General features: G+C 45.9%; 55 protein-coding genes. 20 read left to right on the top strand and 35 right to left on the bottom strand.

What is annotated here, in order from left to right:
- Window positions 1-46: 46 nt before the first annotated feature.
- From MJO46_RS12795 to mioC, 14 genes are all read right to left on the bottom strand, one after another.
- Window positions 47-475, bottom strand: coding sequence for a F0F1 ATP synthase subunit epsilon (locus MJO46_RS12795; protein WP_198781688.1), 429 nt, complete (start codon window positions 473-475; stop codon window positions 47-49).
- A 36-nt stretch (window positions 476-511) separates the two neighbouring features.
- On the bottom strand, window positions 512-1,903 hold the full coding sequence (atpD, locus tag MJO46_RS12790; protein ID WP_198781690.1) for a F0F1 ATP synthase subunit beta: 1,392 nt from the start codon (window positions 1,901-1,903) through the stop codon (window positions 512-514).
- Between the two features lie 35 nt (window positions 1,904-1,938).
- Complete coding sequence (gene atpG / locus MJO46_RS12785; RefSeq protein ID WP_253989617.1) at window positions 1,939-2,799, bottom strand: F0F1 ATP synthase subunit gamma; 861 nt, start codon at window positions 2,797-2,799, stop codon at window positions 1,939-1,941.
- A gap of 50 nt (window positions 2,800-2,849) precedes the next feature.
- Window positions 2,850-4,391 carry a F0F1 ATP synthase subunit alpha gene (atpA, locus tag MJO46_RS12780; RefSeq protein ID WP_253989616.1) on the bottom strand — a complete coding sequence of 514 codons (1,542 nt, stop codon included), beginning with the start codon at window positions 4,389-4,391 and terminating at the stop codon, window positions 2,850-2,852.
- Window positions 4,392-4,405: 14 nt separating this feature from the next.
- Window positions 4,406-4,939 (bottom strand): F0F1 ATP synthase subunit delta, encoded by a 534-nt coding sequence (gene atpH / locus MJO46_RS12775; protein WP_253989615.1) that lies wholly within the window; start codon window positions 4,937-4,939, stop codon window positions 4,406-4,408.
- 15 nt (window positions 4,940-4,954) lie between these two features.
- Window positions 4,955-5,425, bottom strand: coding sequence for a F0F1 ATP synthase subunit B (gene atpF, locus MJO46_RS12770; protein WP_037459755.1), 471 nt, complete (start codon window positions 5,423-5,425; stop codon window positions 4,955-4,957).
- A gap of 37 nt (window positions 5,426-5,462) precedes the next feature.
- Window positions 5,463-5,714: a F0F1 ATP synthase subunit C gene (atpE, locus tag MJO46_RS12765; RefSeq protein ID WP_006083840.1), complete on the bottom strand. Its 252-nt coding sequence runs from the start codon at window positions 5,712-5,714 to the stop codon at window positions 5,463-5,465.
- Between the two features lie 63 nt (window positions 5,715-5,777).
- On the bottom strand, window positions 5,778-6,572 hold the full coding sequence (gene atpB, locus MJO46_RS12760; protein WP_198781698.1) for a F0F1 ATP synthase subunit A: 795 nt from the start codon (window positions 6,570-6,572) through the stop codon (window positions 5,778-5,780).
- 12 nt (window positions 6,573-6,584) lie between these two features.
- A complete protein-coding gene (locus MJO46_RS12755; protein ID WP_037459758.1) occupies window positions 6,585-6,968 on the bottom strand; it encodes an ATP synthase subunit I in 384 nt (127 codons plus the stop codon).
- Window positions 6,969-7,193: 225 nt separating this feature from the next.
- Window positions 7,194-8,072 (bottom strand): ParB/RepB/Spo0J family partition protein, encoded by an 879-nt coding sequence (locus tag MJO46_RS12750; protein ID WP_253989614.1) that lies wholly within the window; start codon window positions 8,070-8,072, stop codon window positions 7,194-7,196.
- A gap of 9 nt (window positions 8,073-8,081) precedes the next feature.
- Window positions 8,082-8,870 (bottom strand): ParA family protein, encoded by a 789-nt coding sequence (locus MJO46_RS12745; RefSeq protein WP_198781703.1) that lies wholly within the window; start codon window positions 8,868-8,870, stop codon window positions 8,082-8,084.
- 74 nt (window positions 8,871-8,944) lie between these two features.
- Window positions 8,945-9,565, bottom strand: coding sequence for a 16S rRNA (guanine(527)-N(7))-methyltransferase RsmG (gene rsmG, locus MJO46_RS12740; protein ID WP_253989613.1), 621 nt, complete (start codon window positions 9,563-9,565; stop codon window positions 8,945-8,947).
- Between the two features lie 117 nt (window positions 9,566-9,682).
- The gene (gene mnmG / locus MJO46_RS12735; protein WP_253989612.1) at window positions 9,683-11,572 is read right to left on the bottom strand and encodes a tRNA uridine-5-carboxymethylaminomethyl(34) synthesis enzyme MnmG; all 1,890 of its coding nucleotides are present in this window, start codon (window positions 11,570-11,572) and stop codon (window positions 9,683-9,685) included.
- A gap of 440 nt (window positions 11,573-12,012) precedes the next feature.
- Complete coding sequence (mioC, locus tag MJO46_RS12730; protein ID WP_253989611.1) at window positions 12,013-12,453, bottom strand: FMN-binding protein MioC; 441 nt, start codon at window positions 12,451-12,453, stop codon at window positions 12,013-12,015.
- A gap of 181 nt (window positions 12,454-12,634) precedes the next feature.
- Here mioC and MJO46_RS12725 point away from each other — a divergent pair, with 181 nt between their 5' ends.
- Window positions 12,635-14,182 carry an oligopeptide:H+ symporter gene (locus MJO46_RS12725; RefSeq protein ID WP_253989610.1) on the top strand — a complete coding sequence of 516 codons (1,548 nt, stop codon included), beginning with the start codon at window positions 12,635-12,637 and terminating at the stop codon, window positions 14,180-14,182.
- 87 nt (window positions 14,183-14,269) lie between these two features.
- Here the strand turns inward: MJO46_RS12725 and mnmE are convergent, their stop codons facing one another.
- The 5 genes from mnmE to rpmH form a co-directional block, all read right to left on the bottom strand.
- On the bottom strand, window positions 14,270-15,631 hold the full coding sequence (gene mnmE, locus MJO46_RS12720; RefSeq protein ID WP_253989609.1) for a tRNA uridine-5-carboxymethylaminomethyl(34) synthesis GTPase MnmE: 1,362 nt from the start codon (window positions 15,629-15,631) through the stop codon (window positions 14,270-14,272).
- A 106-nt stretch (window positions 15,632-15,737) separates the two neighbouring features.
- Window positions 15,738-17,363: a membrane protein insertase YidC gene (gene yidC, locus MJO46_RS12715; RefSeq protein WP_253989608.1), complete on the bottom strand. Its 1,626-nt coding sequence runs from the start codon at window positions 17,361-17,363 to the stop codon at window positions 15,738-15,740.
- A 3-nt stretch (window positions 17,364-17,366) separates the two neighbouring features.
- Window positions 17,367-17,621, bottom strand: coding sequence for a membrane protein insertion efficiency factor YidD (gene yidD / locus MJO46_RS12710; RefSeq protein WP_011070421.1), 255 nt, complete (start codon window positions 17,619-17,621; stop codon window positions 17,367-17,369).
- Window positions 17,588-17,944 carry a ribonuclease P protein component gene (gene rnpA, locus MJO46_RS12705; RefSeq protein ID WP_007652336.1) on the bottom strand — a complete coding sequence of 119 codons (357 nt, stop codon included), beginning with the start codon at window positions 17,942-17,944 and terminating at the stop codon, window positions 17,588-17,590. Before rnpA ends, yidD begins: the two co-directional genes overlap by 34 nt.
- Window positions 17,945-17,959: 15 nt before the next feature.
- Window positions 17,960-18,097, bottom strand: a complete 138-nt coding sequence (rpmH, locus tag MJO46_RS12700) for a 50S ribosomal protein L34 (protein ID WP_006083827.1) — start codon at window positions 18,095-18,097, stop codon at window positions 17,960-17,962.
- Between the two features lie 446 nt (window positions 18,098-18,543).
- On the opposite strand from rpmH, the gene dnaA reads away from it, so the two are divergent.
- The 4 genes from dnaA to gyrB all read left to right on the top strand — a co-directional run bounded on the left by dnaA (window position 18,544) and on the right by gyrB (window position 24,746).
- Window positions 18,544-19,932 carry a chromosomal replication initiator protein DnaA gene (gene dnaA / locus MJO46_RS12695; protein ID WP_198781718.1) on the top strand — a complete coding sequence of 463 codons (1,389 nt, stop codon included), beginning with the start codon at window positions 18,544-18,546 and terminating at the stop codon, window positions 19,930-19,932.
- Window positions 19,933-19,951: 19 nt separating this feature from the next.
- Window positions 19,952-21,052, top strand: a complete 1,101-nt coding sequence (gene dnaN, locus MJO46_RS12690; protein WP_198781719.1) for a DNA polymerase III subunit beta — start codon at window positions 19,952-19,954, stop codon at window positions 21,050-21,052.
- A 177-nt stretch (window positions 21,053-21,229) separates the two neighbouring features.
- A complete protein-coding gene (recF, locus tag MJO46_RS12685; RefSeq protein ID WP_253989607.1) occupies window positions 21,230-22,312 on the top strand; it encodes a DNA replication/repair protein RecF in 1,083 nt (360 codons plus the stop codon).
- Between the two features lie 16 nt (window positions 22,313-22,328).
- A complete protein-coding gene (gyrB, locus tag MJO46_RS12680; protein ID WP_253989606.1) occupies window positions 22,329-24,746 on the top strand; it encodes a DNA topoisomerase (ATP-hydrolyzing) subunit B in 2,418 nt (805 codons plus the stop codon).
- A gap of 84 nt (window positions 24,747-24,830) precedes the next feature.
- Here gyrB and MJO46_RS12675 read toward each other — a convergent pair whose 3' ends face one another.
- Complete coding sequence (locus tag MJO46_RS12675; RefSeq protein WP_253989605.1) at window positions 24,831-25,493, bottom strand: glutathione S-transferase family protein; 663 nt, start codon at window positions 25,491-25,493, stop codon at window positions 24,831-24,833.
- A gap of 173 nt (window positions 25,494-25,666) precedes the next feature.
- Between MJO46_RS12675 and MJO46_RS12670 the strand changes: the two genes are divergently transcribed.
- Window positions 25,667-26,707, top strand: coding sequence for an HDOD domain-containing protein (locus tag MJO46_RS12670; protein WP_253989604.1), 1,041 nt, complete (start codon window positions 25,667-25,669; stop codon window positions 26,705-26,707).
- A 67-nt stretch (window positions 26,708-26,774) separates the two neighbouring features.
- Here MJO46_RS12670 and glyS read toward each other — a convergent pair whose 3' ends face one another.
- On the bottom strand, window positions 26,775-28,841 hold the full coding sequence (glyS, locus tag MJO46_RS12665; RefSeq protein ID WP_253989603.1) for a glycine--tRNA ligase subunit beta: 2,067 nt from the start codon (window positions 28,839-28,841) through the stop codon (window positions 26,775-26,777).
- Window positions 28,842-28,851: 10 nt separating this feature from the next.
- A complete protein-coding gene (gene glyQ, locus MJO46_RS12660) occupies window positions 28,852-29,757 on the bottom strand; it encodes a glycine--tRNA ligase subunit alpha (RefSeq protein WP_220056912.1) in 906 nt (301 codons plus the stop codon).
- Between the two features lie 117 nt (window positions 29,758-29,874).
- Here glyQ and MJO46_RS12655 point away from each other — a divergent pair, with 117 nt between their 5' ends.
- Entirely contained in the window at window positions 29,875-30,471 is a 597-nt protein-coding gene (locus MJO46_RS12655; RefSeq protein ID WP_253989602.1) for a DNA-3-methyladenine glycosylase I, read from the top strand.
- A 168-nt stretch (window positions 30,472-30,639) separates the two neighbouring features.
- Here MJO46_RS12655 and MJO46_RS12650 read toward each other — a convergent pair whose 3' ends face one another.
- The 5 genes from MJO46_RS12650 to fadB all read right to left on the bottom strand — a co-directional run bounded on the left by MJO46_RS12650 (window position 30,640) and on the right by fadB (window position 38,356).
- Window positions 30,640-33,828: an amidohydrolase family protein gene (locus tag MJO46_RS12650; protein WP_253989601.1), complete on the bottom strand. Its 3,189-nt coding sequence runs from the start codon at window positions 33,826-33,828 to the stop codon at window positions 30,640-30,642.
- A gap of 219 nt (window positions 33,829-34,047) precedes the next feature.
- Entirely contained in the window at window positions 34,048-34,494 is a 447-nt protein-coding gene (locus MJO46_RS12645; protein WP_253989600.1) for an MOSC domain-containing protein, read from the bottom strand.
- A gap of 45 nt (window positions 34,495-34,539) precedes the next feature.
- Window positions 34,540-34,785 carry a sulfurtransferase TusA gene (tusA, locus tag MJO46_RS12640; RefSeq protein ID WP_253989599.1) on the bottom strand — a complete coding sequence of 82 codons (246 nt, stop codon included), beginning with the start codon at window positions 34,783-34,785 and terminating at the stop codon, window positions 34,540-34,542.
- Between the two features lie 234 nt (window positions 34,786-35,019).
- Entirely contained in the window at window positions 35,020-36,183 is a 1,164-nt protein-coding gene (gene fadA, locus MJO46_RS12635; protein WP_253989598.1) for an acetyl-CoA C-acyltransferase FadA, read from the bottom strand.
- 22 nt (window positions 36,184-36,205) lie between these two features.
- Window positions 36,206-38,356, bottom strand: coding sequence for a fatty acid oxidation complex subunit alpha FadB (gene fadB, locus MJO46_RS12630; RefSeq protein ID WP_253989597.1), 2,151 nt, complete (start codon window positions 38,354-38,356; stop codon window positions 36,206-36,208).
- A 321-nt stretch (window positions 38,357-38,677) separates the two neighbouring features.
- On the opposite strand from fadB, the gene pepQ reads away from it, so the two are divergent.
- From pepQ to hemG (MJO46_RS12610), 4 genes are all read left to right on the top strand, one after another.
- Complete coding sequence (pepQ, locus tag MJO46_RS12625) at window positions 38,678-40,000, top strand: Xaa-Pro dipeptidase (protein WP_253989596.1); 1,323 nt, start codon at window positions 38,678-38,680, stop codon at window positions 39,998-40,000.
- 26 nt (window positions 40,001-40,026) lie between these two features.
- Entirely contained in the window at window positions 40,027-40,641 is a 615-nt protein-coding gene (locus tag MJO46_RS12620; protein WP_253989595.1) for a YigZ family protein, read from the top strand.
- A gap of 77 nt (window positions 40,642-40,718) precedes the next feature.
- Window positions 40,719-42,176 (top strand): TrkH family potassium uptake protein, encoded by a 1,458-nt coding sequence (locus MJO46_RS12615; RefSeq protein WP_253989594.1) that lies wholly within the window; start codon window positions 40,719-40,721, stop codon window positions 42,174-42,176.
- Window positions 42,177-42,178: 2 nt separating this feature from the next.
- Entirely contained in the window at window positions 42,179-42,703 is a 525-nt protein-coding gene (gene hemG / locus MJO46_RS12610; RefSeq protein ID WP_253989593.1) for a menaquinone-dependent protoporphyrinogen IX dehydrogenase, read from the top strand.
- A 50-nt stretch (window positions 42,704-42,753) separates the two neighbouring features.
- Here the strand turns inward: hemG (MJO46_RS12610) and MJO46_RS12605 are convergent, their stop codons facing one another.
- Window positions 42,754-43,062 (bottom strand): metalloregulator ArsR/SmtB family transcription factor, encoded by a 309-nt coding sequence (locus tag MJO46_RS12605; protein ID WP_115335901.1) that lies wholly within the window; start codon window positions 43,060-43,062, stop codon window positions 42,754-42,756.
- Between the two features lie 200 nt (window positions 43,063-43,262).
- Here MJO46_RS12605 and hemG (MJO46_RS12600) point away from each other — a divergent pair, with 200 nt between their 5' ends.
- Complete coding sequence (gene hemG / locus MJO46_RS12600) at window positions 43,263-43,817, top strand: menaquinone-dependent protoporphyrinogen IX dehydrogenase (RefSeq protein ID WP_253989592.1); 555 nt, start codon at window positions 43,263-43,265, stop codon at window positions 43,815-43,817.
- Window positions 43,818-43,863: 46 nt separating this feature from the next.
- Here the strand turns inward: hemG (MJO46_RS12600) and MJO46_RS12595 are convergent, their stop codons facing one another.
- The 5 genes from MJO46_RS12595 to def are packed head-to-tail and all read right to left on the bottom strand — an operon-like array spanning window position 43,864 to window position 49,518.
- Window positions 43,864-45,306 carry a TrkH family potassium uptake protein gene (locus MJO46_RS12595; protein ID WP_253989591.1) on the bottom strand — a complete coding sequence of 481 codons (1,443 nt, stop codon included), beginning with the start codon at window positions 45,304-45,306 and terminating at the stop codon, window positions 43,864-43,866.
- A gap of 20 nt (window positions 45,307-45,326) precedes the next feature.
- Window positions 45,327-46,736: a Trk system potassium transporter TrkA gene (trkA, locus tag MJO46_RS12590; protein ID WP_198781767.1), complete on the bottom strand. Its 1,410-nt coding sequence runs from the start codon at window positions 46,734-46,736 to the stop codon at window positions 45,327-45,329.
- A 15-nt stretch (window positions 46,737-46,751) separates the two neighbouring features.
- Entirely contained in the window at window positions 46,752-48,038 is a 1,287-nt protein-coding gene (gene rsmB / locus MJO46_RS12585; protein ID WP_253989643.1) for a 16S rRNA (cytosine(967)-C(5))-methyltransferase RsmB, read from the bottom strand.
- Window positions 48,039-48,040: 2 nt separating this feature from the next.
- Window positions 48,041-48,997, bottom strand: coding sequence for a methionyl-tRNA formyltransferase (fmt, locus tag MJO46_RS12580; RefSeq protein WP_253989590.1), 957 nt, complete (start codon window positions 48,995-48,997; stop codon window positions 48,041-48,043).
- 8 nt (window positions 48,998-49,005) lie between these two features.
- A complete protein-coding gene (def, locus tag MJO46_RS12575; RefSeq protein ID WP_253989589.1) occupies window positions 49,006-49,518 on the bottom strand; it encodes a peptide deformylase in 513 nt (170 codons plus the stop codon).
- A 125-nt stretch (window positions 49,519-49,643) separates the two neighbouring features.
- On the opposite strand from def, the gene MJO46_RS12570 reads away from it, so the two are divergent.
- The 6 genes from MJO46_RS12570 (at window position 49,644) to hemF (ending at window position 54,674) form a co-directional block, all read left to right on the top strand.
- The gene (locus MJO46_RS12570; protein ID WP_253989588.1) at window positions 49,644-50,768 is read left to right on the top strand and encodes a LysM peptidoglycan-binding domain-containing protein; all 1,125 of its coding nucleotides are present in this window, start codon (window positions 49,644-49,646) and stop codon (window positions 50,766-50,768) included.
- Window positions 50,769-50,851: 83 nt separating this feature from the next.
- The gene (dprA, locus tag MJO46_RS12565; protein WP_253989587.1) at window positions 50,852-51,874 is read left to right on the top strand and encodes a DNA-processing protein DprA; all 1,023 of its coding nucleotides are present in this window, start codon (window positions 50,852-50,854) and stop codon (window positions 51,872-51,874) included.
- A gap of 2 nt (window positions 51,875-51,876) precedes the next feature.
- On the top strand, window positions 51,877-52,350 hold the full coding sequence (locus MJO46_RS12560) for a DUF494 family protein (RefSeq protein ID WP_198781773.1): 474 nt from the start codon (window positions 51,877-51,879) through the stop codon (window positions 52,348-52,350).
- Window positions 52,351-52,460: 110 nt separating this feature from the next.
- Entirely contained in the window at window positions 52,461-53,024 is a 564-nt protein-coding gene (locus tag MJO46_RS12555) for a type I DNA topoisomerase (RefSeq protein ID WP_253989586.1), read from the top strand.
- Between the two features lie 147 nt (window positions 53,025-53,171).
- A complete protein-coding gene (locus MJO46_RS12550) occupies window positions 53,172-53,738 on the top strand; it encodes an L-threonylcarbamoyladenylate synthase (protein WP_253989585.1) in 567 nt (188 codons plus the stop codon).
- A 27-nt stretch (window positions 53,739-53,765) separates the two neighbouring features.
- Window positions 53,766-54,674, top strand: a complete 909-nt coding sequence (gene hemF, locus MJO46_RS12545; protein ID WP_253989642.1) for an oxygen-dependent coproporphyrinogen oxidase — start codon at window positions 53,766-53,768, stop codon at window positions 54,672-54,674.
- A gap of 34 nt (window positions 54,675-54,708) precedes the next feature.
- On the opposite strand, the gene MJO46_RS12540 is transcribed toward hemF, so the two are convergent.
- Window positions 54,709-55,146 carry a group II truncated hemoglobin gene (locus MJO46_RS12540; RefSeq protein ID WP_253989584.1) on the bottom strand — a complete coding sequence of 146 codons (438 nt, stop codon included), beginning with the start codon at window positions 55,144-55,146 and terminating at the stop codon, window positions 54,709-54,711.
- 153 nt (window positions 55,147-55,299) lie between these two features.
- Here MJO46_RS12540 and aroE point away from each other — a divergent pair, with 153 nt between their 5' ends.
- Both aroE and MJO46_RS12530 read left to right on the top strand, forming a co-directional pair.
- Window positions 55,300-56,148, top strand: a complete 849-nt coding sequence (gene aroE / locus MJO46_RS12535; protein ID WP_253989641.1) for a shikimate dehydrogenase — start codon at window positions 55,300-55,302, stop codon at window positions 56,146-56,148.
- Window positions 56,149-56,153: 5 nt separating this feature from the next.
- A complete protein-coding gene (locus MJO46_RS12530; RefSeq protein WP_253989583.1) occupies window positions 56,154-56,429 on the top strand; it encodes a DUF1488 domain-containing protein in 276 nt (91 codons plus the stop codon).
- 252 nt (window positions 56,430-56,681) lie between these two features.
- On the opposite strand, the gene MJO46_RS12525 is transcribed toward MJO46_RS12530, so the two are convergent.
- Window positions 56,682-57,230 carry a gamma carbonic anhydrase family protein gene (locus MJO46_RS12525; RefSeq protein ID WP_253989582.1) on the bottom strand — a complete coding sequence of 183 codons (549 nt, stop codon included), beginning with the start codon at window positions 57,228-57,230 and terminating at the stop codon, window positions 56,682-56,684.
- Between the last annotated feature and the right edge of the window lie 441 nt (window positions 57,231-57,671).

The raw sequence follows: 57,671 nt of genomic DNA, 5'->3' as shown, positions 1-57,671 counted from the left end.
CAAAAAAGGCGACCCTAGGGTCGCCCTTTTTTCACAAACAATAACCTTATCTGGCAATGTTTTTCTTGATGGTTTCAACAACACGTAATTGAGCCATAGCTTTCGCTAACTCAACCATAGCCGCGTCATAATTGAAGTCAGCACCTGCAGTTGCCATATGGGCTTCTGCACGACGCTTAGCTTCTAATGCCGCTTGCTCATCAATATCTTTGGCACGCATAACCACATCAGCCAATACGGAAACAGAAGAAGGTTGTACTTCCAGTAAACCACCTGAAAGGTAGAACACTTCTTCGCTACCGTCTTGTTTGACGATGCGCGCCATGCCAGGTTTGATATAGCTTAACAGTGGAGCGTGGCCATGCATGATGCCCAACTCACCTTCAGAACCGGTCACTTGTAGGCTAGCTACGCGACCAGAGAAGATGTTGCTCTCTGCGCTGACTATATCAAGCTGTACTGTCATGGCTGCCATCCCGTTCTCCTTAAAAAACTAAGTATGACTACTTAGTTATTTCTTTTTGTTAGCTTTCTCGATAACTTCATCGATTGAGCCAACCATGTAGAACGCTTGTTCTGGTAGGTGATCGAACTCACCATTCAGAATACCCTTAAAGCCACGGATGGTGTCTTTCAGAGAAACGTACTTACCAGGAGATCCAGTAAAGACTTCTGCTACGAAGAAAGGCTGAGATAAGAAACGCTCAATCTTACGAGCACGGAATACAGTGGTCTTGTCATCATCTGACAATTCGTCCATACCCAGAATCGCAATAATGTCTTTCAGCTCTTTGTAACGTTGCAGTACAGTTTGCACGCCGTTAGCGACGTCATAATGCTCTTGACCAACAACCAATGGATCTAATTGACGTGAAGTCGAATCCAATGGGTCAACCGCTGGGTAAATACCCAGAGAAGCAATTTGACGTGACAGTACAACAGTCGCATCTAAGTGAGCGAAGGTTGTTGCTGGTGACGGGTCAGTCAAGTCGTCCGCAGGTACGTATACCGCTTGTACAGAGGTGATAGAACCAGTCTTAGTTGAAGTGATACGTTCTTGCAGAACGCCCATTTCTTCAGCCAATGTTGGTTGGTAACCTACCGCAGAAGGCATACGACCTAACAGTGCAGATACTTCTGTACCGGCTAAGGTATAACGGTAAATGTTGTCAACGAACAACAGTACGTCACGACCTTCGTCACGGAACTTCTCAGCCATTGTCAGACCAGATAGTGCTACGCGCAGACGGTTTCCTGGTGGCTCGTTCATCTGACCATAAACCATGGCCACTTTGTCGAGAACGCCAGAATCTTTCATCTCGTAGTAGAAGTCGTTACCTTCACGAGTACGTTCACCTACACCGGCGAATACGGAAAGACCCGAGTGAGCTTTAGCGATGTTGTTAATCAGTTCCATCATGTTAACTGTCTTACCAACACCCGCACCACCGAACAGACCTACTTTACCACCCTTAGCGAATGGACATACAAGGTCGATAACCTTGATGCCAGTCTCTAACAGTTCAGTAGTGTTCGATTGATCTTCATATGAAGGCGCACTACGGTGAATAACATAACGTTCTTCTTCACCGATTGGACCCGCTTCATCAATAGGCTCGCCTAAAACGTTCATAATACGGCCAAGGGTCGCAGCCCCTACCGGAACAGAAATAGGTGAACCTGAGTTTACTACCTCAAGACCACGACGCAGACCATCAGAAGAACCCATAGCGATGGTACGAACTACACCACCACCTAGTTGTTGCTGAACTTCCAGCACCAAACCATTACAGGCGCCTTCACCTGTGATCTTCAGAGCGTCATATACCTGAGGTACGGCATCTTGTGGAAACTCTACGTCCACAACCGCGCCAATCACTTGGACAACAGTACCTGTGCTCATGATTAATCCTCTAAAACTTGTATTCGTTACCTAACCTAAACCGCAGAGGCACCAGAAACAATTTCCGACAGTTCCTGCGTAATCGCAGCCTGACGGGCCTTGTTATAGACCAGTTGCAAGTCGTTGATAAGCTCACCCGCGTTGTCCGTTGCCGCCTTCATCGCCACCATACGGGCAGCTTGTTCAGAGGCAATGTTTTCAACAACACCTTGGTAAACTTGAGATTCTACATAACGAACCAATAAGGTATCCAAAAGTTCTTTTGGATCAGGCTCGTAGATATAGTCCCAACGATGAGCAACCTCATCATCTTCCGATTTAGGCAAAGGTAGCAGCTGCTCGATCACAGGAGTCTGCGTCATAGTGTTCACAAACTTGTTAAACACTACATACAGACGATCCAGCTTGCCTTCGTTGTAAGCTTCTAGCATGACCTGTACAGTACCAATCAAGTCATTCAATTTAGGTGCATCACCTAAACCCGATGCTTGTGCCGATACTTGTCCGCCGAAGCTTTTGAAAAACTGCACACTACGGGCACCAATTGGGCAAAATTCAAATTCTGCACCTTGGGCTTTCCAGTTTTTCACGTCTGCGACAACCTTCTTGAAAAGGTTAACGTTCAGACCACCACAAAGGCCACGGTCGGTTGCTACAACTATGTAACCAACCCGCTTAGCCTCTCTCACCTCTAAATAGGGGTGTTTGTATTCGAGAGAACCTTGCGCTACGTGACCGATCACCTTACGCATGCTTTCCGCATATGGACGGCTCGCAGCCATGCGTTCCTGCGCTCTGCGCATTTTGCTGGCTGCCACCATTTCCATGGCGGACGTGATCTTCTGAGTGTTTTTAACACTCGCGATCTTGGTTTTAATCTCTTTAGCGCCGGCCATCTCTACTCTCCAATCTGGACCTGAGGTGTCTTAAGACACCTCTATCATTGTTACCAGGTTTGGGTTGCTACGAACTTGTCGAGGCCAGCTTTTAATTCAGCTTCGATCTCAGCGTTATAATCGCCAGTTTCGTTAATAAGCTTCATTAAAGCAGCATGCTCGCTGTTCATGAACGAGAGCAGAGCGGCTTCGAAATCACCGATCTTCTTCAGCTCAACACTCTTCAGGTAACCTTTCTCAGCTGCGAAAATAGACACAGACTGAGCCGCTACGCTCATAGGAGCATATTGCTTTTGCTTCATCAGTTCGGTAACACGCACACCATGCTCTAGCTGAGCACGAGTTGCATCGTCAAGATCAGATGCAAACTGTGAGAACGCAGCAAGTTCACGATACTGTGCTAGTGCAGTACGAATACCACCAGACAGTTTCTTGATGATCTTAGTCTGAGCCGCACCACCAACACGAGAAACAGAAATACCTGGGTTAACCGCAGGACGTAAGCCTGAGTTAAACAGATCGGTCTCAAGGAAGATCTGACCGTCAGTAATAGAAATTACGTTGGTCGGTACGAATGCAGATACGTCACCCGCTTGAGTTTCAATAATAGGCAATGCGGTTAAAGAACCGGTTTTACCTGTTACTGCACCCTTAGTGAACTTTTCTACATAGATTTCGTTTACGCGTGAAGCACGCTCAAGTAAACGAGAGTGTAGATAGAATACGTCACCTGGGTAAGCTTCACGGCCTGGTGGACGCTTCAGCAGTAACGAAATCTGACGGTAAGCAACAGCTTGCTTAGACAGGTCATCGTATACAATCAAAGAGTCTTCACCGCGGTCGCGGAAGTATTCACCCATAGAACAACCAGAGTATGGCGCTAAGAATTGCAGAGCAGCAGCTTCAGAAGCAGTTGCAACTACAACGATAGTGTTAGCTAAAGCACCATGTTCTTCTAGCTTGCGTACTACGTTAGCGATAGTAGAAGCCTTTTGGCCAACCGCGACATACACACATTTAATGCCAGAATCTTTCTGGTTGATAATTGCGTCGATCGCCATTGCTGTTTTACCAGTTTGACGGTCGCCAATGATCAATTCACGCTGACCACGACCGATTGGGATCATAGAGTCAACGGCTTTATAACCAGTTTGTACTGGTTGTGATACTGATTGGCGTTCAATAACACCAGGAGCAATCACTTCAACAGGAGAGAAACCATCGTTATCGATAGGTCCTTTACCGTCAATAGGTTCACCCAGAGTGTTAACTACGCGGCCCAGTAGACCACGACCGACTGGCACTTCCAGAATACGGCCTGTAGTTTTAACTTTTACGCCCTCTGCTAAATCAGCATAAGGACCCATTACTACGGCACCGACAGAATCACGTTCAAGGTTCAACGCGATTGCAAAACGGTTACCAGGCAGTTCGATCATTTCACCTTGCATCACGTCGGCTAGGCCGTGGATGCGGATGATGCCGTCACTTACCGCAACGATAGTACCTTCGTTACGAGATTCGCTAACGACTTCGAACTGCTCGATCCGCTGCTTAATCAGATCGCTGATTTCAGTGGAATTCAGTTGCATGCTCAAACTCCCAATTACGACTGCAGCTTATCAGACAGACGCGATAATTTACCGCGGACCGAGCCATCAATGACTAGATCACCTGCCTTAATAATTACACCGGCGATGAGCGCGGCGTCAGTGCTGCAATTCAGCTTAACTTTGCGTGCGAGACGTTTCTCTAAAGAAATACCAATCTGCTGTTGTTGTTCAGAGCTCAGCTCAGTTGCAGAAACCACATCGGCTTCCACTTCTTTTGCCCACTCATTACGGTATTCAGTAAATAACTGAGATACAGCAGGTAGTACCTTTAAGCGACCGTTTTCAGCCATTACCTTTATCAAGTTTTGACCTTGCTCATTGATTTGCTCACCACAGACACTAATAAAGAGTGCGGCGAGTTTTGTACTGGCTAAAGAGCCAGTCAGCAGCGGCTGCATGGTTTCGTTTTCACTGACCAGCGCGGCAAACGTGAGCATTTCGGCCCAGTTATCCACTGCATTATGTTCAACAGCAACGTCAAAAGCTGCCTTTGCGTAAGGGCGAGCGATGGTGGTTAATTCAGCCATAACTCAACTCCCTTATCAAATTTCAGCGACTAGTTTATTAACTATGTCACTGTGGGCGGCTGGATCAATAGAACGCTCAAGGATCTTCTCAGCACCCATGATGGCAAGAGTAGCAACCTGCTTACGCAGATCCTCTTTCACGCGATTACGTTCAGCTTCAATTTCTGCTTTACCCTGAGCGATGATTTTTGCACGCTCAGCGTCTGCTTCGGCTTTTGCTTCTTCAACTATTTGCGCTTTGCGTTTGTTCGCTTGCTCAATAATTTCGTTAGCAGTTACCTTGGCTTCTTTTAGTTGGTCAGTCGCTTTCGCTTGTGCCAACTCCAGGTCTTTTACCGCACGATCAGCATCAGCTAGACCGTCAGCAATCCTTTTTTGGCGCTCTTCGATGGCATTCATCAAAGGGGGCCATACAAACTTCATGCAGAACCACACGAAGATGATAAAGGCGACCGTCTGACCGATTAGGGTAGCGTTGAAATTCACAACAGCCTCCTATTTAGAGTTAAGACAGAAGCGTTTTTTACAGCATTGCACCCAGCGGGTTGGTAAACAGCATAAATAATGCGATACCAACACCGATCATAGTTACGGCGTCGAGTAGACCCGCTACGATGAACATTTTAACTTGCAGCATAGGAGCCATTTCTGGTTGACGCGCAGCGCCTTCCAGGAACTTGCCACCTAATAAGCCGAAACCGATTGCAGTACCAAGAGCACCCATACCAATCAGCAGAGCAACAGCGATAGCTGTCATGCCTAAAATCGTTTCCATCTGTATCTCCAGTATCTAAATCTAATTAGTTGATGATTTAGTTTAAAATTTCTTCAGCAATCCTTAATGATCTTCATGGGCCATGCTTAAATAAACAATGGTCAACATCATGAAGATAAACGCCTGCAGCGTGATAACCAAAATGTGGAAAATTAACCAACCTAGCTGCAGAGTCACACCTAGGGAAGATAATAACAAATTGGTACCATACATCAGCGCAATAAGGATGAAGATCAACTCACCTGCGTACAAGTTACCAAAGAGTCGCAATGCCAATGAAATTGGCTTAGCAATTAAAGTAACAGTCTCTAATAGGAGGTTGACGGGTATCATTGCCTTATGGTTAAAGGGCTGTAGCGTCAGTTCTTTAACAAACCCAGACACGCCTTTGACCTTAATGCTGTAGTAAATAATCAGCACAAACACACCGATAGCTAAGCTGAAGGTGATGTTTACGTCAGTTGTCGGAACCGCTTTAAGATAAGGGATACCTGCTAAAGCAGCTGCGTGAGGCAGCCAATCGACAGGGATCATATCCATGAAGTTCATCATGAATACCCATACAAAAATGGTCAGAGCTAAAGGCGCGATCAGGGCATTGCGACCATGAAAACTTTCTTTCACGCTGTTATTTACGAACTCAACAATCATCTCGATAAAGCATTGAAGCTTACCAGGAACACCGGAAGTCGCTTTTTTACCAACGCTGCGGAAAATCCACAGGAACAGAACACCAAGACCAACCGAAAAGAACAACGAATCAATGTGCCATGTCCAAAAACCTTCACCAACACTTAAGTTGGTAAGGTGATGTTGGATATAGCCCTGCGGTGTTAACGCTTCACCAGTTGCAGCCATGATTCATCCCACTTAACTTTGCTTGAAGTATAAAGGAGCTGTCCAATGCACGATTAACGTCAGCACGTAACAAACAAAAAGTGGCATAAAAGCGACCTTAAGATTGATAAACACTAGCGAAAACATAGCGATGGTTAACAGCAACTTTACCGCTTCCCCCCAGTAAAAAGTCTTAATGACTTTTGCAGCTGAACTTGCTCCCGTATGGGAGAAAGCGAGGGTCGCGAATACAAAATTAGGGAGCACAGCGATTGAACCACCTGCTAATGCAGAATAGCCAAACTGAACTCCCCACACGGCGAAAAAGAGAATTGAAGCACCCCCAGCGACCGCCGCCTGCATCAACACCAATTTATAGGCTGACCACCGGCCACGACGCGCTAAAACCTTACTCAACTCATCCTCTCCGCATTCATACTTTTTGTTTCGATGACCGGATGACAAATATCCGTATTTTTGTCGATGCACAAAAAGCTTGCGAAAGTATACCTTTTCACGCCTTCATTGCAACTTTGAGATAAGGAAAAACAACACTTTTAACGTGATATAGCGTCAAAACAGTCAAAATGTAAAATTAACATCTGTCACAAATTTACATTAAAAACTGTTAATCTACAGACATTAATGAATTTTACTAAGAATTCCGTCTAATTCAGCCAGATTCTGATAGTTAATTACAATTTTACCTTTGCCCTTACTGCCATGGGCGATAGAAACCTTTGCACCTAATCTTTCAATTAACTGCTGCTCTAAACGACAAACATCTTGATCTTTAGTCGTAGTTTCGGCAGGTTTAGGCGGATTTAAGGTTTGGTTAATCAATCGTTCAGTTTCGCGAACGGTTAATTCCTTGGCAGCCACTAATCTCGCGAGATTTGTCTGTTCTTCACCTTCAATTGCTAACAAAGCACGAGCATGGCCCATATCGATATCGCCATACTCGAGTAAACGCTTAACAGGCTCATTCAAGCCGTTTAATCGTAGCAAGTTAGATACACTCGCTCGGGATTTTCCCACAACATCGGCAACCTGTTGGTGAGTCAGCTCAAACTCTTGCATTAAACGTTGCAATGCAATGGCTTCTTCCATGGCATTTAAATCTTCACGCTGGATGTTTTCAATCAAAGCGATAGCGACGGCGGCTTCGTCGGGGACTTGTTTGACAATACAAGGAATTTTATTGATACCCGCCAGTTGCGAGGCGCGCCAACGGCGTTCACCCGCAATAATTTCATACATATCGTTTGCGACTTGTCTTACAACGATAGGCTGAATAATGCCTTGATTACGGATAGAGTGCGCCAGTTCTTCCAAGGCTTCGGGAGACATGTCTTTACGCGGTTGATACTTACCCGGTTGCAGAAGATCCAGATCAAGATGGATAAGTTCTTCTTTTTTATCGGTAACAGTCACTTCCTCAGAATGCTTTTTACTGGCAGCGTGACTGTTACTCAGCAAGGCATCTAACCCTTTGCCTAATCCTCTTTTCTTTAACGTCATGGTGATCCTTTACGCTTGCTTAGCCTGAGTTTTCTGTTCTGAACGGCGGATCATTTCCCCTGCGAGCGCCAAATATGCCTTAGCACCCGCGCTCGACTTATCGTAATACATAGCAGGAGCCCCAAAACTGGGCGCCTCCGCTAATCGGACATTACGCGGGATCACAGTTCGATAGACCTTATCGCCAAAATGTTGTTTTAGCTGATCGGACACATCATTTGAGAGACGGTTACGGGGATCGTACATTGTGCGTAAAATCCCTTCGATCCCAAGTCCTGGATTCACAAAAGCCGCTAACTTGGTAATGGTATCGATAAGCGCAGTTAAGCCTTCAAGGGCAAAATACTCGCATTGCATTGGAACCAATACAGAATCGGCGGCGGACATCGCATTGACCGTCAGCATGTTGAGCGAAGGAGGGCAGTCGATAAATATATAATCGTATTGATCTTTTATCGGTGCGAGCGCGTTACGCAAACGGATCTCACGGGCAAAAAACTCCATCAGCTTGATTTCAGCGGCCGTCACATCGCCATTACTGGCAATAAGATCATATTTACCTGCGGTATTTTTAACGACGATCTCATCGAAGGGTTTATCTTCAACCAGCAATTCGTAAGCCGTATTTTCGACGTCGTATTTATCGACACCACTGCCCATAGTGGCATTACCCTGTGGATCGAGATCTATCAGTAGCACTTTGCGTTTTGTTGCGGCTAACGAAGCAGCTAAGTTAACGCAAGTAGTTGTTTTTCCTACGCCACCTTTCTGGTTAGCCACGGCAATTACTTTACCCACAATATCACCCTGTATGTAAATTCTGGTTTATTGCCTACTTAAAAATCCACACAATAGAAGGAGCTTTAAGCCTGTTATTCTTTGATTATTTTTAATAAATGTCGCTGCTCATCGAGTTTTGGCACTTTGAGTTCGATGATATCTTTAACCGCAAATCCAGCGGGGATTTGCTGCATTTCCTCATCATTTAACTGGCCCTTAAGGGCATAATATTGCCCATTTTCGGTGGGCAAATGATGGCACCAAGTCAACATATCTTGAATCGATGCGAAGGCACGGCTAAGCACCCCATCGAATTTTTGCTCGGGTTGAAAGGCCTCGACGCGGCTTTCTACCGAACTGATATTGCGAATGCCCAGCTCAAAGGCGACTTGTTTTTGAAAACGGATGCGTTTGCCTAAGCTATCGAGCAGCACAAAGGTTTTATCTGGGTTCATTATCGCCAGTGGAATACCGGGTAAACCAGGGCCTGTACCTACATCGATAAAACGCTCACCTTGTAAATGCTTTGATACGACTAAGCTATCCATAATATGGCGGATCAACATGGCCTCGGGATCTCTCACCGACGTCAGGTTATAGGCTTTATTCCACTTGTTGAGCATGCCAACAAAATCAATTAGTTGTTTTTTCTGCTCCGCTGTTGCGGGCAAATTAATTGCGGCTAAATAAGCCTCTAACTGGGCTGATAACACTGAGCAACCTCAACAAAGATACGATTATGAACGCGAAGGCTATTATGAAGCCCTGAAACGTCGAAGGGAAGCATGAATGCTTCCCTTCTGCGACCAAACTGCCGATTAAGCTAGCATTTACGCACTCTTGCGTAATAAGCCACGCTTTTTAAGGTGAACCAGTAAAATTGAAATCGCCGCAGGAGTAATACCAGAGATCCGTGATGCTTGACCTATGGTTTCCGGTTTGTGGTTATTCAGTTTTGCGATCACTTCATTTGATAAACCTGGAACCTCTTTGTAATCGAGATTTAAGGGTAACCCTGTGTTTTCATTACGAACAGCTTTGTTGATCTCTTCTTGCTGACGTTGAATATAGCCAGAGTATTTAACTTGGATCTGCACTTGCTCAGCGGCTTGCGGATCTTCAAGTCCAGGACCAAAACCTTCAATTTGTATTAACTTGCTGTAATCCATTTCTGGACGACGCAGTAATTCTTCAAATGACGCTTCGCGCGAGATCGGCGTATTCAAATGTGGATTCAACGCATGGATCAAAGGTGAATTTGGATGCACCCATTGGCCACGCAGTCTTTGCAATTCAAGTTCAATGGATTCTAATTTCTGACTGAATGCAGCCCAACGAGTGTCATCGACTAAGCCAAGTTCACGACCCTTAGCGGTTAAACGTAAATCGGCATTGTCTTCGCGCAATAACAAACGATATTCCGCGCGGCTAGTGAACATGCGGTAGGGTTCTTTTGTCCCTAGGGTTGATAGATCGTCAACCAACACGCCTAAGTAAGCTTCGTCACGACGTGGACACCAGGCTTCTTTGCCTTGCACTTGCAGCGAAGCATTCATGCCTGCGAGTAAACCCTGGGCAGCAGCTTCTTCATAACCGGTTGTGCCATTGATTTGACCAGCGAAGAATAAACCATTGATCGTTTTGGTTTCTAATGAATTTTTAAGATCCCGTGGATCAAAGTAATCGTATTCGATCGCATAACCTGGACGAACTATTTCCGCGTGTTCCATACCTTTGATCGAACGCACGAGATTTAACTGCACATCGAAGGGCAAGCTGGTGGATATCCCGTTTGGATAAATTTCAGTGGTATTTAGTCCCTCGGGTTCGATAAAGATCTGGTGCGAGGATTTGTCTGAAAAACGATGGATCTTGTCTTCGATAGAAGGACAGTAACGAGGACCAATTCCTTCAATCACCCCTGAATACATAGGACTTCTGTCTAAACCACCACGAATAATGTCGTGGGTTTTTTCATTGGTGTGGGTGATCCAACAGGAAATTTGTTTAGGGTGATGGCTTACATCCCCCATAAATGACATGACAGGCAATGGAGAATCGCCTTTTTGTTCAGCCATTTGAGAAAAATCGATTGTGTTTGCATCGATACGCGGTGGTGTACCCGTTTTCAAACGACCAACACGTATAGGTAGCTCGCGTAAACGATGTGCAAGTGCAATGGCTGGTGGATCACCTGCACGGCCACCGCTGTAGTTTTCTAAGCCTATGTGGATCTTTCCGCTTAAAAATGTGCCTGTCGTTAACACGATCGCTGGCGATTCAAAGGCTAATCCCATTTGAGTCACTACGCCGATCACTCGATCGTTTTCAACAATAAGATCGTCTACAGCCTGTTGGAATATCCGTAAATTAGCCTGATTTTGCAGCATATTTTGGATTTTGTGGCGGTATAAAGCGCGGTCAGCTTGAGCTCGTGTTGCACGAACGGCTGGGCCTTTACTCGAGTTTAAAGTACGAAATTGGATCCCTGCATAATCGGTTGCAATAGCCATAGCACCGCCTAGGGCGTCAATTTCTTTGACTAAATGGCCTTTACCAATTCCGCCAATTGCTGGGTTACATGACATTTGCCCTAACGTATCGATATTGTGCGTTAGTAATAATGTTTTAGAACCCATTCTTGCAGCTGCCAATGCGGCTTCAGTTCCGGCATGACCACCACCAACAACAATAACATCAAACCGTTCATGAAAATGCATGACACTACCTTTAATAACTTAAGAGACTCAACACGAGCCGATCATTTTAGCATTTGCTTTGAGCTAGGTGAATGATCATTTTACCTTGTTCGATCGAGTTGATCCGGACTAATAGATCTTAAGATCTTTATATAGATCTTCTTATTATGTTTACTATTATGATCGCTGTTTTCTGTGCATAAGGTTATTTACCCATATAAATCAATAGATAACTCGTTTTTGATCCTGTGATCTGATCGCGATCTAATGGGATATAAGGTGGGGATAGATCCGCTACTTATCCACAAGGTGGATCATTGAGCGGATCTGAGTGTGAATAGCACAGAGGTTGATCAGATCTAAATAATAGTTTATCCACATATTTATACCTAAAATAAGTAAATTGTGGATAAATAGGATCTAAACTGTGGGTTGTTCCTTGATTAAGCCTGATTGTGATCTCAAATACGATCTTGCCATTGCGCTAACCATGCGAGGGCTGGGTCTTCCGGCACTGGATCCCGTTGTACATCGATCTGGATCTTATCCACACACACTTTTGCACCGCAGTATTTTAGGGCTTCAATTAACTTTTCTGGACCTTGGCAGAAAGTGTCGTAACTGGAATCTCCAATGGCACACAGGGCTAAATTTACATGGGAGAGATCTGGGTTTTTTAGGGTTATTTCATTGCAGAAGGGTTGAATATTGTCGGGGAGATCGCCTGCACCGTGGGTTGAACAAACAACAATCCAATATGTGTAGGAGGCTAATTCGTCTATGGATGGACTGAGATAACAACTGACATCATGGCCTAAGGCCTTTAATTGACCCATCATTTCATCGGCTATATATTCACTACTGCCTAAGGTTGTTCCTACTAAAATAGCGATTTTTGTCATTATTACTGCTCTCTGTGGTCGTTAAATTTTTGCTATTTGGTGGTGTTTACATCGGATTTGCCACGTTTTTTTTATAAATTTAGGCAAATATGCTCCGCAGTCTGTTAGTGTCTTTGGCGCCCATATGTGCTTTATACATCATGACCGGAAGGTTTTTATAAAAATTATAATAGGATAATCGATGACAGCTCCTGTTCAGTCGCCCCAGTGGCCACGCCAAATCCCTTATATCATTGCCAGCGAAGCTTGTGAGCGTTTTAGCTTTTATGGAATGCGCAACATTTTAACGCCCTTCTTGATGACGGCACTCTTGTTATCTGTGCCTGAACATCTCCGTGGTGCTATGGCAAAGGATGTGTTCCATTCCTTTGTCATCGGGGTGTATTTTTTCCCATTATTAGGTGGTTGGATTGCTGACCGTTTCTTTGGAAAATACAATACAATTCTGTGGCTTAGCTTAATTTACTGTGTTGGTCATGCTTTTCTCGCCATTTTTGAGCACAGTATTCAAGGCTTCTATACTGGACTATTTTTGATCGCCCTTGGCTCCGGTGGCATTAAGCCCTTGGTTTCTTCCTTTATGGGAGATCAATTTGATCAAACAAACAAATCTTTGGCCCAGAAGGCCTTTGATATGTTTTATTTTACGATCAACTTTGGTTCTTTCTTCGCTTCTTTATCTATGCCATTGTTGTTGAAAAATTTTGGTGCTGCGGTCGCATTTGGGATCCCTGGCGTACTGATGTTTATTGCAACCGTATTTTTTTGGTTAGGCCGCAAGCGTTATGTGCATATGCCACCTGAACCTAAAGATCCCCATGGTTTTTTACCTGTAATCCGAACTGCCTTACTGACTAAAGTCGCTGGTCAAGCCAACGTGGGTTTAGTTCTCGCATTAATTGGCTTAGTGTCTGCAGCCTATGCCTTAGTGAATATTCCTACTTTAGGTATTGTGGCGGGTTTATGTTGTGCTCTGGTGCTCATTATGGGCTTTATCGGTGTGGGGGCTTCATTGCAGCTTGAAAGGGCTAGGGGGATCCACCCTGATCACGCTGTAGATGGTGTTCGATCTGTATTGCGTATTTTAGTGCTATTTGCCTTAGTCACCCCGTTTTGGTCTTTATTCGATCAAAAGGCATCGACCTGGATTTTACAGGCTAACGATATGACTAAGCCTGAATGGTTTGAACCTGCAATGATGCAGGCCTTGAATCCATTATTAGTCATGCTATTGATCCCATTTAATAACTTTGTTTTATATCCTGCGATTGAACGTATGGGGATCAAACTAACAGCGCTGCGTAAAATGGGGGCGGGGATTGCTATCACAGGTTTAAGTTGGATTGTGGTCGGTAGTATCCAATTGATGATGGATGGTGGTTCGGCCCTTTCTATCTTTTGGCAGATTTTACCCTATGCCTTGCTGACATTTGGTGAAGTATTGGTTTCGGCTACTGGGCTAGAATTTGCCTATAGCCAAGCACCTAAAGCGATGAAAGGCACAATTATGAGTTTTTGGACTCTTTCGGTAACAGTGGGCAACCTTTGGGTATTACTCGCCAATGTGAGCGTCAAGAGCCCTGCGGTTACCGAACAAATAGTGCAAACCGGCATGAGCGTTACGGCGTTCCAAATGTTTTTCTTTGCGGGTTTTGCCATCTTTGCGGCACTGGTATTTGCACTTTATGCCCGCTCATATCAAATGCAGGATCATTATCGACAGGTGTAATGCTTTAGATAAAGAGTAAATATATAAAAAAATCAGCCCAAAATGGGCTGATTTTTTTATCGGGTTATCTCACTTTTAAAAACAAAGTTATTTACCGATACAGAATGAGCTGAAAATTTTGCCTAAGAGATCGTCGGAGGTAAAACGGCCGGTAATTTCAGATAGGGCTAGCTGTGCCATTCTGAGTTCTTCTGCTAAAAGTTCACCTGCGAGGTAAATTTCTAATTGTTCTTTGCCTAGTTGCAAGTGACTTGCGGCTATCTCGAGTGCTTCGAGATGACGGCGACGGGCGATAAAGCCGCCTTCGAGATTACTCTGATAGCCCATGAGTGACTTTAAATGCTGCTTTAGTTCTTCAACACCTAGTCCTGTTTTGGCCGAAATCCGATAGACGCTATAACCTTGCTCTTCGGTCATCATTAAGTCTTCACCGGTGAGATCGGCTTTATTGCGAATGACTGTCACGCCCAAATTGGCGGGCAGGCGATCGATAAAATCCGGCCAAATATCATGGGGATCGACAGCGGCTGTAGTAGTGCCATCGACCATAAACAGCACGCGATCGGCGCTATTAATTTCATTCCATGCGCGTTCTATACCAATTTGTTCTACTGTATCTGTAGTATCTCGCAAACCTGCTGTGTCGATAATATGCAGCGGCATGCCATCTAAATGAATATGTTCGCGTAACACATCCCGGGTGGTGCCGGCTATTTCAGTGACAATCGCCGATTCTTTACCTGCTAAGGCATTTAATAGACTGGATTTTCCGGCATTAGGGCGGCCGGCAATCACCACTTTCATCCCTTCGCGGATAATCGAGCCTTGTTTAGCGCTGACTTGCACTAGGTCAAGTTTATCGATGATTTTATAGAGTGCATTGGCAATTTTGCCATCACTTAAAAAGTCGACCTCTTCATCGGGAAAATCAATCGCGGCTTCAACGTATAAACGCAGATTAGTGACTTGGTCCACCAGCTCGTGGACTTCCTTTGAAAACTCACCCTGCAGCGATTGCAACGCGCTTTTGGCGGCTTGTTCACTGGTGGCATCGATAAGATCGGCAATGGCTTCGGCTTGGGTTAAGTCGAGTTTATCGTTCATAAAAGCTTGTTCGCTAAATTCACCCGGTTTAGCGATACGAATACCTTCAACTTCCAGTACGCGTTTTATCAGCATATCGAGAACGATTTGCCCGCCGTGGCCTTGAAGTTCCAATACATCTTCACCGGTAAAGGAATTAGGACCTTTAAAAAACAGTGCTATGCCTTGGTCTATCACTTGGCCAGAGGCACTTTTAAAATCGCAATAGTCGGCGTAGCGGGTTTTAGGTAGATGACCTAAAACTGCCATGGCAACATCCGTTGCTTTGTCACCTGAAATTCGAATGATGCCAACGCCGCCACGTCCGGGTGCGGTGGCTTGAGCCACGATAGTGTCAGTTGTCACGGAAATACCCACCAAACTAATATCTACCAAATGATGTAAAGGAAAAGGCGGCTAATTAAGCCGCCTTTAGTGTTGTTTTCACTTTATGCGTTGCTAAAGCTAGGGATTATTTTAAGCCTTTTTTCTCTAGACCTGCATAAATAATCTTCTGCTGGATAATGGCAACTATGTTACCTACTAACCAGTACAGTACTAGACCCGATGGGAACCACAGGAAGAATACGGTAAAGATCACTGGCATCCACTGCATCATCTTGACTTGCATTGGGTCCATAGTCGGTGCGATAGGTTGCATCTTCTGCATGATGAACATAGAAACACCCATCAGCAGCGGCAGAATATAGTAAGGATCTTGTACCGATAAGTCGTGGATCCATAACATAAATGGCGCATGGCGCAGTTCGAAGCTTTCTAACAATACCCAGTACAAGGCAATGAAGATTGGCATCTGTAACAGGATAGGTAAACAGCCACCCATAGGGTTAACTTTTTCTTTCTTGTACAATTCCATCATGGCTTGACCCATCTTTTGACGGTCATCGCCGAAGCGTTCTTTCAAATCCTGCAGTTTTGGCTGTAGGTTACGCATCTTCGCCATTGAGGTGTACTGCGCTTTAGTCAGCGGGAACAGTAAACCACGAACGGTTAAGGTGATCAGGATAATTGCCACACCCCAGTTACCGACGAATGATTGATAGAACATCAATAGCCAGTGAATAGGCACAGCTAACCACCAGAGGAAACCGTAATCAACCACTAGGTTTAAGGTTTCTGAAATCGCTGATAATGCCGCTTGATCCTTAGGACCTACATAGAATTGCGAGCTAATTTCTTGAGTCGCACCTGGTGCTATATCGTATACCGCGCCGCGGAAACCAATATTGGCTAAACCGCCTGCGCTTACACTCGAGAAAATGGTGTTGCTATCGGTTGCCGGTGGGATCCAAGCTGAAACAAAGTAATGTTGTAGCATTGCAGCCCAACCGCCTAACGTGGCTTGGTTCAGGTTGCCTTTAGCCATGTCTTCGAAGTTGTACTTCTCATAACGCACATCTTGCGTTGAGAATGCGCCACCGCGGTAGGTTGGCATCATCATGCTGCTTTCAGATGGCTTAATCGTTTGTTTAATCTGACCGTACATCTGAACTTGCAGTGGTGTTGCCGAGGTGTTGTTGATCTTGTAATCGATATCGACGTTAAACTTGCCGCGGTGGAATACGAAGACTTTAGTGTAAGTTACACCGTTATCTGCCACATAGGTTAATGGCACTTCTAAGGTATCTTGACCTTCGGCTAAGGTAAATTCAGTTGCCGAGGCGGTGAATGCAGCACGACCTTTGGCACTGCTATCGATACCATCACGGCCTATTAGGCCGCTCTGGGCGATATAAGTGTAATCCTTTGTTTGCTCAAGCAATACGAAAGGTTGGTCTTTACCCTGTTCCATCTTGTGTGAAACTAGCGCTGCAAAAACGATGTCGCCACCCACTGGGTTGATCTGCACATCGAGTTGATCGGTTTTTACCTTGATAATATTTTGAGTTGCAGCGACGGCTGCTGGCACACCTGTATCTGCTTCTGGAACATCGGCGCTGTGAGTGCTAGCCGCATTCGCCACTAAGGACGATTCGGTTGCAACGGGTTTAGGAGCTTTGTCTGCCTGCCACTGTTGCCACAGCAAAAAGCTGACAAACAGTAGTCCTATGAGCAATATATTGCGTTGAGATTCCATAGCCTATTTATTACACCTGTCATTTTTAGGGGGGACGGGATCGCTACCGCCGGGATGTAAAGGGTGACATTTTAATATGCGTTTCAATGCAAACCAACAACCTTTCGCGGTTCCGTGCACTTTTATTGCTTCAATGGCGTAATGAGAGCAAGTGGGATTGAAACGACAACGAGGGCCCAGTATAGGGCTAATGAAGATTTGATAGCCACGAATTAACGTGGTCGCTAGCCATTGTAGCGGCGACTGAGTTTGCGCCATAGCTTTTCTATCAATTTGTTGATTTCTGCGTTTTCCATTTCCATCACGCCGTTTCTGACCAGCACAACGATATCGAGGTGAGGGATGTCGTGTTGATTTAAACGAAAACTATCTCTGATGACGCGCTTAATGCGATTACGTTGATTGGCGCGTTTTACATAGCGTTTAGCAACAGTAAGGCCCAGACGCGGATGTTGTTCCGAGTTAGGAATAGCGAGCAAGGTAATTTCAGCAGAAGATGCTTTGATGGGATTGGAGAATACAGATTTAAATTGCGCGGGAGTTAGCAAACGTAACTCCCGCGTAAAGGTATAGCTAGTCAACTAGTTATCCACTTATTAAGCAGATAAACGAGCGCGACCTTTCGCACGACGACGTGCAAGCACCTTACGGCCGCCTACAGTAGCCATACGAGCGCGGAAGCCGTGAGAACGCTTGCGCTTCAGGTTGCTAGGTTGAAAAGTACGTTTACTCATGATGGCAATCCGTCTTTGTTATTAGTGAACATTCCTTATCTCTAGTTATTAGAGGTAAGGGCAAAAAAGAGGCCGAATTGTAATCACTTTACTTGTTCCCGTCAACAACGAAAGTCGGTAAGTGGTTTATTTCTGCCAGCGTGTCCTAAGATCCATCCCCGCAATACACCATAAGATGTGGATAACTCTGTGTACGGCTACTACATCTAGTAGTAAAGGGGATCTTTGACTCGATCAAAGGGCCGCCATTATAGATCAATGTGGATCGCTTAATAAAGCGGGATTTGCGCTAATTGTTTAATAAAAGGATCGATTTTGATCTTTGATGATCGAGGATATCCACATAGAATGATCTCGCTGGGGATAAATATTTTTTAAGGATAGCGATCATTGAGATCTCGCTATAGAATACACCTCTTTTTTGATGATCTTTTGGGGATAACTTAGTGGCTGTTTCACTTTGGCAACAATGTATCGGACGACTGCAGGATGAGCTTTCTGCTCAGCAGTTCAGTATGTGGATCAGACCGTTACAAGCCGAAATGGATGGAGATACTTTGGTGCTTTATGCGCCCAACCGCTTCGTGCTCGATTGGGTCAGAGATAAATACATCAATATCATTAATCAGTTTTTTACTGAGCAAATGGGCAGTGATGCACCTAAGTTACGCTTCGATATTGGCAGCCGTCCATCGGCGAAAAAGCCGGAACCTGTGGCGCCGATAGCAACAACTCGAGTGCCTAATCCTCAGACTAAAGCGACAGTAGGGACATCTTTTAATACCCAAGCTGAGCCTATCGCGAATGCTAACCATCGCAGCAATATCAATCCAACCTATCAGTTTGATAACTTCGTTGAAGGTAAATCAAACCAATTAGGTAAGGCTGCAGCGTTGCAAGTGGCTGAAAATCCAGGTGGCGCATACAACCCATTATTCTTATATGGCGGAACGGGTCTAGGTAAAACTCACCTTTTGCACGCCGTTGGCAACGGGATCATTAAAAACAATCCCAATGCAAAAGTGGTTTATATGCATTCCGAGCGTTTTGTGCAGGATATGGTTAAGGCATTGCAAAACAATGCGATCGAAGAATTTAAGCGTTATTACCGCAGTGTCGATGCCTTGTTTATCGACGATATTCAATTTTTTGCCAATAAAGACCGATCTCAAGAAGAATTCTTCCATACCTTTAACGCGCTGCTTGAAGGTAATCACCAAATTATTTTGACTTCGGATCGTTATCCAAAGGAGATCGACGGAGTTGAAGACAGATTGAAATCCCGTTTCGGTTGGGGGTTAACTGTGGCCATTGAGCCGCCAGAGTTAGAAACTCGAGTGGCGATTTTGATGCGTAAAGCGCAGGAAAGCGGTATCAACTTACCCGATGAAGTGGCCTTCTTTATTGCTAAGCGATTACGCTCTAACGTCCGTGAGTTAGAAGGGGCGTTAAACCGTGTGATTGCGAACGCTAACTTTACCGGTCGTCCAATAACGATTGATTTTGTGCGTGAAGCACTGCGTGACCTATTGGCACTGCAGGAAAAATTAGTCACTATAGACAACATTCAGAAAACCGTAGCTGAATACTACAAAATTAAGATGGCTGATATGTTGTCTAAGCGTCGTTCGCGCAGTGTTGCGCGCCCTAGACAAGTTGCCATGGCGTTATCCAAAGAATTAACTAACCAGAGCTTGCCGGAAATTGGTGATGCCTTTGGTGGTCGAGATCACACCACAGTGTTGCATGCCTGTCGTAAGATTGCTCAGCTACGGGAAGAGAGTCACGACATTAAAGAAGATTACGCTAACTTGATTAGAACTTTATCTTCTTAAAATCAAGGAATTGGACACTATGAAATTTTCAATTGATAGGGATGCCCTATTAAAGCCGTTGCAATTAGTGTGTGGTGCGGTAGAAAGACGCCATAACTTGCCCATTTTGGCTAATCTCCTTGTTGAAGTAAGTGGTCACTCACTTAAGTTGACGGGCACAGATTTAGAAGTCGAACTGGTTGGCCAAGCTGTGGTTCATGGTGATATAGAAGAAGGTCGTACTACGGTTCCTGCTAAGAAGCTGCTGGATATCGTTAAATCTTTGCCAGAACAAAGCGAGCTGAAAGTCGAGCAACAGGATAATAAATGGTTGCTGCGTTCAGGTCGTAGCCGTTTTTCTTTAGCGACTTTGCCCGCTGAAGAATATCCCAATGTCGAAGCTTTCCAAGCTGAGATCGAATTTAGCTTGAAGCAGGGCGTGCTTAAGTCGATTATCGACTCGACCCAATTTTCGATGGCTAACCAAGATGTGCGCTATTACCTTAACGGTTTATTGTTTGAGACCGAAGGTAATGTGTTGCGTGCTATTGCGACCGATGGCCACCGTTTAGCCTTAAGTCACCGGGTTATCGATGCCCAATTGCCTGAAAAACAAGTTATTGTTCCGCGTAAGGGCGTGATGGAAATGGCGCGTTTATTGGAGTCGGATGATCTCGATATCGCAATTGCCATCGGTGATAACGCCATTCGTGCCACCACCGCCAGCACTGTCTTTACTAGTAAATTAGTCGATGGTCGCTTCCCCGATTACCGCCGCGTGTTACCTAAGGGCGGCGATAAAATCGTTATCGCGAGCCGTAATCATTTGAAACAAGCACTGACCCGCGCATCGATTTTATCCAATGAAAAATTCCGTGGTGTGCGTATTCAGCTTGAAAATGGCCTGTTAAAGATCACCGCCAACAATCCAGAACAGGAAGAGGCGGAAGAAATCATCGACGTAGATTATAACAATCAGCCACTTGAGATTGGTTTTAACGTCAGCTATTTGCTTGACGTGCTCAACAACCTTAAGTCTGATGATGTGCGCATTACTCTAATTGATGGCAATTCTAGCGCCTTGATTGAAAACCACTTGGAAGAAGATTCCATGTATGTGGTTATGCCAATGCGTCTATAGCCCATATCAACCAGCCTGTGTTTACCGGTTTATCTTTGTTATCTACATCGCCTTGGGGCGGTGTAGATGCCCTTAAAATGCCTCAGTTATGCTTTCCATTGTTGAACGGTGGGGTTGCGGTATGATGAGTCATATACGTTTTTGCCTGAGCCGTTTACTCGGTGTTATGAGTAATGCATGAGCCTAACCCGTCTTAATATCGAAGCTTTTCGCAATATTCAATTGGCGCAATTGAGCCCAAGTGCTGGTATTAACGTCATTTATGGTCAGAATGGCAGCGGCAAAACCAGTATTTTGGAGGCGATTTATTTCCTTGGTATGGGACGCTCCTTTCGCAGCCATTTATCCCAAAGAGTCATCAATAACGATGAGGATAAGTTGACCTTATTCGCCACGTTAAATTTACCTCGAGGCGACAGTAAAATCGGTTTACGGCGGTTTCGTAGCGGCGAGACCGAAGTCAAAATCGACGGTGATAAGGTCAAACGCTTATCAACATTAGCCGAAACTTTACCTATCCAAGTGATCACGCCTGAAAGCTTTTCTTTACTGTTTGAAGGGCCAAAATCCCGTAGGCAGTTTATTGATTGGGGAGCGTTTCATTCCGACCCGCAATTCTATGGTGCTTGGATGAATGTCAGACGAGTTCTTAAGCAGCGAAATCAGTTACTTAGAAACGGTTCGGCCTATGATAGTATCCAATATTGGGACCGAGAGTTTGTCCGTTATACCGAGCAGGTTACCGAAATACGAAACCGTTATGTAGACTCGTTAAATGAGCTACTTAAGGGTATAATCGGGGAGTTTTTACCGAGTGTAGATGTGAAGGTTTCATTTACCCGCGGTTGGGATAGCAAAACGGATTTTGCGGAATTACTCGCAACCCAATATCCCAGAGATTTGGCCACAGGTCATACCGTCAGCGGTCCCCATAAAGCTGACCTTAGACTTCGTGTAGGCACTTTGCCGGCGCAGGATGCCCTGTCCCGTGGTCAATTGAAATTATTAGTCTGTGCACTGCGTATTGCACAGGGAAAGTTGCTCAAACAACAAACAGATAAACACAGTATTTATCTGGTGGATGATCTTCCATCCGAGTTGGATGCACAGCATAGGCAGCTATTGCTTAAGCAGTTAACGGATACCGGAGCACAAGTGTTTGTGACCGCCATCGATCCTGCTGCAATAGTCGATTCGTTACACACGCCTCCCAGTAGGATGTTTCATGTGGAACAGGGACGTGTAACGGTAATTGAATAACCATTGAGAGAATAATATGTCAGAGAATAGTTACGATTCTTCGAGTATTAAGGTCCTAAAAGGCCTTGATGCAGTACGTAAGAGACCTGGGATGTATATTGGTGACACCGACGACGGTACGGGTCTACATCATATGGTGTTCGAAGTAGTCGATAACTCTATCGATGAAGCCTTAGCCGGCCACTGTAGCGATATTACGATTACTATCCATGTGGATGGTTCGGTTTCTGTTCGAGATGACGGCCGTGGTATTCCGGTTTCTATCCATAAGGAAGAAGGTGTATCGGCGGCTGAAGTTATCATGACGGTATTGCATGCCGGTGGTAAGTTCGATGATAACTCTTACAAAGTGTCTGGCGGTCTGCACGGTGTGGGTGTGTCTGTGGTTAACGCCCTCTCTAAAAAGCTGCAACTAACGATTCGCCGCGAAGGCAAAGTGCATGAGCAGTTCTACACCCACGGTGTACCCGATGCCCCGATTAAAGTGATCGGCGATGCTACTAAGACTGGGACTGAAATCCGTTTCTGGCCGAGCGAAGAAACTTTCAGCGATGTTGAATTCCATTTTGAAATTCTTGCTAAACGTGTACGTGAACTGTCATTCCTTAACTCGGGTGTAGGTATTCGCCTGATTGATGAGCGCGACAATAAAAACGAACTCTTTAAATACGAAGGCGGTATTAGCGCGTTTGTCGACTACCTAAACCGCAATAAAACGCCAGTCAACAAAGACGTATTCCACTTTATGCAAGAGCGTGACGACGGTATTACCGTTGAAGTGGCGATGCAGTGGAACGACGGTTATCAGGAAAATATTTTCTGTTTTACCAACAACATTCCCCAGCGTGATGGTGGTACTCACTTAGTCGGTTTCCGTAGTGCGTTGACGCGTAACCTCAACAACTACATGGAAAACGAAGGCTACAACAAGAAAGGTAAGACTAACGCGACCGGCGATGATGCCCGTGAAGGTTTAACTGCGGTTATTTCTGTTAAAGTGCCGGATCCTAAGTTCAGCTCGCAAACCAAAGACAAGCTAGTGTCTAGTGAAGTGAAAACCGCGGTTGAACAAACCATGGGAGAGAAGCTGAACGATTATCTGCTGGAAAATCCAGCCGATGCTAAGCTGATTGTTGGTAAGATTGTTGATGCGGCCCGTGCCCGTGAAGCGGCGCGTAAAGCCCGTGAAATGACCCGTCGTAAAGGTGCTCTCGATTTAGGTGGTTTGCCAGGTAAGCTGGCCGATTGCCAAGAGAAAGACCCTGGTCTTTCAGAAATTTACATAGTGGAAGGTGACTCTGCTGGTGGTAGCGCCAAGCAGGGACGTAACCGTAAGAACCAAGCGATTCTGCCACTGAAGGGTAAAATCTTGAACGTTGAGAAAGCGCGCTTCGATAAGATGCTGTCTTCTCAAGAGGTTGCCACACTGATCACCGCACTCGGTTGTGGTATTGGTCGTGATGAATACAACCCTGATAAAACCCGTTATCACAACATCATCATCATGACGGATGCTGACGTCGACGGCTCACACATTCGTACCTTGCTGTTGACCTTCTTCTTCCGTCAAATGCCTGAATTGATTGAACGTGGTTATGTGTATATTGCCCAACCACCACTATTCAAAGTGAAAAAGGGCAAGCAAGAACAGTATTTGAAGGACGAGCCAGCATTGACTCAATACCTCACCACCCAAGCTTTGGATGGCACTATTGTGTATCCAACTCAAGGTGCACCGGGTATGTCGGGTGAGCCGTTAGAGCGTTTAGTGACTCAGTACCGTGAAGTGGAAGCGATTGTTGCCCGTTTAGAGCAACGTTATCCAACACACATTACTAACCGTATGCTTTACCACCCAATGATCACTAACGAGATGCTGGCCGATGAAGGCAAGATGAAGGACTGGATCGATGCCTTTATCCATGAGTTGGTGGAATTAGAAAGCAGCGGTGTGCTGTATTCTGGCGAGCCAATTCTCGATCCTGAGCGTAAAGTGTATCTGCCTAAGATCACCATTCGTAAACACGGTATCGATACCAACTACCTGTTTACTTACGACTTCTTCCAATCTACTGACTACCAACGTATTGGTAAGTTAGGCGCCGCATTAGAAGGCATGATTGAAGAGGGTGGTTATGTGCAACGTGGTGAACGCGTGAAAGAGGTGGGCAGCTTCCTCGAAGCATTAGATTGGACCATTTCTGAGGCTAAACGCGGCTTGTACATCCAACGCTATAAAGGATTGGGTGAGATGAACCCTGAGCAATTGTGGGAAACCACAATGGATCCTGAATCACGCCGCATGTTGCAAGTTACCATTGACGATGCCGTGGGCGCCGATCAATTGTTCACTTGTTTAATGGGTGATCAAGTTGAACCTCGCCGTGAGTTTATCGAAGCGAACGCCTTAAACGTGGCTAACTTAGACGTGTAATGTGCGTTAAGTGACTCGCATTAGTACGTGAATGATTAAGGGAAAGCCAAGGCTTTCCCTTTTTTATTTCTATGATTTATCCCTTTATCGATCAATGCCCGCTTCATCGGCCTCGACAATTTCAGTCTCTGCCTTAGCCGCATTAATCCAAGCCTGCATTTCTGGGCAACTGATCACATGCTGCATATAAGCGCGACTTGCCTGCGATACCTCAATGCCGTAGGTGATAAAGCGCATCACCACTGGGGCAAACATCATATCGGCAATCGACCAAGCGCCGAATAACCAAGTACCTTTTGTATTTGATGGGGCAAACTCGGCCATTTGTGCTGACCAAATCGCATCAATACGCTCAATGTCTTTGCGGACTGCATCGGTAAGTTCAACATAACGGCTGGCGCGTATATTCATAGGTAAGGCATTTCGTACAGCGCTAAAGCCAGAATGCATTTCACAGGCGAGGGATCTGGCTTTGGCTTTTTGCTTGGGATCCTGTGGCCAAGCCGTTCCTGACAGATAGGTATCATTGATGTATTCACAAATCGACAGTGAATCCCACACGGTAATATTACCGTCAACCAGAGTCGGGACTTTTAAGGTAGGGGAGACTGTTTTAAGCCTTTGATAGAAGCTGTCGGTATCGAGTTGCAGTAATACTTCGTTGAACTGTACGCCTGATTTTGCAGCCATTAACCAAGCCCGCAGTGACCAGCTAGAGTAATTTTTATTGCCTATATAAAGATCCATTTTTTAACCTTTCTATTCTCTGTCGTGCTATTCAGTAAAGAATAAGCCGTTCAAGCTATGCCAATATGTTATGCTTCTTGTGCCTGCTACGGGACGTTATGGTTGAGCCTATAAATTGCAGTGGATGCCTTTTTGTTGTTATTAACTGTCTATTTATCCTAGGTTGGTATTTTTTGATCAAGTCATTTTTTAACAAAATATTTAATATTCGCGAAGAATCAAGCCTTGAGCGACCTAAGAGTTTTACTAAGATAGATCTTGGTAAGCCCATCAGTGCTGCATCTCCTAGACAGATGGATACTGAGTACAATATGGCGGTCTGTGTTGACTTAGATGCGCTGTTTTATAGCTTATTATTTTCTGCTCGCACCAAAGACACGGGTGGTGTTGCAAATAATCTAGAGCGTCGGGTTATGCTTGAAATCGAGCAGGCATTAGCATCGCCCCAAGTTATCGCTGAAAAGGTCTTAAAACTGCCGTCAAAGGTACTGGAGTTAGATCGTAAGCTTGCCGATCCACTGTTTGAAACTAAGGATTTACTTTCACTGATAGAGCAAGATCCCCTGCTCAGTGTGGAAGTCCTTAAACTCTGTAATTCCCCCGCTTTTAAGCGTGCAGGCAAAGATATTACTAGTCTTCAGCAAGCCTTAGTGCAATTAGGTCGTGAGCAGTTAAGGTATTTTGTAACTAGTTGCTTAGTGCGTGAGATGTTAGATATTAAGCCTATTTATTTTCGACGTTTTGGGGCAGAGATTTGGCGTCACTCAATGCAAGTGGCTTTTTTGACGAGTGAACTCAGTGAAGAGGATAGAGACACAGCCTTCTTGCTTGGTTTATTACATGATGTGGGCAAACTTGCGATTTTTAAGATATTACTCGATGCATTTGTCCAGGCAGAACCAGGCGAGCAACCTAATTCAAGGTTATTTAGACAAGTGATGACGGCCAAATCGCTCACCTTAAGCGCTCTGCTTGCTAAATATTGGCAATTGCCCAGCACCTTCGAAACTGAGTTAGATAAGCTTGCCAATATCAATTCGCGGCCAAGATCTGGTCTTGCTGCGATTGTGTGGCGGGCGAATGTGATCAGTGAAATATCTATGCTACATCAAGCGGGTAAGTTATCCGCGGAAATGCTCTCGGATTTATTAGCCCAAGTGATGCTAGATAAAACACAGTTTGATGAACTACATCAAAAGCTACAGCAGTTTTAATTTGTTTGAATTAAGCGAATAAAAAACGCGCTTTTAAGCGCGTTTTTTAATGGTACTTAGCGGTACATTATTGCAGTAGTGAGATATCCGCTACGTGCAGAAACTGCTCGCGTAAATTATTCAACAATGCTAAACGATTGTTTTTCAACGCTTCATCATCCGCCATTACCATTACATCTTCGAAGAACTGATCCACGCTTTCACGCAGGCCAGCTAACAAAGTTAAGGCTTGTTGGTAATCGGCATTGGCAAACAGAGGCGCCAACTTCGGCTGTAGCTCGTTCAACTTGGCCGCTAATGCTTGCTCTGCGGCTTCAGTTAACAGACTCGCATTGATCGCTGTCGGTAAAGCACCTTCAACCTTAGCCAGAATGTTGGATACACGCTTGTTCGCTGCCGCAAGAGCGCTAGAAGCTTCTAGGCTTCTAAAGTGTGATACCGCATTGATACGGCTATCAAAATCGGCTGGGCGTGTTGGGCGACGTGCTAGCACGGCTAAGATCACATCAACACCAATACCTTTATCTTGATACCAAGCACGGAAACGAGCCATTAAGAATTCAAGCACTTCATCGCTTGCATTCGCGTTGCTTAAGCTAGTACCGTGGAGCTCCTGAGCTTTAGCTATCAGCGTTACTAAGTCCAGTGGCAGTTTGTTCTCAACGATAATACGTAGCACGCCAATCGCCGCGCGGCGTAGGGCAAAGGGATCGGCAGCACCTTTAGGAGCTTGGCCAATACCAAAGATACCGACTAAGGTGTCTAGCTTGTCTGCTAATGCAACGGCACAAGATACGCCTGCTCTAGGCACAGTATCACCAGAAAATTTAGGCTTATATTGCTCTTCCATCGCAACCGCAACGGCTTCGGTTTCACCATCGAGGCGGGCGTAATGCATGCCCATAGTGCCTTGAGTATCGGTAAATTCCATCACCATATTGGTCATTAAGTCTGTTTTAGATAACAAACCCGCACGGGCTGCATCGACCGCATTCGCGCCAGTTTGCTCAGCAATAAAGGCGGCGAGGGCAGAGATACGAGTGACTTTGTCTTTTAAGGTACCAAGCTGTTGTTGGAACAGGACTGTTTCTAGGCTAGGTAAACGTGATTCTAGTGTGTGCTTCTTATCGGTATTAAAAAAGAACTCAGCATCAGCCAAACGTGGACGAACCACTTTCTCGTTACCAGAGATAATTTGCGCGGGATCTTTAGATTCTATGTTGGCGACAAAGATAAAGTTTGGCAGTAACTTGCCCGCGTCATCAAAGACGGGGAAATATTTCTGATCGCCCTTCATGGTGTAGACCAAAGCTTCAGACGGTACGCTTAAGAACTTTTCTTCAAAGCTTGCGGTTAACACCACTGGCCATTCAACCAAAGAGGTCACTTCTTCCAGTAGATCATCTTCGATATCGGCGGTGCCACCAATCTTAGCGGCCGCTTTTTCGGCATCGGCTTTGATTAAGGCTTTACGGCTTTCGTAATCGGCGATGACTTTGCCTTTTTCTTTCAGCAGCGCCAGGTAGTTATCTGCATGGTCAAGCTCGAAGCCTGTACCCATAAAGCGGTGACCGCGAACAGTGCGTGCCGATTTAATACCTAGCAATTCACCTTCAATCAACTCACTGCCTAATAAGATAGTGGCAGTATGAACGGGGCGAATAAATTGGGTTTTATTATTGCCCCAACGCATAGGCTTAGGAATTGGCAACTTATCTAAGGCACGTTGAGCCATGGCAGCGATCAAACTTTTTGTTTCGACGCCTTCAACTTTGGCGTTATGGACTAGCCATTCGCCTTTATCTGTGACTAAACGTTCGGCCTGTTCAACAGTAATGCCATTACCCCGTGCCCAACCTTCGGCGGCTTTAGTGGGTTTACCTTCTGCATCAAAGGCTGAACTCACGGCGGGGCCGCGTTTCTCAACCACTTTGTCAGCCTGAGCAAGGGCAAGTTCAGTAACGTTAATTGCCAGGCGACGTGGCGCTGCGTACCAAACGGCTGAGCTAAATGCTAAATCGGCTTTGGTGAGTTCTTCGGTAAAGTTAGCTAAAAAGGATTCAGCCAGTTTACGCAGTGACTTAGGTGGTAATTCTTCCGTGCCTAACTCTATGAGTAAGTTTTCAAAATTCATGTGTTTACCTCTACTTACACATTGGGAAGCCAAGCGCTTCGCGTGCCTGATAATAGGATTCAGCAACCGCTTTCGCCATAGTACGAACGCGCAGGATATAACGCTGACGTTCAGTCACTGAAATAGCGTGGCGGGCATCGAGCAGGTTGAAGGCGTGTGAGGCTTTCATCACTTGCTCGTAGGCGGGCAGAGGTAAAGGTTTTTCTAGCGACAATAAATGCTGACACATTTTTTCGCACTGATCGAACAGGGTGAACATAAAGTCTACGTCGGCGTGTTCGAAGTTATAGGTAGATTGCTCAACCTCGTTTTGATGGAACACATCGCCATAGGTAATGCGGCCCATTGGGCCATCGGTCCATACGAGATCATAAACGCTATCAACGCCTTGGATATACATCGCCAGACGTTCCAAGCCGTAGGTGATTTCACCCGTAACTGGGCTACATTCTAAACCGCCGACCTGTTGGAAGTAAGTAAACTGAGTTACTTCCATGCCGTTTAGCCAGACTTCCCAGCCTAAGCCCCAGGCACCTAGTGTTGGTGATTCCCAGTTATCTTCTACAAAGCGGATATCGTGGATTTGAGTATCGATACCCAGTGCTTGCAGTGAGCCTAAATACAGCTCTTGAATATTGTCAGGTGAAGGCTTCAACACGACTTGGAATTGATAGTAGTGCTGCAGACGGTTAGGGTTTTCACCGTAACGACCATCTGTTGGGCGGCGCGATGGCTGCACATAGGCACTGCTCATAGGTTCAGGCCCTAAAGACCGTAGGAAAGTTTGCGGGTGGAATGTACCAGCGCCGACTTCCATATCTAGAGGTTGAACAATTGCACAGCCTTGCTGTGCCCAATATTCCTGCAGGGTGAGAATAAAACCCTGAAATGTTTTTACGTCGTGTTTTGTCGTCATGTCTACTTGTCTACTGCCGTCAGCCTGAATAGAAAATGGGTTCGATTATACCTTGTAGATATCTGCTTATGTAGGTTATTTTTTACCTTCTTAATTAAAACGATAAGGTTATATGTCATGGAAGAGATCCGCTGTGGCTGGGTAAGTGATGATCCCTTGTATCGTGAGTATCACGACAAAGTGTGGGGACGGCCTGTTTATGATCCTAAGGAGCTGTTTGCTAAGTTATGTTTAGATGGACAACAGGCGGGATTATCTTGGATTACTATCCTGAAGAAGCAACAAAAGTATGAACAGGCCTTTGCCAATTTTGAACCTGAGATTATTGCGACTTTCGATGAGGCGAAAGTAGAGGAGCTTATGCTGAATCCCGGTATAGTGCGCAATCGCTTGAAGGTGAACTCTATCATCAAGAATGCCAAAGGTTATTTAGCCTATACTGCCGATGGGAAGGATTTCTCTGCATTTTTATGGAGCTTTGTGGGCGGTAAACCCATAATTAATCAGATTACGGCAATGTCGCAGGTTCCGGCACAAACACCAGAATCTGAAGCCATGTCAAAAGCGTTAAAGAAGCTTGGTTTTAATTTCGTTGGCCCAACAATTTGCTATGCCTTTATGCAAGCAGTGGGTATGGTGAATGATCACTTGGTCGAGTGTATTTCCTATCAGGACTGCGTTGATTCCTGTACCGTTCAGCATAACCACGATTAATATTAATCGCAGAGCTTGCTGATATTGAAGTTGAGTTGTGGGGCTTGTGTGGTATTAGAAGCCTAGAGATAAAAAGCATGTTCCACGTGGAACATGCTTTTTATATTTTTGAGGTACTAATTTAAGCTTAGATACTTTAGAAATACCATTCTAAGTTTGGATTAGCGTTTAGATTTTCTCAAAGAAAAACGGCTTACGCTGCTCTTTATCCCCATTAAGCTCATTCATAGTCTCTGCATTAAATAACTTACCGTTGACCATGGTATAAGTAACTCTGTCGGTGACCCGAATATCCGCTAATGGGTCACCATCGATAATGATCAAGTCTGCGAGCTTACCTTCTTTAATCGAACCGAGTTGCTGTTCCATGCCAAAGGTCGTCGCTGGATTAATGGTGGCCGTTTTTAATACCTCCATATTGCTCATGCCGCCTTGGGCAAACATCCACATTTCCCAATGCGCCGCTAAACCTTCACGCTGACCATGGGCACCAATATTGGGGTGAACACCTAATTTGTTGAACTCATTAGCGACTTTGGCCACATTAAAGTGGTTGTAATGAGCGTCTGGTGCATGTGGGCGACGCATTGAGCGAGCTTGCAATATATCACTTGGTACATACATCGACAGACGCGGATGTGCCCAAACATCGGTTTTATCGTACCAGTAGTTTTCACCTGAAATGCCACCATAGGCGACTACTAAGGTTGGGGTGTAACCGACCTTAGTTTGGCTCCAAAACTGTTTGATATCGTTATAGATTGAACCGGCTGGGAGCGAGTGCTCAATCGTGGTATGGCCATCGGCGACCATGCTTAGATTGTGCTGTAGTAAACTACCACCTTCAGGAACAACCATCATTTCAAGTTCACGCGCTGCTGCGATGACCTGTTGCCTCTGATTACGACGGGGTTGGTTATAGCTCTTAACGCTAAATGCTCCGACTTTTTTCAGACGCTCAAGGTGGAATTTGGCATCATCCAGCGAGTCTATATGCGAGGTATAGCCAGGTGCATTGGCGCCATAGAGTATAGTGCCGGTGGAGAATATGCGTGGGCCGACGATTTTACCGGCTTTTTGTTGCTCGGACGCGGCAAATATTTCAGTGGTGTCATTCGACGGATCATGAATCGTAGTCACGCCTAAAGATAATCCAGAGTAGAGCGCCCAGTTCTGTTGTGGCACAATTTCATCATCCGCTTGTGGTCCATGGGCGTGGGCATCGAATAGACCTGGCATAATGGATTTGCCTTTGATGTCGATGATCTGCGCATCCTTAGGAATTGCGATATTGGCATCACCTACGGCGACAATATGATTGTCTTTGACTATGACTACACCATTATCAATCACTTGGTCATTTTCCATCGTAATAACTTTGCCACCGACGAAGGCGATTGTTCCACGTGGAACATCGACTTTTTCAGTAAAGCCTAAATCGATAATGCTTGGTTGTGCCTTTTCATCTTTATTAAGATATTGAGTATCGACTTTGGCTTGATACAGTTCGGGGCCAAGCGTCCAATACAGTTGGTCGCTTTGACTGTTCCAACTGATACTTTCGCCTGCGCGTAGACTCAATTGGCTTACGGGGAGATTGCTGGCATTGGGGCCAATCTCAACTGTCTCGCCATGTTTAGCAAAAGGGGTAACCCAAACCTTAAAGCGTTCGGCGAAGGCGAGTTGTTCACCATCTGGAGAAATCCTAAACTCAGTCGCATGTTTGCTACTGTAGTGAACCCGCTTATCGAAACCATCTAAGTTAATAGATGATAACTGTGGTGTGTCATCTTCGCTGCTATTCATAAAAAAGACGCGTTCGGCATTGGCACCAAATTGAGCTTGGTAGCCATCGGCACTGATCTTCTTATTTTGTTTACCTTTGATATCGACTTTATATAGCCCGGGTTCCTGCGACCAAGTTCTTGGGGTGAGATTACCGCCTTGAGCTTTACGATACACTACGAGTTCACCATCGGGTGAAAAGGTGGGTTCGACGTATTTTCCGGGTTCAGAAGTAAGCTGTTTAGGTTTGCCACCTCTAGCACTTATGACTTGTACTGTTCCTTGGTCTTGGTCATTCCAAGTGGTGAAAACAATGTTTTTGCCATCACGGGACCACTGAGGATACAGCTCTTTAATATCATCATTGAGTTCAGTTAAACGTGACATTTTGCCATCGGGTAATGATTTTAACCAAATCTTACCTAGTGCTTCGAAGGCAACTTTGCTGCCATCGGGTGATATCTGTGCCATCCGCAGCATTTTTACATCGAACACGTCTTTATCTATATCTTGCTTAAAGCGCACTGAGGGTTGTACTGCTAGCTCGGTTTTTACACTAAAGGGGATATCTGTGAGTGTTTTGCTGGCAACATTGAGGCGATTAATCTTTCCCTTAGCCCAGAAGAAAATATCCTTGTTATCTTGAGTCCACGCCATGGTGGGATAAACGCCGTGGATTGCCCAAGTCTCTTGCATATCACGGTCTAGTTCGCCAAACAGTTTAGTGGTTTCACCTGATTTAAGGTCGAGTAGGTAGAGTGATGAGTTAAAATCATCGCGCTTTATATACGCGAGCTTAGTGCCATCAGGACTAGGTGTTGGTCTAATCGCGCCACCAGTACCTTCAATCAAGATTTCAATATCACCGGTTTGGGTATCATAACGTTTGATTTTGTAGATACCGTTAACTGAATCTTTTGAGTAATGGAAGGTTTTGCCTGGCGTATCATCTTGGCTGAAGTAGATATAACGGCCATCGGGGGAGTATGCGGGTTCACCTAAATCCTTCTCATCATTTGGACGTTCAGTCAGTTTAACGCCTTCACCGCCTGCTACGTGGTATAGCCACACTTCCCCCGCGCCCAAACTGCGGCTGGCAGTAAAATGTTTACGGGCGACCAGATACTGGGAGTCGGGGCTCCATGCTGGACTATTGAGTAGCCTGAAGGTTTCTTGGGTGACAGTGCGAGGATTGCTGCCATCGGCATCCATGATCCAAATATTGTCGCCACCATCACCATCAGACGTAAAGGCAATATGCTTGCCATCTGGGCTATAGACGGGCTGCATCTGCCAAGCAATACCTTGGGCTAATGGCTTAGCTTCACCGCCTGATACTGGGATTTGATAAATGTCGCCGAGTAAGTCGAAGACAATATGCTTGCCATCAGGGCTGACACTAAGGTTCATCCAAGTGCCTTCATTCACATCAATTTTGACTTGCTCTAAGGGCGCATTCGCTGGAGCGTTAACATCCCATTTCGATTCTTTAGTGTCTGCGGCGTTAGCTGCTAGGGTATTCATCCCCAGCGTGAGGGCGATATAAAGCGGGGTCAGTTTGGATTTAAACATGTCACTTCCTGTTTTCGTTCTTTTGGACTGTTTGAGTGGGTTAATTACAATATAAAAATATGTTAATACTTGCGTAGTTATCGCACAAATAGGCCAGAAGGAAAACGTAAATACTGTTTCAATTGATGATCGAGCGAAGGGAAAGTTGATTGGAGAAGTCAATAGGTGGGTATAGAACCAAGTTGCTTAGTTCTATTGGAATACTGCGAATTCACTCGATTAGCGAGGAGTGAAGATACTTATTTCATCACCTAAATGGATCATGGCATCATTCAATACTCGGCAGGTTACTCCGCCGCGCCAATCTGGGGTTAATGCGGCTTCTAAACCTACCTGGGCTATTTCCATCTTTTTACAGGGATCTGTTTCACCCGTAATTTCAAGTCGTAATTCTCCAATCTGTAAATGTTTACCAACATCAGCAGGGCTAAAAACGAGATCATCAATCAACAGGTTTGCTCTGCGGGTTGTCCAAGGCAAATCTACTTCAATGCTATTGCAGGCCTGTTGCCACTGAAGGTTGGAAAGTACCGTGACTTGGCGTTTACCTGGGCGACCAAAAACATCTTTTTCTACACCACTGAGCTGGGTGACATTGGCGCAGAGAACCTCATTCATAGGGCCGCACTTTACTGTTTTATAGGCAATCGCCAGTAGCTTTGGCATAGTTTCTTACATCCTTTTTTGATTAAGTCGCTAAAGTGATACGACTCAGAGTCCTTTTTTGATCAAATATTGGTAAGGGGGTTGTGTGGTTTCGCTGGCGATAAGTGTGTGGTCCATAAACTCGCAAAAGCTTGGTATGTCTCGGGTTGTTGCCGGATCGTCGGCAATAATGAGTAATGTTTCACCCGCGGCCATTTGTCTTACGGTTTTACGCACCATCATTACCGGCTCAGGACAGCGCAGTCCAAGGGCATCGAGTTTATGTTGAGCGGTTGAGAAGGCGTCGTTCATATTACCCCTAGTGAACGATTAAACAGAATTGGCTAATGTTACTCCAGTGATTGTGAGAAACCAAGTTGGCTATTTGAATTTGTGATAGGCAATAAGATGTTTATATTTCGATGTCGTTTGATTGATGTTTCACGTGGAACATCGACTTATTACTATATGTGTTTGAGCCATTGACAAAAATGCCGGAAATTAATTCCGGCATTTTTTTATCTATTTTTTATATAAAGGAAATGATTAAACACGTTCGAATACAGTTGCGATACCTTGGCCTAAACCAATACACATGGTCGCTAAACCTAGGGTCGCATCTTTGTCTTCCATTAAGTTAATCAGCGTCGTAGAGATACGTGCGCCTGAACAACCCAGTGGGTGACCGAGTGCAATCGCACCGCCGTTAAGGTTGATTTTGTCATCAACTACATCCGCTAAACCTAAGTCTTTCACACAAGGTAAAGATTGAGCAGCAAACGCTTCGTTAAGTTCAATCACATCTAAATCGGCAACGGTAATACCTGCACGGGCCAGTGCTTTTTGCGTGGCTGGCACTGGGCCGTAACCCATGATCGCCGCATCACAACCTGCAACCGCCATAGAGCGAATACGAGCACGGATTGGTAAGCCAAGTGCGCGCGCTTTAGATTCTTCCATGATCAACATGGCTGAGGCTCCATCGGACAGTGCAGAAGAAGTACCCGCAGTCACAGTACCGTTTACTGGATCGAATACCGGGCGCAGTGCCGCCAGTGATTCCATCGTGGTTTCTGGGCGGATCACTTCGTCGTGTAGTACTTTGATTAGTGCGCCGTTAGCATCGTGACCTTCAATGCCATAGATTTCCTTGGCAAAGCGGCCTTCAACCGTTGCTGCATAGGCGCGTTGGTGTGAGCGTACCGCAAAAGCATCTTGCTGTTCACGGGTAATACCGTGCAGTTTACCAAGCATTTCAGCCGTTAAGCCCATCATGCCAGAGGCTTTTGCCACGTTATTCGCAAGACCTGGGTGGAAGTCGACACCATGGCTCATAGGCACGTGACCCATGTGTTCTACGCCACCAATCAAGAAGGTGTCACCCATACCCGTCATAATGGCGCGCGTGGCTTGGTGAATCGCTTCCATAGATGAACCGCATAAACGGTTAATGGTAACCGCGCCAGCAGTCTTGGGTATACCAGCAAGCAGTGATGCATTACGAGCAATGTTGAAGCCTTGTTCTAAGGTTTGTTGCACACAACCCCAAATCACGTCTTCAATGGTATTTGGGTCGAGCTGCGGGTTGCGCAGTAACAGACCTTTCATCAATTCGGCAGACAGAGTTTCTGCACGTACATTACGAAATACGCCAGCCTTTGAGCGGCCCATCGGAGTACGGATGCAGTCTACGATAACAGCTTGTTTCATGATTAAATTCCTTTCCCGCTAATTAGGCTTGGTAGTAGCTACCGTTATTGGCTGCTAATGTGCGCATTGCATCGGTCACTTGATACAGACCGCCCAGGTGAGCGTATTTGTCTGCTAAGGCCACAAAGTTTGCGACGCCAATAGTATCCAAGTAACGGAACACGCCGCCTCTGAATGGTGGGAAACCTAAGCCATAAACTAGGCCCATATCCGCTTCGGCAGGCGATGCGACAATACCTTCTTCTAAACAGCGCACGGTTTCGATGATCATAGGGATCATAGTACGGGCAATAATCTCATCGGCTTCAAAGGTTTTTAAGTCGCCAAAGGCTGCTTTCAATAGGCCATAGCTCGTTGGGTCGACATCTTTCTTCGGTTTGCCACGGCTATCGACTGAATAGGCATAGAAACCTTTGCCATTTTTCTGGCCAAGGCGCTTGTTCTCAAACATCACATCAATTGCGTCAGTGCCAGATTTACCCATGCGATCAGGGAAACCTTCGGCCATAACAGCTTGAGCGTGATGACCTGTGTCTAAACCGACTACGTCGAGCAGGTAAGCGGGGCCCATTGGCCAGCCGAATTGTTTTTCCATTACCTTGTCTATAGCAGCAAAGTCACCGCCATCGGCAAGTAAGCCGTTAAAGCCGGCAAAGTAAGGGAAGAGTACGCGGTTAACGAAGAAGCCAGGGCAATCATTAACAACGATTGGCGTTTTGCCCATTTTGCTGGCGTAAGCCACAACAGAGGCGATGGTTTCTTCAGAGCTGTGCTCGCCACGAATAACTTCGACCAACGGCATTTTGTGCACTGGGTTGAAGAAATGCATACCGCAGAAACGCTCAGGTTTCTTCATGCTCTTAGCGAGTAAATTGATTGAAATTGTTGAGGTGTTTGAGGCGATAATCGCATCATCACTCACATATTGCTCAACTTCGGCTAAAACCTGTGCCTTGATTTTTGGATGTTCAACTACGGCTTCAACGACCACATCGGCATGCTTAATTGGCGCATACTCTAATGCAGGGGTGATATTGTTCAGCACTTTGGCCATTTTTTCTGGCGTTGAACGGCCGCGAGCAACTTGGGCCGACAGCAGTTTAGCGGCTTCATTGAGACCTAAATCTAAGGCTGGCTGAGCGATGTCTTTCATGACAATCGGTGTGCCTTTGCTGGCGCTTTGGTAAGCGATGCCGCCGCCCATAATGCCTGCGCCTAATACGGCCGCATTTTTCACTTCTTTCGCTAACTTGCCGGCTTTCTTGGCTTTACCTTTAACAAGTTGATCATTAAGGAAAATACCGATAAGTGCTTTAGCAACATCAGTTTTAGCCAGTTTGATAAAGGCTTGATGCTCGATTTGCAGTGCTTCGGTGCGGCCTTTAGTCGATGCTTGCTCAATCACGCTTACTGCGGCCATTGGTGCAGGGTAGTGTTTACCTGCAACCGCAAACACCATGCCTTTGGCCGTGGTGAATGACATCATAGCTTCAAGTTTTGGCAGTGTTAGGGCTGACAACTTGCGGTGACGACGCGCTTGCCAATCCAATTGTTCAGCAACGGCATCTTTGAGCATTTGAATCGCAGCCGCTTCTAACGCTTCTGGCGCAACCACTGCATCTACAGCACCGACTTTCAGTGCATCTTCTGCGCGTTGGTCGTTACCTGTGGTGATCCACTCGAGTGCGTTATCTGCACCAATCACACGGGGTAGACGAACTGTGCCGCCAAAACCTGGGATGATGCCGAGTTTAGTCTCAGGTAAACCGATTTTGGCTGTGGTATCTGCGATACGAAAATCCGTTGCCAGAATGGTTTCACAGCCGCCACCTAAGGCAAAGCCTTTGATTGCTGATGCGGTTGGGAAAGGTAAGTCTTCGAGTTTGTTGAAGACGGCGTTGGCTTGTTCAACCCAAGAGAGCAGTATGGCGTCATCCTGTGCGAACAGGCCTAAAAATTCGGTAATGTCGGCGCCCACAATAAAGGTATCTTTACCTGAGGTCAGCACTAACGCTTTGATATTGGAGTTTTGCTTGATGCTGTCTAATGCGGCATCGAGCGAGGCGAGGGTTTCTCTGTCGAATTTGTTCACCGAACCGGGTGCGTTAAAGCACAGCTTGGCAATATTATCCTCGAGTAACTCAACTTGAATTGTAGGACTTTGGTAGATCATTGCTTGCTTCCTTTTGGCTTAAAAGTGATACCCACCATTATTAATTGGTGTTAGTACAACTCTCTATCTCACAGCAGCTTCGGCCATCATTTGACCAGTTGTGTGCCAGTGTGCTTCGAAATTCGATAAATTACAACACCCAATTTAAACGACTGTTTAATTTCTTGTCGGCTAGAGTGATTTTTCACCTTTGTGATACACTGCACAGAGTGTAGAACAGCCTGATGACTTTAAAGATTTCCCCTGAGGAATTCATTCGTTAGTCGTCACAGTTAAATTCGGTTTTATTTATTCCCCTTTATTGATTACAGGATATGACAAATGGATCAATTGGCTCATCACTATCATGCCCATATCGCCGAGCTAAATCGCCGAGTTGCTGAGATTTTGTCTCGAGAAGCTTTGTCCGGTTTAGTGATCCATTCGGGTCAGCCACATCGGATGTTTTTGGATGATATCAATTATCCCTTTAAAGCAAATCCGCACTTCAAGGCATGGCTGCCTGTTTTAGATAATCCGAATTGTTGGTTAGTGGTCAATGGCCGTGATAAGCCGCAGCTGATTTTTTATCGGCCGGTAGATTTTTGGCACAAAGTATCCGATGTGCCGGATATGTTCTGGACCGAGCATTTCGATATTAAGCTGTTAACTAAGGCCGATAAGGTCGCTGAGCTGTTACCTAAAGATACCGTTAATTGGGCTTATGTGGGCGAGCATTTAGATGTGGCCGAAGTGCTGGGTTTTACTAGCCGTAATCCCGATGCTGTGATGAGTTATCTGCATTATCATCGAACCACTAAAACCGAATATGAGCTGGAATGTATGCGCCGCGCTAACCAAATTGCGGTGCAGGGGCATTTAGCGGCTAAAAATGCTTTTTATAACGGTGCGAGCGAGTTCGAGATCCAACAGCATTATTTATCTGCCGTGGGCCAGAGCGAGAATGAAGTGCCCTATGGCAATATTATCGCCCTCAATCAAAATGCGGCGATTTTGCATTACACCGCACTCGAGCATCAAAGCCCTGCGAAACGTTTGTCTTTTCTTATCGATGCGGGCGCGAGTTACTTTGGCTATGCCTCTGACATCACTAGAACCTATGCCTTCGAGAAGAATCGTTTCGATGAGTTGATTGCAGCGATGAATAAGGCGCAGCTTGAGCTTATCGATATGATGCGTCCCGGGGTGCGTTATCCTGATTTACACTTAGCGACTCACGCTAAAGTCGCGCAAATGCTATTGGATTTCAATTTAGCCACGGGGGATGCCCAAGGTCTGGTTGAGCAAGGCATTACCAGTGCTTTCTTCCCCCACGGATTAGGTCATATGTTAGGCCTGCAAGTGCATGATGTGGGTGGCTTCTCCCACGATGAGCGCGGTACCCATATCGCGGCGCCCGAGGCCCATCCCTTCCTGCGTTGCACCCGGATTTTAGCGCCAAACCAAGTGCTGACCATGGAGCCTGGGTTATACATTATCGATACTCTGCTTAATGAGCTTAAACAAGATAGTCGTGGCCTACAGATCAACTGGCAAACCGTGGATGAGTTAAGGCCTTTTGGCGGTATTCGTATCGAAGATAACGTGATAGTGCATCAAGATAGAAACGAGAATATGACCCGCGAGTTGGGTTTAGCTGATTGATATAGGGTAAAGTTTAGGACGAATTGGTGCTCGAAAGTTACCTTATCCCCAGTGAAAACTGGCAGTTAGAAGAGGAGATAAAGCATAGTCGCTTTATCTCTTTTATCTTCCATTGCGATAGCATAGATAAATTGAAGTTAGTGCTTACTGACATAAAGCGTGATTATCCCGGCGCAAGTCACTACTGCTATGCCTTTATTGTAGGTGCACCAACCGACATGGTATTGATTGGTTCAAGTGATGACGGCGAGCCCGCTGGCAGTGCTGGCCGACCTATGTTGGCGGTGTTACAAGGCGCGAATATTGGTGAAGTGGCCGCTGTTGTTGTGCGTTACTATGGTGGCACTAAACTAGGTGTGGGTGGTTTGGTTAGGGCCTATACTTCGGGGTTAAGGCAAGGGTTAACTAAACTTGCTACTCAACTAAAACAACTTCGCTATCCTGCAAGATTACAGTGTGACTACTCGCAGCTAAGGGACATAGAGCATCTGTTGCAACAGGTGGAAGCGGTTGTTACCAATAAACAGTTTGCTGAAGCGGTTGATATTGAGTTTGAAATTGGCAAACATCAGCGAGCAAGATTTAGTGAATTATTGACGATGCTAAGCCAAGGTAGTCTAAGGGCTGAGTTTGACCTGTGATGCTAGTGTAAACTATGCCAAAATAGCCCAAATGCTGGAAATACCTTTACAGCCAATGGAATGATTGAACCCGCTTAATGCAATATAAAACCATAATAAGAATCATAGGCCTGTTAATTGGCTTATTTTCTATCACTATGCTGCCACCAGCCTTGATTGCCATTTGGTACAACGATGGCGGCGGTACGGCATTTATCCAAGCCTTTTTTGTGAGTCTGTTTATTGGTTTTTGGCTCTGGTATCCCAATCGCCGTTGTAAAGAAGAATTACGTACCCGAGAAGGGTTTCTTATCGTGGTGCTATTCTGGACTGTGTTGGGTTCTATCGGTGCCTTGCCGTTTATCTTCTCGAGTCAGCCCGATCTGAGTTGGACTGATAGCTTCTTCGAATCCTTTTCTGCGTTAACCACAACTGGCGCCACAGTGATTGTTGGGCTCGACTATTTGCCAAAAGCGATTCTGTTTTATCGGCATATGCTGCAGTGGCTAGGTGGTATGGGGATCATTGTACTTGCAGTGGCAATTTTGCCAGTACTTGGGGTTGGGGGCATGCAGTTGTATCGCGCCGAAATCCCTGGGCCTGTGAAAGACAGTAAGATGACTCCTAGGATTGCCGAGACCGCTAAAGCTTTGTGGTATATCTATTTACTGTTAACTATTACCTGCGCAGGGGCCTATTGGTTGGCGGGAATGAGTATTTTTGACGCTGTGTGCCATTCGTTTTCCACTATCGCCATCGGTGGCTTTTCAACCCACGATGCTAGCATGGGGTATTTTGATAGCCCGATCATTAATTTAATTTGCGTATTCTTTTTAATCGTTTCAGCGGTCAACTTTAGCGTTCATTTTGCGGCATTTTCTCGCCGCGGGATTAACGTTAAAGTCTATTTTAGAGATGCTGAATTTAAGATGCTGGTGGCGATCCAACTTATTTTGGCGGCGATTTGTTTTTTAACACTTTATAATGCAGGTATTTATGACTCGCCAGAAGAGACCTTAGATCACGCATTATTCCAAGCGGTTTCTGTCGCTACTACGGCAGGATTTGGTACTGATAGTTTTCACATGTGGCCATTATTCTTACCAATGTTATTAATTTTCTCGAGCTTTATCGGCGGTTGTGGTGGTTCTACTGCTGGGGGAATTAAAGTGATTCGGGTGATTTTGTTGTTGTTACAGGGATCCCGTGAACTTAAGCGTTTGGTTCACCCAAAGGCGATGTTTTCTATCCGCATTGGCTCTAAAGCATTATCAGACCGAGTTGTCGATGCGGTGTGGGGTTTTTTCTCGGCTTATGCGCTAGTGTTTGTAATTTGTATGCTTGCCCTTATGGCGATGGGGCTAGATGATATTACCGCTTTTAGTGCTACTGCCGCTTGTTTAAACAACCTTGGCCCTGGTTTAGGTGAGGTGGCGAGTAATTACGCCAGTATTGGTGATGGTGCTAAGTGGGTGCTTGTGGTCGCCATGTTGTTTGGTCGCCTCGAAGTATTTACCTTGTTGATTTTGTTTACGCCAACCTTTTGGAAGAATTAGTGATGCAGACGTTAATAATCTATTCGACGATTGATGGCCAAACATTGGCAATATGCCAAAAAATGAAGGCGATTGCCGAGCAAGCGGGAGAGCAGGTGTCCCTTGTTACGCTGGAGCAGGCAGAAGCTTTGAACTTAGCGGATTTTGATAAAGTGCTGATCGGCGCAAGTATTCGTTATGGTAAGCATAGACCTGAGCTTTACCAGTTCGTCAATCGCCACCATGCGGTGCTCGATACTAAGATTAATGGTTTTTTTACCGTGAACGTGGTGGCGCGTAAACTCTTAAAAAATACTCCCGAAACCAATCCTTACATGCAAAAGTTTCTAAAGCTTTCCCTATGGCAACCGCAGCAGTTAGAAGTGTTTGCTGGCAAGATTGATTATCCTAAGTACGGCTTTTTCGATCGCACTATGATTCGTTTCATCATGTGGATGACTAAGGGGCCGACCGATATTAAGGGTACCTTCGAGTTTACCGATTGGGCTAAGGTTGATGCCTTTGGCAGCCGTTTTAGCCAACGCTAGAAACAATTAAGCCCCAGTAATTGGGGCTTAATTTTAGGCGAATCTTGCTATTACACGGCGCAGTAGCGGCTGTGAAGAATAGAAATGACTTGAGTGACTTGCTCGTTTTTGAGTTTGTAGTAAACAATCTGTGAACTCTTACGAGTATCGACGAGATCCTCTGAGCGTAAAACCGCTAAGTGTTGCGATAATGCCGATTGGCTTAGGGGAACAGTGGCATTAAGCTCAGTTACGCTCAATTCTTTATCCAGCAGTAGGCATAAAATCATTAGGCGATAAGGATTCGCTATGGCCTTGAGCCATTTAGCTGCACTTTCCGCATTAGTTACCATTGCAGCTACATCTATGTCATTTTGCATAAGGTCACTCACTTTATCGCTTTTGATTAGATAATTCTAATTGAACACTTCAATATACGCAATCATACTGCTCAGTAATGTAGATCTCAATTTTTGCATGACAGAATATGAGATACCGCCGATTTGTGATCCTATTAGAGGTTTATTGAATCGAATATAGCCACAATGGTGACATGACTTTAGTGGACCGGAAACTCCCTATGACACGGATTCTTGTGCTTTATTTTACCCGCGGTGGCCATACGGCCAAGATTGCCTGCGCAATTGCCGAGCAATTAATATCTCGTGGAGCACAGGTCGACCTCGTCGATATCAATAGTGCTGCCGCCACTTGCATTAATTGGCCCGATTATGATGTCGTCGCCTTCGGCGCCTGCGTACTCTATGGCACCTATGATAAGAGTGTGTTCCAGTTTATCGAGCAGCATGCAGAGGCTTTGGGCGCATTGCCAAACAGTTTCTTTTGCGTCAACGTGGTGGCGAGAAATCCTGAAAAACGTATTCCCGAAAATAATAAATATCTACAAAAGTTTATCGCCTTATCGCCTTGGACTCCTATGGATTTAAAAATTATTGCGGGGAAAGTGGATTATCCATCTTGGCCTTGGTATGACAGGTTAATGATCCAGCTGATTATGAAAATAACCAAAGGCCCAACCGACCCTAAAGCGGTAATCGATTATACCGACTGGGAAGATGTGAAGGTCTATGCCGACCATCTGCTGACCTTGGCCGAGGTTGCTGAACCCGCCTAATAAAAATGCGCTCTCAGAGCGCATTTTAAGTTTCCTATGTATAAGACTAATACTTCCAAAAGCTGGGATGGAACAGTACGGCTACGGTTAAAATTTCTAAACGCCCGAGCAGCATACCGAATGACAATGCCCATTTAGCCACATCGGGCAGAGTCGAGAAATTCCCCACAGGACCGATGATCGGGCCTAATCCTGGCCCCACGTTAGTCACTGCTGTGATAGCACCGGTAAAACTGGTCATGGGATCTAGGCCCGTCAGCACTAAAATTACCGATAACCCCACAATCACCATCATAAAAAGCAGCATAAAAGTGATTAGCGAACGCACAATATCTTCGCTGATGATGCGATTATTATAACGCTCCCTAAAAATGCCATTCGGATGACATTGCTGCTTCAGCTGTTCACGCATAATAGCGCCAGCGATTTGAAACCGAAAAATTTTAATCCCGCCCGAGGTTGAGCCGGAGCAACTGCCGACAAACATTAAAAATAAGAAGGCGATATTGGCAAAAGCGCCCCAAGCCCCGTAATCCGTTAAACCATAACCTGTAGTAGTCACCACGGAAACGACGTTAAAACTGGATAAACGCAGTGCATCGAGCAGCTCAATATCGCGGGTTTGCCATAGCCAAAAGCCAATAGAGCAAGAGACAAAAGTAAGGAAAAACAAAAAACCTTTTACTTGAGCATCGTTCCAAATCCGCAGATCCCTTTGCTGTACGGTTTGTACAAACATGAGGAGTGGCAAGCCACCCGCCGTCATAAAGAAGATACCAACCCAGTGGGCCGAGTTTGAAAAAGCCGCCATAGAGCTGTCAGAGGTGGAATAACCGCCAGTCGATAGGGTCGTCATCGCATGGTTGATGGCTTCAAACCAAGTCATACCCGTAAGGTGGTAGGCAAAGCAGCAGATTGCTGTGAGTAAAACATAAATAAAAAACAGGTGTTTAGCCATATTTTGAGTACGAGGAACGGCTTTGTCGCTCCAGTCGGAAGACTCAGTACGGAATAGCCGCATACCACCGACGTTTAAGAAGGGGAGAATCGCTACCGCCATCACGATAAAACCAATCCCGCCAAGCCATTGCAGTAAAGAGCGCCAGATCAAGATACTGTGATCCATAGTATCTAAACCTGAGAGGACGGTGGAGCCAGTTGTGGTAATGCCGGACATGGTCTCGAAAAAAGCGTCCGTATAACCAATACCGTGGTACAAGGTAAAAGGCATGGCCGCAAATAGACTCACAATCAGCCAGGTTAGGCTGGTGAGCAAAAACATATCACGAATATTGAGGTGAATCGCTTTGCTTTGGCCGTTATGCAGACAAAGGCTGGCGCAAATCCCTGTTGCTAAGGCCGATACCATGAATGACCCCACCGTCTCTTCGCCATTGAAAGTGGCGACGAGGAGTGGCACAAACATAAAGGCTGTTAACATGGAGAGAAACAGCCCTAGAATAAACAATAGCGGTCTAAAGTTCAGCATACATTAGCTTACTAAGGCAGTTAGAAGAAAAAAGCACTCGGTTGGAACAGTTTTTCGACTTCGCCGACAAACTTCTTATTCACGAGGAATAAGATCACATGATCTCCTTGCTCTATCACGGTTTTGTCGTGGGCCATTAATACTTCGTCGTTGCGAACTATGGCGCCTATGGTCGTTCCTGGCGGTAATTTAATTTCTCCAATCGCCTTACCCACCACCTTAGAAGTGCTGGAATCGCCGTGGGCAATCGCTTCAATCGCCTCGGCGGCACCGCGACGTAGGGAGTAAACGTTGCAGATATCTCCCTGACGGATATGGGTTAATAGGGCTGAAATCGTAGCTTGCTGTGGCGAAATAGCGATATCAATATTGGCTTCTTGGACTATGTCTACATAGGCTTCACGTTGGATCAGTACCATCACCTTTTTGGCTCCCATACGCTTTGCCAGCAACGCCGACATTATATTGGCTTCATCGTCGTTGGTAACTGCAATAAATACGTCGGTTTGATCTATATGCTCTTCGAGCAATAATTCCTGATCCGATGCATCACCGCAGAATACCGTCGTGTTTTCAAGCTGCTCCGAGAGGGCCTCCGCACGCTCAAACTTATGTTCAATCAGCTTGACTGAATGAGTGCGCTCGAGGCGCTTTGCGAGGCCTAAACCTATGTTGCCACCACCGGCGATCATAATATTGCGGTAGGAGTTATCGAGCTTTTGCATTTCGCTCATTACTGCGCGAATGTGGCGACTGTCGGCGACGAAGAAAACTTCATCATCGGCCTCGATAATTGTCGTGCCACGGGGCATGATAGGGCGACCTTGGCGGAAAATCGCCGCCACCCGGGTATCAATATTGGGCATATGTTCGCGCAGTGCCGCTAACGCATTTCCTACCAGTGGGCCGCCATAATAGGCGCGAACCGCAACCAAACTTAAGCGCCCTTCGGCAAATTCGAGCACTTGCAGTGCACCTGGATACTCAACCAGACGTTGAATGTAAGCGGTCACTAACTGTTCTGGGGCGATTAGTTCGTCAATAACAAAACCGCCGCGGGGGCGACCCTCACTGTTCTTAGTTTCACTGTCGATAAACAATTTATCGCGCATCGCCAGATAGGGTTCTGAGCGGATACGGGCGATTTTAGTGGGAGTGCCAAAGAGGCTGTAGGCCATTTGGCAGGCGACCATGTTGCATTCATCGCTGTTGGTAACAGCAATAAGCATGTCGGCATCTTCGGCGCCTGCTTCTTTTAGCACATCGGGATGAGCACCATGTCCCGCCACAACACGAAGGTCATATTTATCCTGCAGGGCACGTAATCTGGACTTGTCGCTATCGACTATGGTGATGTCATTATTCTCACCGACCAAATTCTCGGCCAAGGTTCCCCCAACTTGACCCGCACCTAATATGATAATTTTCATGGCCTTGCTTACTTCCTAATGGGTTGCTTTTAATAAACGGGCGTAATAAAACCCATCCATATTGTCTTGCCCTGGCGTGATTTGCCAACCTATATCTTGGGCCGAAGTCTGCTGGGTGAGTATATCTAGCTTAGCATCTACTGTTCTGGCCAAAAATGCTTTGATTTGGTCGCTGTTTTCCTGCGGCAAAATCGAACACGTGGCATAAAGAAGCGTGCCGCCGGGTTTTAGCCATTTCCAGCAATGATCGAGAATTTGCTGTTGCAGTTCGGCGAGTTCTTCTATGTCATGATTTTTGCGTAGCCACTTAATATCGGGATGACGACGGATCACGCCTGTGGCCGAACAGGGGGCGTCCAGTAAGATACGATCAAATTGTCCACCTTGCCACCATGAGTCAATATTGGCCGCATCACCATGGATAAGCTCCGCTTTTAATGACAAACGGTCAAGGTTCTGTTGCACGCGCTCGAGGCGTTTGGCATCAAAGTCGACGGCGACGAGTTTGATACTCGGCTGCAGTTCGAGTAAATGACAGCTTTTGCCGCCGGGCGCAGCGCAGGCATCGAGAACGAGTTCATTGGCCTTTGGTGCTAACAGTGTCGCCGCCCATTGGGCTGCGCCATCTTGCACCGATGCGGCGCCTTCATAGAAACGCGGCAGTGTCGCTACATCCTTGGGATGGGCGAGTAGTATGGCGTCATCACTGAGGCCCGCACTCGCTTCTATCTCTAGCTCACTCAGGGCGGCAAGATATGCATCGCGGCTTTGAGAGAGGCGATTGTTGCGCAGCCACATCGGCGGACGTTCGTGACTCTGTTGGATGACTTCTTGCCAGTTGTCGGGATAAGCGGCTTTTAAGCGTTTAATCAACCAAGCGGGCGTGTTGTAGCTTAAGGTTTCCGACTCTGTGCTCAGCGGGGTTAATTGACGTTGAATATTACGCAGTACGCCGTTAACCACTTTGACCATGCCTTCAAATTTTAACTGGCGACAGGCTTCGGCGGTTTCTGAAATCGCGGCGTGGCTCGGGATGCGGGTGAAGTACAACTGATAACAGCCCACAATTAATAGCTGATGAATGATCCGCTGTTTGCCTTTTAAGGGTTTTTCGAGGCATTCGCTGATGCGTTTTTCGATTTGTGGCAGAGTGCGCATCACGCCGTAGCAGAGTTCGGCGAGCAGGGCTTTATCTTTGCCGCTGGTAAGGTGTTTTTGTTGTTCGGGTAGGGCGACCGAGAGCGACACGCCCTTTTCCAATACCTCGAAAATGGCTTTCGCCGCCAGCGCACGCAAGTTCATCATTATTGTGCCTCGCTGTTTAGGCGAGTATTAGGGCTAAACCATTCACCGCGGGCATTGAGAATATCGGCAACGCTGAGTGGTTTCTTTCCGGGCAATTGCATGCTCAGCAGGGTTAACACACCATCACCAGTCGCGACTTCTATGCCTTTCTTGCTAGCGCTGATAATAGTACCTGGCTCTGCATTGCTGGTGGCTTGGCTGACTTGGGTCTGCCACACTTTGATGGTGTTGCCTTGGTGCTCAAAATAGCTTACTGGCCAAGGATTAAAGGCGCGAACTTCCTGCCATAGTTGTTTCGCAGACTTATTCCAGTCGAGTCTGGCTTCTTCTTTGCTGAGTTTCTCTGCGTAGCTAGCTAAGGTTTCATCTTGTTTTTCAGCGGCTAAGGTGCCGTTTGCTAAACCTTCAAGGGCTTGCAATAGGGCTGTGGGACCTTGCTCTGCGAGTTTTTCATAAAGGCTGGCCGAAGTATCATCATCTTCAATCGGTAGCGTCGTTTTGAGCAGCATATCACCCGTATCTAGGCCAACATCCATTTGCATAACGGTGACGCCAGTTGTTTTATCGCCTGCCCACAACGCGCGTTGGATCGGTGCCGCGCCGCGCCAGCGTGGCAAAATAGAACCATGCACGTTGATACAACCTAAGCGCGGTGTATCTAGGACGACTTTGGGCAGAATTAAACCGTAGGCGACGACTACCATAATATCGGCATTGAGTGCGGCCAGTTCCTGTTGTGCGGGTTCTTTGCGAAGTGAACCGGGTTGGTAAACTGGAATATTATTGGCGAGCGCGAGTTCTTTTACTGGGCTGGCGGTCAGTTTCTTGCCGCGCCCTGCGGGTCTATCTGGCTGAGTGTAAACGCCAATCACATTATGGTGTGAGTCGAGTAGCGCCTGTAAATGGCGAGCAGCAAAATCCGGTGTTCCGGCAAAGATGATGTTGAGTGGTTTCAAATCTAATCCTATGCTTCTTTGGCGTCCAATCGGGCCGCTTTTTCAAGTTTCTGTTTGATCCGTTGACGCTTTAACGGCGACAGGTAGTCGACAAACAATTTGCCTTTGAGGTGATCCATTTCATGCTGGATACAAATGGCAAACAGTTCATTAGCTTCAACCGTAAATTCGTTACCGTGCCTATCTAAGGCTTTGACTGTAACAAACTCTGCGCGATCGACCTTGGCATAAACCCCAGGAACAGACAGGCAGCCTTCCTCGTTACAAAAATCACCACTACTGGCAATAATTTCCGGGTTGATAAATACCTTAGGGCGTTCGACGTCATCTTGTAAATCCATGACGATCAGCTGTTTATGGTAATCGACTTGAGTCGCAGCCAGACCAATCCCTTTTTCTTGGTACATGGTCTCGAACATATCATCAATTTGAGTTTGCAACTCAGCATTAAACTCAGTGATAGGTGTCGCTTGAGTTCGCAATCTTTCATCGGGAAAGCGTAAAACTTTTAACAGTGCCATACTTAAACTCTTAACAAGTCTGTCAAATCTCAGCCAGTTGGTTATACTGACTGAGGCTAATGGGTTAATTTTAATCTTTAGTGCCTATCAATAACAGTAAAAGCTCGATTTAAGAGCCAAACAACATGGACTGCACCATGAAACGGTTAATTTTACTCGCGTTAATGACATTCAATTGCACATTTGTTTCCGCAGATACCCTGACACTTAAAGCGGGGCATCCTGAGTCATATGTGGTAAAGAAGGGCGATACCCTTTGGGATATTTCCGCGACGTTTTTAAATGATCCGTGGAAATGGCCAAGTCTATGGGATGTTAACCCACAGATTGCAAACCCCCACCTTATTTATCCCGGTGATCTGCTCACGTTAGTCTTTATCGATGGCCAACCTAGATTAGTCCGTAATGGCTCCAATGACGGTAAACCCCATGTTAGAAAGAGTCCTGAGGGGCGTATCATTTCCAAGAGTGACGCAGTACCCGCCGTTGATCTGGCTCTGATTGAGAATTATCTGGTTCAAAATCGTGTGGTTGATTCGCTGTGGCTAGCCGAGCAGCCTATGGTGCTCGCGGGTGAAAGCCCTTCACGCCACCATGTGTTGGGTGATGTGATTTATATCGACAGCGAATTACCTTTGCATAAAAAATACGGTGTCTATGAGCGTGGTCGTGAATTTTTCAATAAGGAAACGGGCGAAGCCTTAGGGCAGGAGGCGGTGTTATCATCAACTGGGCAAGTTATTGAATCTGGGAAAGTTTCAAAAATAAAACTGCTGAGTAATTACCGTGAGACTAAGGCTGGTTTTAAAGTATTGCCGATGGAAGATGATTCTCTAATATCGGCCTATTTCACCCCTAAAGCCGCTGATTTAAAGACCCCAGCCACAGTGCTAGCCATTGAGTCTAAGATGCGCGAAGCAGGTAAGTTGAATGTCGTGTACTTAGATAAGGGTAAACAGGATGGCGTCGAACCCGGTGAAGTGTTCTCTATTTATCGTGATGGTGAAGAGATAGTCATCGGCCATGATGGTTTACCCGTACCTGCCACCGAACGTACGGCCTATGACAATATTGTCGCATCAATCTCATCGGATCGAGCGATAAAAATGCCTGATATTTACCATGGTAGATTGTTAGTTTTTAAAGTATTTGATAAGGCAAGCTTAGGATTAATTGTCGCCAATGAACGTCCAGTTCGAGTTGACGATAAGCTTGTTGCTCCCGACTCTTTAGCCTATAGAGGTCAATAATTTCTGCACACTTGGTCGATTGGTTAGTTGTTAGTGCTGTATCTGGGCTTGGACCCGCCCAGATCCAACAATTATTAAAACACATGGAAGTGGACGACCTCAGACAAAGGTTAGAGCATGAAAGACAAGCCCTACCTTTATCGGATAAACGACTCCATAGCCTTACTATTGATTATCAAAAAGTGGATGCCGCCCTTGAGTGGCAACAACAATCTGAGTTCAATCATCTAATTTGCTTCTCCGATCCCCTTTATCCTCCCTTATTAAAACAATTGTCCGATCCACCCACAGTGCTATTTGTTAAAGGATGCATAGAGGCATTGGTTTTACCTTATCTCGCCATTGTTGGGAGCCGAAATGCATCGCCTGGTGGTTTACAGGTGGCTTATCAATTAGCGAGTGAAATGTCTGCCCTTGGATTTGGTATTTGTAGTGGTATGGCAATGGGGATTGATGGTGCCGCCCATAAGGCCTGTGTCGATAGGAGCCAAAGGACGATTGCAGTGCTGGGAACCGGCATTGATACAATTTATCCCCGTAGACATCGACAGCTTTATGAGAATATTCAGCAACAAGGCTGTATACTCAGCGAGTTTTGGCCAGATGTTGGGCCGTTTGCGGGTAATTTCCCGAAACGAAATCGCATTATTAGCGGTCTTTCTCTAGGTACGCTAGTGGTAGAGGCTTGCCGTAAAAGCGGTTCTTTGATTACCGCCAGACTGGCAATGGAGCAAGGGCGTGAGGTGTTTGCCGTTCCTGGTTCTATCCTCGGTGGCTATCATCAAGGTTGCCATGATTTATTGCGTGATGGCGCAAAACTTGTGGAAACCGCGGCCGATATAGTAGGTGAGTTGGCAAGTTTGACCGCTTTTCACCTTGAAGAGTTAGCGTTATGCCACCATATACAGCTACAGCAAGATGAGATTTGTCATTTGCCATTTTCGTCGCTGTTAGCTAGTGTAGGTTATGAAGCTACAACAATTGATGCTGTAGTTGAACATAGTGGAAAAACGATAGATCTGGTGTTAGAACAAATGCTTGAACTTGAGTTGCAAGGTTGGGTTATTGCAGTACCCGGTGGTTACGTCAGAGTAAAGAGGAGCTAGCCATGTTTGATATCCTCATGTATCTATTTGAAAACTATGTTCACAGTGAAGTTGAACTATTAGTGGATGAAGACGAGTTAACCAAGGAACTCACTCGCGCTGGTTTCCACCAGTCCGAAATTTTAAAGGCGTTAACTTGGTTGGAACGTCTAGCGGAACTACAGGAAGGGGATAAACCTTACCTGTGTAACCATGATCAACATTCATTTCGCATTTACACTAAAGACGAAATGGAAAAGTTAGATGTGGAATGCCGTGGTTTCTTGCTGTTTTTAGAGCAAGTGAAAGTGCTGAATGTCGAAACCCGTGAAATGGTGATCGACAGAGTCATGGAGCTTGATGAACCTACCTTAGTCCTCGAAGATCTAAAGTGGGTTATCTTGATGGTGCTATTCAACGCCCCCGGCCATGAATCCGCCTATGAGCAAATGGAAGATTTAATTTTTGAGCAGCCCGAAGGCCGACTACATTCTTAATCGTTGCGATACTATGAATAATGAGAGAAAGGAGGCTAAGCCCTCCTTTTTTGATGCCATGAGTTTGTTGGTGGCCAAGCGTTATGCGCTTTGATTGGTGGTGAATGATTATGTCTAAGATCGATGAACAATTATTTAGTGCCCATGAGCACGCCTTGGAAAAAGAGTACGAACTTTGCCCCGAGTGCGGCAGTGAGTTAACGGTAAAACACAGTAAGCACGGCAGTTTTATTGGTTGTAATAACTATCCGAACTGTGAGTATACGCGTCCTTTAGTACAACACGAATCCATTGAAACCCAAGTGATTGAGGGTTCAGTCTGCCCTGAATGTGGCCATGAATTGGCGGTAAAGTCGGGACGTTTTGGGATCTTTATCGGCTGTACTCAATATCCAAGTTGCACGCACATTGAAAAACAGGATCAAGCGAGCGACAAACCTGATATCCCTTGTCCAGAATGCAAAATGGGTAAACTCGAACATAGAACGAGTCGTTTCGGTAAGAGTTTTTATGCCTGTAGTGCTTACCCTAAGTGTAAGTTTATTGTGAATTATCCACCGATTGCTGAAGAGTGCCCCGATTGTGGTTATGGGATTTTAGTCGAGCGTAAAGGCGCGGCTGGGATGCGCTTAGAATGCCCGCAAAAAAGCTGCAAATACAAAAGACCACTTTAGTTTATTGTGTGACACGCATCTTAATATTTGGCCGATGAAAGTGGCTTGAGTATAATCCTTGGCTGGCCGCTGATGGGGCGGTCAGTATTCGAATTTATCCAATGATTTGATTGTAGAAATCGACAATACTCAAAAGGTGATCCTAAGATGCTGCAGCTGCACCCATCTGATATAAAAGACATTCTGCTTAATGGCGGTGTTATCGCTTATCCAACCGAGGCGGTTTATGGTCTAGGTTGTGACCCAGATAACGACACTGCTATTCAAAAGTTATTGGCGGTTAAACAGCGTCCATGGCAAAAGGGCTTAATCCTTGTCGCCAGTGATTTTCAGCAGCTTTTAGCTTATGTTGATGAATCACAATTGACTGCTGAGCAGCTTGAGCTTGCATTTTCTAAGTGGCCTGGCCCATTCACCTTTGTAATGCCAATCAAAGCACAGGTTTCAAAATACCTCTGTGGCGAATTTGACTCTATCGCCGTGCGCGTATCGGCCCATGAAGGTGTGCGTGCATTGTGCCAAGCCTTAGGTAAACCTTTAGTGTCAACCAGCGCCAACCTTGCGGGCGAAGACCCTGCATTATCTGCCGCTGAAATACTTGCCGATTTTGAAGGTAAAATTGATGCACTAGTGCTAGGGAAACTCGGCGAACAACGTCAGCCCTCAACTATTATCGATGCGCGTAGCGGCAAAATTTTACGCAATGGACAATAAGTGAATAACAGTAAGGATCATAAAAAGATGAGTGTGCCAGATGCTGCAGTGGTAAAAGCGTTTTTACTCGATCTACAAAACCGAATTTGTGCTGGTTTACAGGCGCTAGATGGCCAGGCGACCTTTGCTGCCGACTCATGGACCCGTGCCGAAGGCGGCGGTGGCACCAGCCGAGTATTAACTCAAGGCGCGGTGTTCGAGCAAGCTGGGGTTAACTTTTCCCATGTGACTGGCGCTGCTATGCCGGCGTCGGCTACGGCGCATCGTCCAGAATTGGCGGGTCGCAGCTTCGAAGCCATGGGTGTGTCTTTAGTGATCCATCCTAATAATCCTTATATCCCAACGACTCACGCTAATGTGCGCTTCTTTATTGCCCAAAAAGAGGGCGCCGATCCCGTGTGGTGGTTTGGCGGTGGTTTTGACTTAACGCCTTATTATCCCTTTGAAGAAGATGTGCGCGAGTGGCACCAAACCTCTAAGGATATTTGCGCGCCTTTCGGGGATGAGGTTTATCCCAAGTATAAGAAGTGGTGCGATGAGTATTTCTTCCTGCCGCACCGCAATGAAACCCGCGGCGTGGGTGGGTTATTTTTCGATGACTTAAACCAAGCTGGATTCGATCAAAGCTTTAGCTTTATGCAAGCAGTGGGCAATGGTTTCTTAACCGCCTATGCGCCGATTGTTGAGCGTCGTAAAGATACTGAGTTCGGTGAACGTGAGCGTCAGTTCCAACTCTATCGTCGTGGTCGTTATGTTGAGTTCAACTTAGTCTACGACAGAGGCACTTTATTTGGTCTACAGACTGGCGGACGTACTGAGTCTATTTTGATGTCAATGCCGCCATTAGTGCGTTGGCAATATGGCTATACTCCAGAGGCGGAAAGCCCTGAGGCAGATTTGTACGATAACTACCTCAAACCCCGCGACTGGGTTTAGTCGTTAATCTTAAAAAGTGGAGGCAATATCCACTTTATTGATTACGCATATGATCGGCCAGAGTTGAAATCGCCTCAAAGATGGCGGCCCTATGCTCTGGCTTTTTTATGTTCTCTTCAATCGCAAACTTCATGCAAAACAGCCATTGATCGCGCATCGCCTCATCGACGGCAAAGGGCATATGGCGAGCGCGTAACGCTGGATGACCATACTTTTGCTGATAAAGCTGCGGCCCGCCGAGCCAACCGCTTAAAAATTCGAATAACTTCTGCTCTGATTCCGCAATTGGCGCCCTATGAATGGCAAGCAGTGTTGTCGTTTCGGCTGAGCTTGCCATCTTCCGATAAAAACTCTTGGCGATAGCGCGGAGCACTTTTTCGCCGCCGATTAAGTCATAGGCGTTCGATTGAGTCGGATCGCGATCATCCTGCGGTGGAGTGTGTTTACTAAAAATCTTTTTAAGCCAGTTCATTGAAATAGTCGTTCACTAAAATAGAGCGTATTGAGCCGATGGCGCATTATAGCGTGAAACATAGCGTGAAATTCAGTTGAGTATAATTTGGCTTGCGTGCCCCTAAAAGCGCGTTAGACTGCAAAGCCATTGAACCTGAAATTTAATATCGCTATGACAGACAGATACGCAGTGTTTGGCAATCCCATTATCCACAGTAAATCGCCGTTTATCCATGGACAATTTGCTGCGCCCACTCAAGAATCATTAACCTATGAAGCCATTCTTGCTCCAGTGGATGGTTTTGAAGCCTCTTTGACGGCGTTTTTCAATGCGGGCGGCAAGGGGGCGAATGTGACCGTGCCTTTTAAGGAGCAAGCTTTTGCGCTGTGTGACAGTCTCAGCCCAGAGGCCAAACTCGCCGGCGCGGTAAACACTTTAAGCGTATTGGCCGACGGCACTATTCGTGGTGATAATACCGACGGTTTAGGGCTGGTGGCCGATCTCATCGCTAACTTAGGCAGCTTGCAAGATAAGCGCGTGTTACTTATTGGTGCTGGTGGTGCGGCGCGCGGTTGTATTCTACCGTTATTAAATGCCGGAATTGCGCAGCTAACGATTAGCAATCGCACTCATACTAAGGCGCAGCTTCTGGTCGATATCTTTACTGCTGTGGATGAGGGTGCTTTTGCGAATAGAGTCTCCGCCGTAGAAATGAGTGCTCTTGCGGGTGAGTTCGATATCATCATTAACTCAACCTCGGCTAGCCTCGCGGGTGAGTTGCCCCCCGTGCCAGCGCAGGTCATCACCACCCAAACGGTTTGTTATGACATGATGTATGGCGCCTCGGTCACCGCGTTTAACCAATGGGCGCTCTCCCAAGGTGCGGCGAAAGTCATTGATGGGCTCGGTATGTTAGTCGGACAAGCGGCTAAAAGTTTTACCCTATGGCGAGGTGTTGAACCCGATACTCAAGCAGTGTTGACTCTGTTGCGGGACAAACTAAAGGCTGAGCCTAAGTAGGACGCATGAATCAAAGTATTCTTTTCCCCGAACTGCAGTATTGGGACGACGCCCACAAGCGAGTCTGTTTTATCGCGCAGTCGCAGGGGATGAACATCAAGTGTTATATCAGTGCGAATAAGTTAGCAGAGTTGAATGATTTCTCCCCGCAGCCGAGTACCGATGAAGCCGCCGCTATGCTGGCCTTGTTTGATGCGGTGAGATTTGATGCCGAAGAAATGGCGGAAGAGTTAATTGAAGCCGAAGAGTTCGATGAGTTTGGAGCAGTACACTTAGGCTAGATGAATTTAAGAGATAGGGTACATGAAAATAACAGGCTCCCATAAACACGATGTCACAACCGATGGCTTAATTGAATTGGATTCGATTGCCATTGCAGCATTGTTAACCATATAAGCCCGTTAAAACGGTTTTATACGCCAAAGTTAGATATAGAGTACTAATCAATTAGCGAATAGTAAAAGGCGGCAGAGACTGAATGAGTCTCCGCCGCCTTTCTTATATAGTGATGCTAAGCGACTAACAGTAAGTGATTAGAGGTTTTGTAACTCGACTAAGTATTCGTTTTTCAGTCTGACATAGTTGTCGGCAGATTCTGGCAAAAAGGCCATCTCGGCGGGCGTTAATGGGCGAGCCTGTTTAACCGGGCTCCCTACATATAAATAGCCACTCTGCAATACCTTGCCCGGCGGGACTAATGAACCCGCTCCTAAGATCACATCATCTTCTAAAATCGCACCGTCGAGAATAATCGCGCCCATGCCCACTAATACTCGGTTACCGACTTTGCAACCGTGGAGCATCGCCTTATGACCAATAGTCACATCATCACCAATAATCAGTGGATGACCATCAGGACGAGAAGCGGATTTGCGGGTCACGTGCAATATGCTGCCATCCTGTACATTGGAGCGTTTACCAATTCGAATATGGTTAACATCACCACGTGCCGCCACCATAGGCCAAATACTGGCGTCAGTATCTAAAGTAATATCCCCAACAAGCACCGAAGCTTCATCTACATACACGTTATTGCCTAATTGAGGGTGAATACCTTGGTAAGTTCTGAGTGGCCCTGACATAGAAAAGTCCCTAATTGAGTGGTTTTTAGCATTATAAAGGTTAAAAACTAGCGGGTCAGGTCAAATATCCAACGAACAGTGAGAAAATGACAATTATCTTAAAAATAGGGGTTGCGGACTTTCTCAATCTCCCTATAATGCGCATCCACTGACACGGCAGACAGCGAAAGCAAGCTGGCGAGTTAGCTTGAATTGAGCAGCTTTTAAGCACTTAATTCAAGCGTAGCAAGAAGTTGAAAAATACTCCTTGACGCGAAACGGGAAATGCGTAAAATGCACGACCCTGAGTTGACGAGAAGTCAGCCCTAGCCAAGTGGAAGCGTTCGGCGCTCAGTGTGGTACTCACCCTCTCTTACGAGGTTGAGTTGCTCTTTAACAAGATAAAACAAGAAATCTGTGTGGACACTCACAGGTGTTGAGTTAATCGAAACTGCTTAGCCT

This window comes from Shewanella sp. KJ2020 (assembly GCF_024197625.1).
Taxonomy (GTDB): domain Bacteria; phylum Pseudomonadota; class Gammaproteobacteria; order Enterobacterales; family Shewanellaceae; genus Shewanella.
This window is presented reverse-complemented; position numbering and strand designations above follow the sequence as displayed.

Excerpts from the sequence above, each read along its gene's own strand:
- MJO46_RS12795 (WP_198781688.1), bottom strand. The coding sequence starts at position 475 with ATGGCAGCCATGACAGTACAGCTTGATATAGTCAGCGCAGAGAGCAAC.
- atpD (WP_198781690.1), bottom strand. The coding sequence starts at position 1,903 with ATGAGCACAGGTACTGTTGTCCAAGTGATTGGCGCGGTTGTGGACGTA.
- atpG (WP_253989617.1), bottom strand. The coding sequence starts at position 2,799 with ATGGCCGGCGCTAAAGAGATTAAAACCAAGATCGCGAGTGTTAAAAAC.
- atpA (WP_253989616.1), bottom strand. The coding sequence starts at position 4,391 with ATGCAACTGAATTCCACTGAAATCAGCGATCTGATTAAGCAGCGGATC.
- atpH (WP_253989615.1), bottom strand. The coding sequence starts at position 4,939 with ATGGCTGAATTAACCACCATCGCTCGCCCTTACGCAAAGGCAGCTTTT.
- atpE (WP_006083840.1), bottom strand. The coding sequence starts at position 5,714 with ATGGAAACGATTTTAGGCATGACAGCTATCGCTGTTGCTCTGCTGATT.
- atpB (WP_198781698.1), bottom strand. The coding sequence starts at position 6,572 with ATGGCTGCAACTGGTGAAGCGTTAACACCGCAGGGCTATATCCAACAT.
- MJO46_RS12750 (WP_253989614.1), bottom strand. The coding sequence starts at position 8,072 with ATGACGTTAAAGAAAAGAGGATTAGGCAAAGGGTTAGATGCCTTGCTG.
- mnmG (WP_253989612.1), bottom strand. The coding sequence starts at position 11,572 with ATGCATTTTCATGAACGGTTTGATGTTATTGTTGTTGGTGGTGGTCAT.
- mioC (WP_253989611.1), bottom strand. The coding sequence starts at position 12,453 with ATGACAAAAATCGCTATTTTAGTAGGAACAACCTTAGGCAGTAGTGAA.
- MJO46_RS12725 (WP_253989610.1), top strand. The coding sequence starts at position 12,635 with ATGACAGCTCCTGTTCAGTCGCCCCAGTGGCCACGCCAAATCCCTTAT.
- yidC (WP_253989608.1), bottom strand. The coding sequence starts at position 17,363 with ATGGAATCTCAACGCAATATATTGCTCATAGGACTACTGTTTGTCAGC.
- yidD (WP_011070421.1), bottom strand. The coding sequence starts at position 17,621 with ATGGCGCAAACTCAGTCGCCGCTACAATGGCTAGCGACCACGTTAATT.
- rpmH (WP_006083827.1), bottom strand. The coding sequence starts at position 18,097 with ATGAGTAAACGTACTTTTCAACCTAGCAACCTGAAGCGCAAGCGTTCT.
- dnaN (WP_198781719.1), top strand. The coding sequence starts at position 19,952 with ATGAAATTTTCAATTGATAGGGATGCCCTATTAAAGCCGTTGCAATTA.
- recF (WP_253989607.1), top strand. The coding sequence starts at position 21,230 with ATGAGCCTAACCCGTCTTAATATCGAAGCTTTTCGCAATATTCAATTG.
- gyrB (WP_253989606.1), top strand. The coding sequence starts at position 22,329 with ATGTCAGAGAATAGTTACGATTCTTCGAGTATTAAGGTCCTAAAAGGC.
- MJO46_RS12675 (WP_253989605.1), bottom strand. The coding sequence starts at position 25,493 with ATGGATCTTTATATAGGCAATAAAAATTACTCTAGCTGGTCACTGCGG.
- glyS (WP_253989603.1), bottom strand. The coding sequence starts at position 28,841 with ATGAATTTTGAAAACTTACTCATAGAGTTAGGCACGGAAGAATTACCA.
- glyQ (WP_220056912.1), bottom strand. The coding sequence starts at position 29,757 with ATGACGACAAAACACGACGTAAAAACATTTCAGGGTTTTATTCTCACC.
- MJO46_RS12655 (WP_253989602.1), top strand. The coding sequence starts at position 29,875 with ATGGAAGAGATCCGCTGTGGCTGGGTAAGTGATGATCCCTTGTATCGT.
- MJO46_RS12650 (WP_253989601.1), bottom strand. The coding sequence starts at position 33,828 with ATGTTTAAATCCAAACTGACCCCGCTTTATATCGCCCTCACGCTGGGG.
- MJO46_RS12645 (WP_253989600.1), bottom strand. The coding sequence starts at position 34,494 with ATGCCAAAGCTACTGGCGATTGCCTATAAAACAGTAAAGTGCGGCCCT.
- tusA (WP_253989599.1), bottom strand. The coding sequence starts at position 34,785 with ATGAACGACGCCTTCTCAACCGCTCAACATAAACTCGATGCCCTTGGA.
- fadA (WP_253989598.1), bottom strand. The coding sequence starts at position 36,183 with ATGAAACAAGCTGTTATCGTAGACTGCATCCGTACTCCGATGGGCCGC.
- fadB (WP_253989597.1), bottom strand. The coding sequence starts at position 38,356 with ATGATCTACCAAAGTCCTACAATTCAAGTTGAGTTACTCGAGGATAAT.
- pepQ (WP_253989596.1), top strand. The coding sequence starts at position 38,678 with ATGGATCAATTGGCTCATCACTATCATGCCCATATCGCCGAGCTAAAT.
- MJO46_RS12615 (WP_253989594.1), top strand. The coding sequence starts at position 40,719 with ATGCAATATAAAACCATAATAAGAATCATAGGCCTGTTAATTGGCTTA.
- hemG (WP_253989593.1), top strand. The coding sequence starts at position 42,179 with ATGCAGACGTTAATAATCTATTCGACGATTGATGGCCAAACATTGGCA.
- MJO46_RS12605 (WP_115335901.1), bottom strand. The coding sequence starts at position 43,062 with ATGCAAAATGACATAGATGTAGCTGCAATGGTAACTAATGCGGAAAGT.
- hemG (WP_253989592.1), top strand. The coding sequence starts at position 43,263 with ATGACACGGATTCTTGTGCTTTATTTTACCCGCGGTGGCCATACGGCC.
- MJO46_RS12595 (WP_253989591.1), bottom strand. The coding sequence starts at position 45,306 with ATGCTGAACTTTAGACCGCTATTGTTTATTCTAGGGCTGTTTCTCTCC.
- trkA (WP_198781767.1), bottom strand. The coding sequence starts at position 46,736 with ATGAAAATTATCATATTAGGTGCGGGTCAAGTTGGGGGAACCTTGGCC.
- rsmB (WP_253989643.1), bottom strand. The coding sequence starts at position 48,038 with ATGAACTTGCGTGCGCTGGCGGCGAAAGCCATTTTCGAGGTATTGGAA.
- def (WP_253989589.1), bottom strand. The coding sequence starts at position 49,518 with ATGGCACTGTTAAAAGTTTTACGCTTTCCCGATGAAAGATTGCGAACT.
- MJO46_RS12570 (WP_253989588.1), top strand. The coding sequence starts at position 49,644 with ATGGACTGCACCATGAAACGGTTAATTTTACTCGCGTTAATGACATTC.
- dprA (WP_253989587.1), top strand. The coding sequence starts at position 50,852 with ATGGAAGTGGACGACCTCAGACAAAGGTTAGAGCATGAAAGACAAGCC.
- MJO46_RS12560 (WP_198781773.1), top strand. The coding sequence starts at position 51,877 with ATGTTTGATATCCTCATGTATCTATTTGAAAACTATGTTCACAGTGAA.
- MJO46_RS12555 (WP_253989586.1), top strand. The coding sequence starts at position 52,461 with ATGTCTAAGATCGATGAACAATTATTTAGTGCCCATGAGCACGCCTTG.
- MJO46_RS12550 (WP_253989585.1), top strand. The coding sequence starts at position 53,172 with ATGCTGCAGCTGCACCCATCTGATATAAAAGACATTCTGCTTAATGGC.
- hemF (WP_253989642.1), top strand. The coding sequence starts at position 53,766 with ATGAGTGTGCCAGATGCTGCAGTGGTAAAAGCGTTTTTACTCGATCTA.
- MJO46_RS12540 (WP_253989584.1), bottom strand. The coding sequence starts at position 55,146 with ATGAACTGGCTTAAAAAGATTTTTAGTAAACACACTCCACCGCAGGAT.
- aroE (WP_253989641.1), top strand. The coding sequence starts at position 55,300 with ATGACAGACAGATACGCAGTGTTTGGCAATCCCATTATCCACAGTAAA.
- MJO46_RS12530 (WP_253989583.1), top strand. The coding sequence starts at position 56,154 with ATGAATCAAAGTATTCTTTTCCCCGAACTGCAGTATTGGGACGACGCC.
- MJO46_RS12525 (WP_253989582.1), bottom strand. The coding sequence starts at position 57,230 with ATGTCAGGGCCACTCAGAACTTACCAAGGTATTCACCCTCAATTAGGC.